Here is a 55,922-nt window from a genome sequence, read left to right as displayed (position 1 = left end):
TCTAAAAAAACCAACTTCATCCTCTTTCCTCTATAAATTATTCTCTCTATCCTAACATAAGATCAACACGACCTAGCAATCCAAGAGGATTTGTTATGCTGAGTTAACTTGAGCTGCTTGGGCCTTGGCAGCGGTTTCCATCCTTACCTTAAGTCTGTCTGTGTTCTGTGGAGCTTTCTAGCCGATCTACGGTCTATGCACTATGAGCGATTGATCAACATGGTCTTGCGGGCCTACGGCCAAAGCAGCCGCCATGGCCTGGATCAGGAAACTCTGACCCTCTACTCAGAAGGCCCCTACACCCTCTACAAACTCACTTCCCATTTCGATCGCCGCTCCATTTTTGTGTTGGCCCAGAATCAGCGGGATATGTTTGTTTCTGGCGATGCGTTTAACAACAAGCTGATCCCAGGGGAATGGCAGGCGTGGCTGCACCAGAAAGCGCTGGGCATCGCTCCCGACACGGCACAAGCAGGTTAGCCGAAGACCATATCTGGCGTGGAAGGATCCCCAAGCCTACGCCCGGCCTGTTGAGATCCAGCCCATGCTGACAATGGCCGCCTACTTCCAGCTCAGAGGGTGGTGGGATCCACAGGTCGCTCCACCTGTCCAGAATCTACCCGCCACTGGCCAAAACCCCAGGCTGAACCTGTCGGGGCACCACCGAGAGACGATCCAGATCGGCACAATAGGCCAGATCCTGATCGTTTTCCGGCCCCAGACCCAATAGCCGTTGCCCGTGGCTAGAGCGCCGCAACAAACCCAGCAGATCATCCTGCCAAGTTTGGTAGAGGGCCAAGGCTGCCACTGCCTCGTCGTTGCCCAACTGGTTCAAAGAGCAGCCCAAGCGATGCAGGATAGCCCCGGCACAGGCAGTATCTTCCAGTGAAAAGGCCCCTTCCCACCCGGATCCCACCAGCCACACCTCGGCAAAGGATCCCCGTCTGAGAAAGTCCACCACGGCCCCCAAGTTCACCAGGGCTGCTGTGATCACCACCGGGATCCCTTCAATGCGCTGTAGGCTGCGCGTGCCGTTGGTGGTGCTCAGGAAGACGCGCTTGTCCCGAACGCGGTCGGGGGTGTAGTCGAGAGGGGAATTGCCCAGGTCGAATCCCGCCACCGCTTTGCCCCCCCGTTCCCCGGCCAAAAGCCGCTGGGAAGCCGGCCAGTTTTGGCTCACCTCTTGGAGCTGCTGCAGGTGGGCAAACACCTGTACCGCTTCTGCTCCTGCTGCCAGCGCTGTGGCAATGGTGGTGGTGGCCCGCAGCACATCAATGGCCACTGCACATTCTGGGATCCCGGATGAAGGCACCTGTTCAGGCGTATGGAAGTGGAAAAAACGCATGGAGCAAGGGGTAAGGATCGAAAACGTCAGAACTCACGCCGGGCGAACACCAACACCGCCAGAATCAGCAGCAAAAGGGTGTAAACCAAGCCGTACAGTGCATCTCCGAGAAGTTCTGCTGGGGGCGGAACTTGGCCGTAAACCGCAGCATCTCTCAAATTGAGGCGCTCCAAATCCGGCAGGATCAAATAAATCACCTCAAACAGTTTGCCAAATCCGGCATCTTTCACCAGCTTGCTCAGTTGCAGCAGGGCGCGGCTGGCATGGCCCATCAGGAACAGGGCAATGGTGTAGAGGGTGGCCAGAATCGAGGAAGTGAAAACCCCGAACAGCAGGGCTGCGGCAACAATCAGCACCAGCTCTAAGAAAGTGAAGACTGTTGCCCAGAGAATGGCCAAAAGGGGGATCGGGGCCTGCACCAGCAGCAAGCTCAGCAGAAACACAACCGTCATCAGCAGCACCAGCACCGACAGCAGCGCCGATAGGCCCAGATGCTTGCCGACAATGAACTCTGCCCGGCTCATGGGTTTGGCGATCAGCACATACACCGTGCGTTTTTCAATCTCCTTATTCACCAGCCCTGTGCCCACGAAAATGGCCACGATCAGGCCGAAGAAGTGAATGGCCGCCAACCCCAGGTCGGCAATGATTTTGTTGTGGGCCTGGTTGGCCACCTGCGGGATCAAAACAGCGGCTCCCAGCATGGCCACCGCAAATACCATCACCAGGTAGAGAATCCGATCCCGAATCGTTTCCCGGAAAACGTTGTGGGCAATGGCCACCACGCGCGACGCATCCATGACTGAACCCAAAGCTGTGATGATCCGACTGATACACTGGTAACAGATCCAGCCTTTATTCTATGCAGTTCCAGGCCCAGATTCAGATTCACCTACGCCCCTCTGTTCTCGATCCCGCCGGGGCTGCGGTTCAGTCCAGCTTGCATCAGCTGGGGCATACCCAGGTACAGCAGGTGCGCATTGGCAAGCATATCCAACTGCAGCTAGAGGCCCCCGACGCCGAGACCGCCCACCGCCAGGTGGATGAGCTGTGCCATCAACTGCTGGCCAACCCGGTGATTGAGACTTATCAAATCCAAGTGGCTGCCATCGGTGGTTAATTTGATGGGTTCACGCGATTTGGGGTTGATCTGATGGCCATTCCAAAAATACCCCCAATCCCTCTTCCATCCCTCTAATCTGACCATCTTCTTTCCTCTCACTTAAGGGATCCCAATGGCCGGCGTGAGGTTTGGCGTTGTTGTTTTTCCGGGTTCCAACTGCGACCGAGATGTAGCCTGGGTAACCCGCGGCCTCTTGGGCTGCCCAACGCGGCTGATCTGGCACCGAGAGACGGATTTGTCGGAGCTGGATGTGGTGGTGCTGCCGGGGGGCTTCAGCTATGGGGATTATTTGCGTTGTGGGGCCATCGCTCGTTTTGCTCCGGTGATGGGATCCCTGAAGGAGCACGTAGCGCGAGGGGGCTATGTGCTGGGCATCTGCAATGGCTTTCAGATCTTAACAGAGGCGGGCCTGCTGCCGGGGGCGCTGGTGCGCAATGCCAACCTGCACTTTATCTGCGACCGAGTGGGGATCCGTATAGAACGGCAGGATCTTCCCTGGACAAGCGCGTATCCCCAGGGATCCACCCTAACCCTGCCCATCGCCCATGGGGAAGGCCGCTATACCTGCGACCCGGATACCCTCAAGCAATTGCAGGATCAAGGGCAGATCGTCCTTCGCTATGCTCCGGTTGCGCCCAACGGCTCTGTGGACAACATCGCCGGCATTTGCGATCCCAGCGGTCGGATTCTGGGTTTAATGCCCCACCCTGAGCGGGCAGCAGATCCCGATTTGCCAGGGCAAGATGGGATCCCCTTTTGGCAGTCGATTTTGCGCAGCTTCGCCGCCTAACTCTTCTCCAGGAGAACTCACCCCTGCCCCGGCCCTCGAGACAACACCTGGCGAACTTGATTCACCATCTCCTCATGATCCACCACCGGCTTGGCAATGTAGCCATCTGCCCCGCTCTGGGCCAAAAATGCCTCGCGGTCGCCGCGCATCGCATGGGCCGTCACCAAAATGATGGGGATGGAGCTGCTTTTCAGATCCGCCTTCAACAGTTGGGCAATGCGGATCCCGTCCACCGCCTCGCCGCGAAAGGTGCTCTGGGACAGGGAAACATCCAACAAAATGACATCCACCTCGTGCCCCTGGGCCAGCTTCAAAATCTGCTCCACATCCTGGCTGTGAAAGACCTCAAAACCTCCCCGCCGTCGCAACACCTTCTCAAAAACACGGGCGTTGATCGGATCATCTTCCACCAGCAGCACTGTTGCCATCGTTAACCCAATCTTGAATCTGAACCCAAGCTAAGCTGTCTCTGGGATCCCAAAAGCCATCCTAAGGCATCCTTAGCGAGTTCAATTTGAGCAGTAGGACAAGCGTTCTCCTACAGAGTACTGAAGAGTACCGAAAAGGGTCTCAGTAGCTCTGAGAACTCCCCCCTCCTCTCCCAAAAGGAAGGATCCTCAGGTTGCCGCTACTTGACTATTTATTTTGGAATCTTATTTTGGAATCACTCCATTCCGAGTTGCCGCTACCCAACCGCAAATAGGAAAGCCGGAGAGAGCTCCGGCCCCATCCAGAACTAAGCCTAAACCACAAATCTCAAAAGAGACTGACCTTCCCTCTGCCTTGCTTGAGCCCGGCACAGCAGGAACGGCAGCCACTACCCTGGGTTACTTCTTGGTAATTCTCGGAGTTTCCCGAAAGGCGACCGCGAAAAACAGAAGGCCCAACGTCAAAAACAGGATAAAGGTGTAGGTGATGGCTTCCATACAAAACCTCCATTTCTAAGGGGGCTTGATTCCAGATTAACTCGGAGCCGCCAGCACCCCATCTCCAAAGTGAAGCAGAGTGCCGACGGCATCGCCGAAAAGGGCTCTAGGCTTCCTGAACCTTGCGAGTGGTGGGATCCCCTACTTTCTGGAAGACGCCGAACTCCACCATTTCCTCGCTCATATTGGGGTCAATACCGGCGAACACATCGCGGAAGAGAGTGCGAGCGCCGTGCCAGATGTGGCCAAAGAAGAACAGCAGGGCAAAGACCGCGTGAGCAAAGGTAAACCAACCGCGGGGGCTGGTGTGGAAGGTGCCGTCCGCCTTGGGGGTTTCTCGGTCGAACTCAAACAACTGACCCAACTGGGCCTGGCGGGCATATTTCTTGACGGTTGCCGGGTCGGTAAACACCTGACCGTCCAGCTTGCCGCCGTAAAACTCCACCGTCACGCCCACCTGCTCAAAGCTATAGCGAGACTCTGCCCGACGGAAGGGAATGTCTGCCCGCACCACCCCATCGGCATCCCGCAGGATAACCGGGAAGGTCTCGAAGAAGTTGGGCATCCGCTGCACCGTCAGCTCCCGCCCTTCGCGGTCACGGAACACCGGGTAGCCCAGCCACTCGATGGCAATGCCATCCCCTTTGTTCATGGGGCCAGCTCGGAACAGACCCCCCTTGGCCGGGCTGTTGCCCACGTAGTCGTAGAAGAGCAAAGATTTGGGCAGGGAGTTGTAGGCCTCGCTGCGGGTCATCCCGGCTTCCATAGCCGCATTTACCCGGCGGTTAATCTCCTGGTTGAAATAGCCAGAATCCCATTGGTAGCGGGTGGGACCAAACAGCTCCACAGGGGTAGTGGCGCTGCCGTACCACATGGTTCCGGCCACCACAAAACCGGCAAAAAACACCGCCGCAATCGAGCTGGAAAGCACCGTCTCGATGTTCCCCATTCGCAGAGCGCGATAGAGGCGCTGGGGTGGGCGTACCGTGATGTGAAATAGACCTGCAATGATGCCCACGATGCCTGCAGCAATGTGGTGGGCCACCACCCCTCCGGCGTTGTAGGGGTTAAAACCGGCTGGCCCCCATTCCGGTGCTACCGGCTGGACGTGTCCCGTCGTCGCATAGGGATCGCTCACCCACATCCCCGGGCCAAACACCCCCGTCAGGTGAAAGGCGCCAAACCCAAAGCAGAGGATCCCGGCCAACAGCAGGTGGATCCCAAATATTTTCGGCAGATCCAAAGCCGGCTCGCCGGTGCGGGGATCCCGGAACAGCTCCAGATCCCAGTACACCCAGTGCCAGCAGGCCGCCAAGAAGAGCAATCCGGACAAAACGATATGAGCAGTGGCTACCCCTTCAAACGTCCAGAAGCCCGCATTGGCTACGCTCTCGCCGTAGATATTCCAACCGCCCCAGGAGTTGACCACCCCCAGGCGAACCATAAATGGCATGACAAACATGCCCTGACGCCACATCGGATTTAGGACAGGATCCGACGGATCGAAAATGGCCGTCTCATAAAGCGCCATTGATCCGGCCCAACCTGCTACCAGAGCAGTATGCATCAGGTGAACCGCGATTAGGCGACCTGGGTCATTCAGTACAACCGTATGGACCCGATACCACGGTAGTCCCATAAAGCTCGGTCCTCCACGTTCTCCAACACTTGCGCGATATCCAGTCAAAATTAAGCCGACATCTTACCTGGGATCCTGACCTGAGCAGTTTCTTCAGAGTCGAGGGGTGCCGCACCCGCTTGAACCCCTGAGCGCACCCAAGAGGATATCGCTCTCAGAATTTCCATCACGGGCATCAAACAGTATAACGAAACGCTACCGACCTGAGTGGCTTCAGGCAGGATGCCGTCTCACTTTAGGCATCATCTTCCCAGATCTCTCGCCAGAGATTAAAAATATGACTTAAAATGTTACAATACTTAGCAACTGTGAGCGCTCTCCTGGCTCAGTCTGAAAGGTGTCGTGGTTTCTGGCAGGGGTATGGCAACGATCCGCTTCGTCAACGAGAACCGAGAGATCTTCGTCGCTGAAGGCGCTAACCTGCGCCTGAAGGCTCTGGAAAACCAGATCGATCTCTACAAAATGATGGCCAAGCTGCTCAACTGCGGCGGCAACGGCCAATGTGGCACCTGTGTGGTGGAGATTGTCGAGGGATCCGAGCATCTCTCCCCTCGCACCGAGGCAGAAAACCGCAAGCTCAAGCGCAAGCCCGATAGCTACCGCCTTGCCTGCCAGACCAAGGTGTTGGGGGATGTTTCGGTCAAAACCAAGCCCTAGCCTTGGCCCGCCCGTTTTCCCTTTGGGCAAGTCGTACTCAAGAGTGGTATGCTGACTGCCAGTTGGGCTTGTGGCATTTGTGAGTTATGGAGACGAACTACCTGGGCATCTTGGCCACTCTCTTAGTCGTTCTGGTGCCCGCCATCTTCCTGGTGATTTTGTACGTGCAAACCTCCAGCAGATCTGGTGACTGAGTGGGCAGCTCCTGCCGATTCAAATTGGGCAAGGGGTATTCCTAAAGCCGGTCAAAAAGGGGATCCCCTGTGTACAGGAGGATCCCTTTGCGTTGGACAAACTGAGAGTACTTGGGGGAGCGCCCTCAAGGTGCTAAGTCAAGCTGTGGCTTGGGCTGCCTTGGCTTGGTCGAAGGTTCCCGCAGGTTCATACAAAAACTCAAACAGGTTGCCGTCGGGATCCTTGCCATAGAAAGAGGCAGTGCCATCCCGGTGGCTGTGGATTTCCCCCACCAGGATCCCTTGGGATTTCAGGCGCTGGTGCTCTTGCCGAAGCTCCTCCAGGTTGTCGAAGACAAAGCCAAAGTGGGGCCCTGCTGCGCGATAGCCCGGCCCCAGCAGTGCCAGCCCATCCTCTCCCGCCTTCATGTAGGCCCAGTCGGGATCCTGCCAGACGTTGACCATGCCCAGCTTTTGGTAGAACTCCACCGCCTTGGGGATGTCTTCTACCCGGATGGCGACATGCCCGAGTTGTCTAAGTGCCATGTCATCCTCTGTGCTCAAGTGAGCCAACTGCAACGGTTCTCCTCCAGATCAGCTTGACACACTCCCCACCCCGAAGGGTAGGGATCCCCGCAGCAAGACAGGGCTCTAGACCTGACTTCTTGAGAACTTGAGACAGGGATCCCAATCCAGTCCATAGGCAGGACAGAAGATGGTTTCAACCCATTGGATTGGGGATGAACCAAGACTTATCCTGTTGGCTGCGCGGCCAAGAACCGCTCCAGCTCGCTCAAAGCCTCTGCATCCATCTTGGTTTGCATAGGGCAAAACTTTGGCCCACACATAGAGCAAAACTCTGCCGTTTTGTAGATATCTGCCGGCAAGGTTTCGTCGTGATATTCTCTGGCGCGTTCTGGATCCAAAGACAATTCAAACTGCCGGTTCCAGTCGAAGTTATAGCGGGCCCTCGACATCTCATCATCCCGATCCCTGGCACCGGGGCGATGACGGGCAATATCGGCAGCATGGGCGGCAATTTTATAGGCAATTAAGCCGTTGCGCACGTCCTCTGCATTGGGCAAACCCAGGTGCTCTTTGGGGGTGACATAGCAAAGCATGGCTGCCCCGTACCAGCCAGCCAAGGCCGCCCCAATGGCGGAGCTGATGTGGTCATAGCCTGCCGCAATATCGGTTACCAGAGGTCCCAAAACATAGAAGGGAGCCTCATCGCACTCTTCCATTTGCTTGCGCACGTTGAATTCAATTTGATCCATCGGCACGTGGCCGGGCCCTTCCACCATGACCTGCACATCGTGCTCCCAAGCCATGCGGGTCAACTGGCCCAGGGTTTTCAACTCCGCCAGTTGTGCTTCATCAGAAGCATCGTGCAAGCATCCCGGTCGCAAAGAATCTCCCAAACTGAAAGAAACATCGTATTTCTTGAAAATCTCAATAATATCGCGGAAGTGGGTATAGAGAGGATTTTGTTTGTGGTGGGCCAACATCCAGCGGGCTAGGATCCCACCTCCACGGGAAACAATTCCCGTCAGGCGATGGCGCACCAACGGCAGATATTCGATCAGGATCCCGGCATGGATGGTCATGTAGTCCACCCCCTGCTGGGCCTGTTTTTCGATAACATGCAAGATGTCTTCTGCAGAAAGTTTTTCGACGTTGCCGTGCACACTTTCTAGGGCTTGGTAGATGGGCACCGTACCAACCGGCACCGGAGAAGCTTGGATAATGGCAGTACGGATTTCATCCAAATCGCCGCCTCCGGTGGACAGATCCATAACAGTATCGGCGCCGTACTTGATGGCCAACTTCAGTTTCTCCAACTCTTCCGCCAATCCTGAGGAACTGGGGGAAGCGCCGATGTTGGCATTAACTTTACAGCGGGAAGCGATCCCAATGCACATCGGCTCCAGGTTGGTGTGATGGATGTTGGCAGGGATGATCATGCGACCCCGGGCCACTTCCGAGCGGATCAGTTCCGCCGGCAGGTTTTCCCGCCGGGCCACGTACTCCATCTCTTCGGTAATCAGGCCTTGACGGGCAAAGTGCATTTGCGTTACATTTGCTTGCCCACGACGACGGGCAACCCATTCGCTGCGCATGTTGTCAACTCCAGTGCTCGCTTTCCTACGCTGGTATGAACCAGATCAGGTTCTGAGGATGTAATCTCAGCCTGGGGATAATCCCCAGACACTCCTAGCGTGGTGTGATCATATCACCGAAATAGAGATGAGGCGGGGAGCTTTATAGTCTTTATTAAAAGAGTTTGAGATAGTACTAACTCTCACCCCTGGCCTCTCTCCCCATGAGATCCTGACCCTCACAGGGATCCCAGCCAGCGCCGCCAGCTCCACCAGGGATCCTTTCCCTTGCTGGCCCTGAACAGTTCGGCCACTTCCTCGCCGGTGGGCTGGGCAATAAAAGTCTTCAAGACGCTGTAGAGGCCGGGCTCTTCCTGTTGCCACAGGCTCCAGGGATCCGGATAGGCCCGAAACAGGGCCCCCTCCACCAGGGAGCGCAGGTAGTAGCTGGTCTCAAAGGTGCTCAGGAACCGCTGGCGCAGACGGCGACCGGCCAGACCCACCCCCACGGTGGCGGCATCCTGCAATTGGGGGTTGAGGAGAACGACGGGTTTGGGATCCCGTCCTTTGGAAGTCAGCCCAGAGGGATCCCCGCCGCTGACCGCTTGGCAAACCCGCTCCACCTGATCCAAGCTGTAAACCGCTGGCATCACCAGCAGGAGGCTCTGTTCTGGGGTAGGTTGAGTCCGGGAAGTCAAGCTCTGTAATTCAATCCCTTCTGGCAGGGATCCCCATTCCCGCTGGGCCAGGGCTGCTCCGCCGGCATCGCTGAATAGCACCAAAGCAGGCGGTTGCAGCAGCTCCAAGAACGGGCGGGACAATACTTCTGGCTTGATGTCGGGGGCCAGGATCTCGATGAGCAGGCGGCGATATCCTGCTTGCATAGCCAGCCGTGTAGCCTGGATGGCCTGCTCACAGGCCTGGGCCAGGTCGATGGGCAAGTTGGGAAATTGGGTTATTTGCAGTTGCTCGGCCACAGTCTAGTCCAATTATGATTCAGCCAGTAACCAGGGATGCTCAGCCAGACACTTCTTCCCAAGCCTTGTGGGTGAGCAACTCCTCCAGAACCCGCACCCCCCGCAGTTGGTTGGAAAGGGGCAGGTGGCCCTTGGGGGCGGAGAGATCCCAGATGAACTCGTCAGGGTAGCGAGTCCAGTGGTAGCCCTGCTTCCAGCCAATGAGCGGCCAGAGGCGCTCCCAGTTGCGGTTCACCCCCAGCCACAGTTGCCGCTGCACCGAGTAGCCAAAGCGATCCCCGGAGGCCGCCCGCCACAGGCGATCGATCGTGCGCAGATCCTCGACCGGGATCCGGCTCACCTCGGAAAAATACAGCCAGCCCCGCCGCGCCGCCCCCTCTCCTGCCGCCCGACATAGCAGTTGTAGGCTCAGCCGATCCGCCTCCAGCCAGGCTCCCGCCGATAACAGCTCCTGTAGAGGACGATAGTCGATATTCAGGGCTGAAGTCAGAGGGACGGTCACCATTGCCAAGTTGCAAAAGGTCTCCCTTGATTTTAGTCCCTGCTGTCCGTCCCCTCAGGTTTCGGGCGGGTACTTGGGCGGATCCCCGAAGATGATGCGATAGCCGATGTACGCCACCCCCAACAGCCCTGCCAGGATCCACAAGAAAGCCGAAAAGGGCATGTAGGAAAAAAAGACAAGATAAACCCGGCGACTGAGCCAAGAAAAAATAAGATAGACTGCCGCCAAAATGCCGATCCCTTGCAAGGTGCGAAAAGCCGGCACCCGCGAGAGAGGCATGCGCTGCCGCGCCACCCAGATGGAGCTAAGAAAAGTCCAGGGAGGCACCAGCAGCAAGAACATATCCGCCTGCTTCACCACCGCCTGCCAGCCGGCGGTGTTGGTGGCATAGGCCAAGTAGCCCGCCCAGAGGACAAGAGTTACCGCTCCCAAGCCGATACTTAAGCTGAGCAAAAAAGGCTCCTCCCATTGGCCTGGGATCCAGTCGCAGAGAACCCAAACCACCCAAGGGGTGGCAAAGAGCAAAAGCGCAATGGCTAAGCCATTGGCGTTGAGCTGGGTAAAAAACGTCTCCAGAGTCATGAACAGCAAAAGGAGCGAACGTCACCCTTGATGGTAATGATTCCTCCTTGAGGAAGCAATTCAATCCGTATACAAATCCACCTATTGTGGGCAATGCCCGCAAGGTTTACAGCCCGCCTGGGCACCCCGGTAAACGTTGCCAAGTAACACCAGCAGGGATAGGAGTAGGAAAAAGAAAAGGGATCCTTGACGCTGGCCAGGGATCCCTTCCTGTAGTCTTTCCTAAAAAGCTCAAGACATTTTCTATGGCGTTGCTGAGGGAATTAACCCAAGCCACTCTCCCCTTTTGCAAGAAGTGAGTCTGGCATCGGAATCCCTACTCCTCCGGATCCATCCGCCTCAGTCCATTAACCCAATCTACAGCCCTTGCAGCACCGTATCGGGGCGGGCCGACAGGTTCTGGATGCGGGTATCCTGGGCCGGCGGGGTGTCCGGTTCGGTGAACACGCCGATCTGCCGCAAATACCGAGCCAAGGCATCTTGTTCGCTGCCGGGGGTATCGAAGGTGATGCCGGAACTGGGGGCCAAGTTCACCCGGTTGGGGTTGGACAGGCGAGGGAAGGGATAGTCATCCCCACCGTTGGCCAAGAAGTCCAGGGTCACCAGGCGGAAGGTGCGTCTGGGATCCCCTTGCACTTGGCCGTTGCGCACCACCACATCCCGACCCGTGGGCGTATCCACCCGCAAGGAGAGGACGCGGGATCCCGGTGGCCGCGAGGGATCAAAGCTAAAGGCAAAGCCGCCAATTTGCGGGAAACGGCCCGGCGTAGCTCCCGGCTGGGTTTGCGCCACCCCGTGTTCCACTATCTGCTTCAGTTCCTCAGCGGTGACGGTCAACAGAGAGAGGCCGTTGTTAAAAGCAAGGGCCGTTTCGATGTCCAGCTGAGAGATTTGACCGGACTGCTTGCCGGCCTCAGGGTTAGCCACCGGTGGGATCCGCTGCACCGGCTCACCGCCGCCACCACCAGTGGTAGCCCCAATGGGAGCGCGAATGCCGCCGCCATTTTTCAGGGAGATGACGGTGGAAGGATCGACCGTTCTGGCGTAGGCCAGGTTGGCATCGGCAGTGAGGTTGCCCAGGTTGGTTTCCTCAGTGCGCACCTCTGCCCGCAGGCCGTTGAGAAATTGGGTGGTGGAGCCGAAGGTGCGGCCATCTTTGGTGCGGATGATGTTGCCAATTTCGTTGGCTATCCGCACTACGTCGGGATTGGGGGTGCCCCTGACGGCTGCTACCCCTTGGTCGTCGGCGGCATAGGCACCGCTGACCGGATCGATGCGGGCAATAACCCCGTTGGCGTCGAAGCTGACCACCAGGCGGCCCACGTAGCGATAGTTGGAGCCGGTGTTGACCACCGCCACCGGTTGACCACTGGCAGAGGAGCGCAAGATGGGGTAGTCACCCGTGCGGGTATCGGGCAAATCAGTGCGCAGGCGGTCGGTGGGCTTGGCAATCACCCGGTGGGATCCCCCGGCAATGATGATGTCCACATTTCGCAATTGGCTGGCTAGGCTCACCTCGTTTTGCAACTGCTGCAGGTGGGCCAGGAGGATAATTTTGTTGATGCCTTGGGCAGTGAGTTGATCGACAAAGCCCTGGATCAGGGCAGCACTTACCTGGTCGGTGTCGTCCACTCTGCCTTCCACCCTCACCTCTGGGCCGGGGCTGGAAATGGCAGCCAAGCGAGTGGTGGTGGCTCCCACCAAGCCAATTCGCTGCCCTCCTACGGTAATCACTGCTGTCTTGGCAATTCTGCCTCGAATGGAGCTGGCCTCTTGGCCATCGGCGGCAAAGTCAGCGCTGGCCAATTCCCCGGTGCCGCTGAAGCTGAGGTTGGCGCTCAGATAGGGAAAACGAGCCCCAGCGTAGCCGCGGCCCGTGTCGGGCCGAATTAGATCACGAATCTGGCGCGTGCCTTGGTCGAACTCGTGGTTGCCGAAGGCAGCCGCCTCAAAGCCAATGGCGTTGATGATCTCGATATCGGCTTTGCCAGGGGTGAGGTTGTAACGGCCTTGCAGAGACCGATCCGTGCTGGCATTGTAGAAGGGGCTGGGAATATAGTTGTCCCCACTGGAGAGCACCACCGTATTTGGGAATTGGGGGCGCAGAGCGTTCACCACCGCCGAGAAGCGCGGCGCATCTTGTACGGCAGCGATCGAGGCTTCCAAGTCGCTGGCATGTAGGATTTGCAGGGTAAAAGCGGGCGGCTGAGTCGAGAGAGCCACATTGGGATCCGAGGCGATAAACCCAGCCCCTCCGCCGGTTGGGGGAACCGAGCTGCTGCTACCGCAGGCGCTGGCCAGGCTCAGCACCAAACACCACAACCCGACCCACAGGGACCTGGCCAGAGGGTTCAGCCAATCCGGGAGCCATCTCTTGGCAGGGGCAGACCCTCGAGCACGGCAAGCTGGTTTCATGACAATTCCTTCACTCCATCCACAAGAGAGGACGCATCCGCGTTCACGTTACCAAGGCTGGGATTGGGGTTTCGCTATGACCTGTTTAAGGTTAGGTCAAGCCTAGGTTAAACTTCCCCTGGATCCCAGCCAAATTGTTGCAAGTCCACCTGGCCCTCGGCGTCGAAGTGGATCCCTTCGGCTTGCAGCAGCGCTTTCTGCAGGTCGTCGTAGCCCAGGCGAAAAGGGGAGTAGGAAATGCAGCCCTGGGCGTTGATCACCCGGTGCCAAGGGATGTCGGTGTTTTGGCCTTGCAGGCGAAACAAAGCATAGCCCACCTGGCGAGCATAGCCGGGGTAACCGGCAACCCGCGCCACCTGCCCATAGGTGGCCACTCGGCCCGGCGGGATCCGCCGCACCACTTCGTAAAAGCGCTGGTAGAGGCTAGTAGATGGAGCGCTAGTGGAGCCAGACTGGGTCACAGGGATCCTCGCTCAAACTTGGCAGACAATAAGATGTGGAACGGATTGGATCCCCGGGTCCATGAGCTATTTAATCGCGGTACTGCCGGATCGCATAGCCGCTGAGGCGGCCTACAGCGCCCTGGAACAAGCCGGCTTTTCCCTGGAGCGATTGCATCTGCTGGGGCGGGGCTACAAGAGTGCCGACGAGTTTGGGCTGATTGACCCGGCCCAAGCGGCCCGCCGTCAGATGCGGCGCCTGGCCATTTGGTTGGTGCCCTTTGGCTTTTTGGCCGGGGTGGGGTTCAGCGTTTTGAGTGGTTTGGATACCTTTGCCTGGGCGGGACCTATAGGCAACCACCTGATCGGCGGCCTATTGGGCGCGATGGGCGGGGCCATGGGCAGCTTTTTTGTCGGGGGCGGGGTGGGCTTGTCCAGTGGCTCCGGCGATGCCTTGGCTTACCGCAACCGCCTCGCTGCGGGCAAGTATGTGCTCATTGTGGAAGAAGAGAACGAAACCCGCCTCCGCGAAGCCACGCGGATTTTGCGCCAGTTTGAGCCGGAAAATCTGCAAGGGTACAGAGAGCGCCCCTAGACTGGGAGATCTGGGCAGCTATTGAGAGAACTCAGGGAGGTCCAAAAGCATGTCTTGGCTGTGGCAGCAAGTCCCATCGCCGCTTGGGCGGTGGCGGAAGGAAGGGATCCCCAGCTTTGCCGCTGCTGGGGGTGCACTGGCAGTTACGGGGTTTTTTTCGCCGGCTTTTGCCCACCACGCCCTGGGAGGGAAACTGCCTGCAACGGCCTGGGAGGGATTTCTCTCCGGGCTGGCTCACCCTGTCATTGGCTTGGATCACCTGGCCTTCGTCGTGGCCATCGGTCTTGTGGCGGCGGGGCAGCCCTGGCGCTATGGGATCCCGCTGGGCTTTGTGCTAGCGGGTCTGGTGGGCACTGGGATCCACCTGGCCGGCTGGGATCCCCTGGGACTGACGGAGCTGGCCATTGCCTCTTCCGTGGTTCTCTTCGGCTTGCTGCTGGTGCAACCGCGGCAGATCCCAAGTTGGCTCTTGCTAATAGGGGGATCCCTGGCGGGGCTATTCCATGGCTATGCCTACGCCGAAACCATTATCGGCGCCCAACCCATGCCTTGGGTGGGATATCTACTGGGGTTGAGCACCGTCCAGTATGGGGTAGCTCTCCTGGCCCTTTGGGCAGCAGAACGCTGGGGGTTGCGGATCCCTGGCTTAACTCGCTGGGCCGGCTGGGCGATTACAGTGGTGGGGGCTGCCTTCCTGACCTTGGCAGTGGTGGGCGCGTAAAAAGCGCTAATTTTGCTCCCTTGCGCTCGGGATCCCCGATCCGGTACAAGGATAGCGGTGAAGATCTGTAAAACGAGGGGAGATCCCATGGAGCGCACCTTTATTGCCATCAAGCCAGACGGCGTGCAGCGGGGGCTGGTGGGCACCATCATCCAGCGCCTGGAGAGCCGGGGCTACCAATTGGTGGGCCTGAAGCTGGTGCAAGTGAGCCAAGAGCTGGCGGAAGCCCATTACGCCGAACACAAGGAGCGCCCCTTCTTCCACAGTTTGGTGAAGTTCATTACCTCGGGGCCGGTGGTGGCTATGGTCTGGCAGGGCAAAGGGGTGATTGCTGCCGCCCGTAAGCTCATCGGCAAGACCAACCCCCTGGAGGCAGAACCGGGCACCATTCGCGGCGATTTTGGCATCGACATTGGCCGCAACCTCATTCACGGCTCCGATGGAGTTGAAACCGCGCAGCGGGAGATCGCCCTTTGGTTCGATGAGTCGGAATTGGTGAGCTGGACACCGGTTGCCCAAAGCTGGATTTATGAGTAGGTACTTGCTGCAGGCAAGGGGTAGTCGTGTTCGCAGGTTCCAGACCGGAAGTAGTGCAGAGCGCTAGGGCCGTGTTTCGAACTGGCTTCGGCTGGCCGCAAGCGGCTCTGTTGGAAGTGCCTTGAACCACCCCTTCTCTGCCAAAACTCGAGCGGCAAGCAGGATCTGTTTGCTACTGAATTGTTGTTTTCTATCTCCCCAGGCGTAGAAGCTTTCCACCAACTCTGCCGTCGTAGAAGGGTGCCCACGAGTCACGATCCAGTGGACAGTAGCCAGCAATTCTAGACCATAGGGCGACTCAAAGCCCTCCACGAGGTCGCTGACACGCTCAAAGCGTTCTCTCGTCTCTGGCTGTCCAGCGAGATATCTATGGGCTTCCTCGACAGCACCGGGCACCAGTTCCAGCTTCTTGTCTGGTCGATCACCGCCCGAGCCGTACCCAGAGATGTAATATCCCTCGATTTCTTTGAGAACATGCCGCAAGTTCTCGGCGTAGGGTCCATGAACGCCCTTTGTAAATCGCAGGCGAAGCGGCTCCCCGGCTTCCTGCAGGAAGTACATCAGCTTGTGCAGCTCAAGCAAAGAGACAAACGGAACAAGTAGACCGTTTACATAGCGCTCCATAAGGCCCACCAGCACCGCTCTTCCCGGCGTCAAGGAAGGGATCTGGCCGCGGCGCATGCTCTTCGGTAAAGGCTGAGGCCCGGTGGGCTCAAAGACAAGGATGTGGACGTCGGGAAGTTCTGCTAGCGCCTGCTCGATGCGGGAGCGCACATCGGGCCAATGAAGACCCCCGAGGCCGCAGCCTAGGGGTGGCAAAGCGACTGAGCGCAGACCAAGATGCCTGATCTCCTCGGCAAGGGACTTCAGCCCAGCTTCTATATCCTCGATCCGCGACTTCCCCCGCCAGTGGCGTTTTGTGGGGAAATTGATGATGTAGCGCGGATTGGTCAGGTTTCCGGTCTCGAAAACGAACATTTTGCCCGGTTGGACTTCCCCCCGCCGGCAGGCTGCGGCATAGGCCTTGAAGTTCCCAGGCCATGATTTCTTAAACTGCAGCGCGATGCCCTGGCCCATGATGCCGACACAGTTGACAGAACTTACCAGCGCCTCCACATCGGCTTCCAGGATATCTCCGGCACGGTATTCAAGAACCATGGGCCTCCCTTGGTCAAAAATACCAATCAGCACGTACTTCCACCGTAGGAGTGTATTGACTCCTCGCCAGCACTTGGTTAACTTTGCACCTAAGGTTAGCCTGGCACACTCCAATTCTTTCGACGAGATCAAAGGGAAAGTAGCCGTAAAGAAGAAATTCTGCCTGCTTGCGTTCCTTGACCTCTGGGTTGCGGAAATCCCTGGCGGCAATAGCGCCCCAGTCTAGCTCACCAAGACAGCCAAGCTGGGAGCGGAACTCAGTGTAGCGGGCACCCGCGTTGGAGAGGGAGAAAGCCCACCGAACTTGATTGTGATCAGCCCAAGCGATGACCCGATGCAGATCTGCCTCGAGATGCACGATCCGAGTCTGGCCACCGCGATAGGTCAATTCGGGATGGTTCGCGCAATGGATAACGTAGAGCATGATCGAGCGAGGGCAAAAATAAAGAGGAACATAGTCGCCGACTTTTGTGCCAGGGTGGCATGAAACTTCCAGCTCCTTAATCCGACGTTGCTTGATTTTGGACATGCCAATGGTTCGCGCTGGCCCCCCTTTTTGGAGTACTGCTGCGTCAGAGAGGAGCCCACCAGTGTTTACCGAAAAAACGCCGTAAAGCCCTGCCCTTGAGGGCAGGGATGTAAGGCGCAGACCGTTTTATCCCTTCAGGAACGCTGTTCGCGGTAGCGGTGCGTAGCACTTTAAAATAGCAATATGTTGGTCAGAGAAGCCAAGCTGCTCAACGGCACAGCAGAGCAGTACCAAGCTCTGGACGAAGCCATTCGCACTGCGCAGTTTGTGCAAAACAAGTGTCTACGGTACTGGATGGATAACCGGGGCGCGACCAAAGCGGTTCTGTATTCCCTCTGCAAGGACTTGGCCAAAGAGTTCCCCTTCGCCCGCCAGCTCAATTCTGCCGCCCGTCAAGCTAGTGCCGAAAGAGCTTGGTCTGCCCTCTCCAACTTCTACCGCCGTTGCAAGAACAAAGAACCAAGGAAAGGCTATCCGCAGTTCAAGAAGAACTGTCGGTCGGTCGAGTACAAGCTGTCCGGCTGGAAGCTGTCTCCTGACGGCATGTCCATCACGTTCACCGACGGCTTCAACGCAGGAACATTTGCCTTGTACTGCAATGGTGAGGCAAGACACCATATCCTAAACTCCAAAATCAATCGGGTGCGGGTGATACGCAGGGCAGATGGGTACTATGCCCAGTTCTGCTTGGATGTGGAGCGCAAGGAGCAGGGAGAATACACAGGCAATGTTATTGGCATTGATTTGGGCTTGAAGGCTTTCTACACCGACCAGAACGGCAACTCTGTAGAGTGTCCTAAGTTTTTGCGGCGTAGCGAAAGGAGGTTGAAGCAGCACCAGCGCAGATTAAGTCGGAAGTTCAGGAAAGGGGCAAAATCCCAATCCCAGAACTACCACAAACAAAGAAAGCGACTAGGGAAAGTGCATCTGAAAGTGCAACGCCAGCGTAGAGACTGGGCAATCAAGCAGGCCCGGTGCGTGGTGGCGTCTAACGACGTCGTGGTGTATGAGGACTTGCAGGTGAAAAACCTAGTCAAGAATCGTCATCTGGCTAAATCCATCCATGATGCTAGTTGGTCCCTATTCACCCAGTGGTTAGACTACTACGGCAAGGTGTGGGATAAAGCGGTGGTAGCTGTACCACCGCAGTACACCACGCAGGATTGCAGTAACTGCGGGCATAGGGTCGTGAAAACCCTATCCACAAGAACTCATGTCTGTCCTAAGTGTGGGTTTGAGCTGGACAGGGACCAGAACGCAGCTCTGAACATCCTGAAGCGGGGGCTGCACATGCTTGGAGTGGAATGGAACGGTACCTTGGGGCATAAGGGAACCGCCCCGCGCGTAGCGCTTGGGGGAACGACTGGGGAGATAAGCACCGCTGCTTTTGAGGGGCAACCGGATGAAGTAAGTGCTGTCGCAGAACCAGTAACAAGAATCCCCTGCCTAAAAGCGGGGGGGTATGTCAAAATCCCTTGCAAGTTGTCTACATGGGTAATGTGGTAGATTTTGGGACTTTCTGGAATTGGCGCCATACCTCCGCTCTACGATGCAGCTTTGAAAAAGGCAGAGCCAGATGCGCTTCAGTCGGAACGAGAGTTGAGACCGACAGGCTTTTGAGCAGTGGAGCTCTCGCTTGGCTCGGGCAGATAGAGACGTTCTTCCGAGGCGTCGTACTCAAACAGCTCTGCATAGCGTCCCCAGTCAATGGCGGTGGCAAACTGCCGTTCGGCTTCAGCGTGGGGGAAGTGTTCGTCCCAAAGATCCAAGAAGAAGTCCGCTCGCATGGAGCGGCTGCCTTTTTCTTCCAGAGTCTGCAAGATGCTGCGGAACACGGGCACCCGTGCCAATAGCTGTTGTCGGAAGAGATCCTTGCTGCGCAGGATGGTGGTGTTGGCAAAGTCCTGGCCAATTTCGGTCAGTTGCACCACTCTGCCGGTCACCTCGGCAAACCCCAACAGTACCGCCGCATCCAAAATAGGCAGCAGGTCGTCCACCGCCAGCTTCAGCCGTTCAGCCAGGTTAGAAATCTCTGCCCGCCCTTGTGGCCACTCCACGAGCAGTTCCAAAAGGCCGCTGATCCCGCCTACCCGCGCATGGGGCAGAGGCAAGGCATAGGGGGAAGCCGCCTTATCACCGACCGGAGCAGGCAGGGCCACCTCTCCCGTAATAGCGATTTCGGGGTTGGTCATGATCTCGTAGATGTAGTCCACCAAGGACTTGAAGCGGGGATCCGTGCGCTCGTGGGGCCGCGGCAGATCTATTCTCACCTCCCCCCGGATCCGCCCCGGGTTGGATCCCAGAATCACCACCCGATCCGCTAAAAACACCGCCTCTTCGATGTTGTGGGTAACGATGAGGATGCTTTGGGAAGGGAAGGCTTGCGCATTCCACAGCTCATCAATTTCCCCCCGCAGGTTTTCCGCCGTCAGCACGTCCAAAGCGCTAAAAGGCTCATCCATAAACAGCACCTTGGGCTCCAAGACAAAGGCGCGGGCAAAGCCCACCCGCTGCTTCATCCCCCCCGAAAGCTCCTTGGGGTAAGCGCTCTCAAACCCATCCAAGCCCACCAAGTCAATGGCCTTCAGGGCCTTTTGCCGGCGGATCTCGCGGGGGATCCCTCGGGCTTGCAGCCCCAGCTCCACATTTTCTTGCACCGTCAGCCAAGGCAGAAGGGCAAAACTTTGAAACACCATCGCCACATCTGGGTTAGGCCCACGTAGAGGCTGGCCGTTGCTCAGCACCCGCCCTTGACTGGGGGGGATCAGGCCCGCCATGATGCGCAGAAGGGTGCTTTTGCCGCTGCCGCTACGGCCCAGCAGAGCCAAGACTTCCCCAGCCCGCACCTGCAGGTCAATCTGGCTTAAAACGGTAAACTCCCCCTTGCCCTCTGGCAAAGGAAAGCGCTTGTAGACTTTCTCGACCTCGATCAAAACGGGGGAAGCTGCAGAGCTCATATTGCCTCAGAAATTGAAAAGACTAAAGGTGATATTTTTCTTCCGCCAACTGATACAGCCGTCGCCAGAACAGACGGTTAATGCCCACCACAAACAAGCTCATCATGCCAATGCCCAAGGTAATGCGGGGCCAGTCTCCCACCGCCGTTGCCTCAGCAATGTAGGTGCCCAACCCCGTAGCCGTCAGGGTGGTGGATCCCCAGGCCACAATCTCCGAGACAATGCTGGCGTTCCAAGCGCCGCCGCTGGCCGTGACTCCCCCGGTGACCCAGGCGGAAAAGATCCCTGGAATGATCAGCTTTCGCCAGCGCTGCCATCCTCGTAAGCCCACATCCACAGCCATTTCTCGCAAGTCCGTGGGGATGCTCTGGGCGCCGGCAATGGAGTTGAAAAGGATGTACCACTGTGCCCCCAACGACATGAGCAAAATGCTGCCCCACTCAATGCTGATCTGGGCGCGGATAAAAAACAACGTGGCAAAGGGAAAAAGGAAATTGGCCGGGAAAGCTGCCAGGAATTGCACCACCGGCTGCAGCAGTTTCGCCAGTTTTGGATTAAAGCCAATGGCCACCCCAATGGGAGTCCAGATCACCGTGGCGAACACCAGCAACACGCTAACCCGCAGCAGGGTGAGGATCCCTAGCCCGAAGGTCAGCATCACCTCTCCAAAGCCCACAGTGGTAGCCACAAAATAAACAATCCAAATCCCAATGCCGCCAATAGCTGCCCAGGAAAGCTGGGTTAGCAGCCGCTCGCGGCGTCGCTCGGCCTCAGGACTGAGGGGATCCACCCAGTGCGGGCGAGTCAGATAGGACAACAGCCGATCCACCAACTCTGCCAAGGGGGAAAGCCAACTGCCGATCAGCCGCGGGATCCGCGCCGTGGTCAGCAAATCGTACAGCCAGGATTCGGGGGCGGCAGCCCCGCTGCTCTGTTCCAGGCGAAACTTGTCCGACCAAGCCACCAAAGGCCGCCAGAAAAGCTGATCCACCAGCAGGATGACCCCAGCCATGGTCAGGAGCGCCCAGCCCAGCTTGGGCAAATCCTCTGCTTGAATGGCGGCTTCCACATAGGATCCCAGCCCCGGCAGCGTGTATTCCTGGTTGAGCACACTGATGGCTTCGCTGGCTGCCACAAAGAACCACCCCCCACCAAAGCTCATCATGGCGTTCCAGATGAGGCCCACCATCGCTGCCGGCACTTCCAACTGGGTAAAGCGCTGCCACCCCGACAGGCGATACAAGGTAGCGGCTTCCACCAACTCTTGAGGCAGAGTGCGCAAGGATTGGTAGAAGGAAAAGGTCATGTTCCAGACCTGGCTGGTGAAGATGGCAAAGATAGAAGCCGCCTCCAACCCCAGCAAGCTGCCGGGAAAAAGGGCAATAAAGCCGGTGACGGTAATGGAGAGAAACCCCAACACCGGCACCGATTGCAAGATATCCAACAGGGGGATCAAAATTCGCTCGGCCCAGCGGCTTTTGGCAGCAATGTAGCCATAGACCAAGGTAAAAAGGGTGGAAAAGGCCAAGGCAATGAACATGCGCAAGGTGGAGCGGGCTGCGTAGTAGGGCAGGTTGCGCGGATCCAAGTCGATCCGGGGCACCACTGCCGGGGGCTGAAACCGCTCAAAAGCCCCCACTCCCACCTGCGCCACCAAGGCCAGGAGAACCAACGTGCCCAGAATGATGGCCCCATCGGCAGCCCCCGCTGGCAGCCGACGCAGCGCCTCCGGAGAAGGAAAAGTCCTCATGTTCCCTGACCAAGCCCGGCATCCGCGCCCAGTGTACACCGTTTGCGGTTAGCCAGGATCCAGCCGGCTACTCTTCCGGCAAGTCGGGGGGAGACTCCTTCCACTGGGGATCGTCCAAGATGGCTTTTTTGGTCTGCTTGAGTTGTTTCCACAGCTCCTTGATTTGCCGGTAGGCTTCCTCTGGCGTGATTTTGCCCCCGGTTTCCAGGCCACAAATCAAGGACACTTTATTGCTAAATTCCTGTAGGTTGGCATCGAAAACTAGGTTCTGCGGCTTCACTTCGCCCCAGTAGGGGTAGCGGGGGGAAATGAATTCATCTTTGTTGGGAGGTTTGTTGGGAGGAGTTGATTCTGCCACGGCACAACCAGGGTAAAAGAGTCGTTCACAACAAGAAGGTCAACATGAAAAGCTCCATCGAAGCAGGCTCAATCACTCTAGTTTATGGGCGTTTTTTCTTAACCGGCTTGGGTACTTTTGCGGGATCTCGCAGAGGATAAAACGGCTCTTGAATAGACGCTTCCCCACGTGTCGAGGGGGTGGAACTCTTCCTGGCTTTGGGTTGGGGGGTTGAACGCTTCAGGCGTGGGCGCGGCGGCGTTTTGAGTACTGGGCCGATGGGAGTGCCCGCCTCCACATAGAGCAGGGATCCACGGCGGCGCACCTGCAGATCCCAGAAATTGCCTACCCCTTTGCCCGGCAGGGATCCAATCAGGCGCAATTTGAAGGCTTGGGGCTTGGGGGCTGCGGCTCCATCCTTCTGGACTCGCTGAGAGGGAGAGTTGGCGGAAGCTTTTTTGCCCGATTGACGGATCTTGACGATGATGAACCCTTTCTCCTGGGATTGAAAAACGACCTCGCCCCGGATGGAAAACCAATCCGGCACCACTGTTGGACGGGATCCCTCGGGGAGAGTTCGCCCCATTTCTTCTGGGGCCCACACCCCCAGCAACTGCACGTGCAGATCTTCGGTTTTGTCGCGGGTGCGAGGATAAACCACCCACAGATAGTTGCGTTCCGGCTTCAGGTGCTTCCGTACCAGGCTCATCACCCGGCCCAGCAATACGGCATTGAGATCCAGGCCATCCGAGGTGCGCAAAATCCCGCGGGTAAAATGCTCTGGGGAGGGAATGTATTGCCCTTCGATGAGGCCAATAGCTCGGTATTGCATCTTCTCCCCAGGCGGCGGGATGGGTTCCAGACAGACTCGCTCTCTTTCTGCCGCTTTCTTTTCCCCCAAGGTAGCGGTGGTGCTGACAACGGGCTGCAAGGACTCCGTCCCGCTGTCGCGAGCAGCACCAGGATCCTGAGCTTTTGCCGACGACAGGGAGCCCTTGGCCTCGCCGGTTGAGCTGGGTCTGGGGGGCCGTACAGGTCGAAAGGGAGGTCTCAGATCGGAGGACATTGTGACGGTTCCGTTGCTGTCAATTCAGAATGCTCGGCGGCAGACATTTACCGTTGCAAAAACAGGCCATAACTTTGCTCTTGACCCAAGACCTGCTCAACACACCATTCACTAGCCTAACAACGCCCAACAGCGTCTTTCCATCCTGCTTCCATTGACAAACTCCCAGCAGGTGCCCTCGTCGGGAACTGGGGAGCCAGCAGTTGTCAACACTGTAGCCGACGTGTAGCCAATACTAGCAACTGTTCCAAGGGAATGGTTCTCAGGCCGCAGAATGTTTATCCCCCAGACAGAACCATTTCATCTTTATGGTCATTTCGATTCGAACTAGGACATTATACTCACACCCAAAACATTGAAGGTGCAGAGCCAGAAGGCTTTTCTCAGTAGCCCAGGCGTCTCACCCTAAGCTGAAACGAATAGAGTACCTGTAGTTTTTTCCGGCAACGCTGACTGGAGGTGTTTCTGCACAGCCGGGATCCAACTGACCGATCCCCAGGGCTCCCGCAAAGGCTGGGGCGCATGATCTTTCCCGAGCCGATGGGATCCATTAGCCATTCCTGGGGTTCACCGTTTAGGCGGGCGTTGCCCACACCTGCGGAGTGAAGCTGCCGTGTAGGCCATAGGGAATGTGGTGCCGCAATGGGATCCGCGCAACCGGGCCGGCTGTCAGGTCGGCTGCTTCTAGGATCACCACTTGAGAGCGCTGGCTGGCCGCATCAAAAACCACCGTCACGATCCACCCTGCCTCTTCGCCCTGACCTTCTGGATCGGGGATGAACACCGGTTCTCCCACAAAGCCGCGGGGGGCAAAGCTGTACTGCTGTGTGCGGCCTGTGGCGGTATCCAGCTTGAGGATGGCTTGCAGAGGAGCATTGGGGCCAGGAGCATGGGTGGCCCCGATGTAGATGTAGCGGTGGGATCCCCCCATTCGAGCCGGGTGGATGGCCGGAAACTCCACCGAGCGATCCAGCAGCAGTTCCCGCTTCACGCTGCCCCCCTTGGGATCCAGATAGAACCGCCACAGCTTGCCCGCCGGAATCTGGGCAAAGTCAATCTGCAGGTAATCGGCATCCGGCTCCAGGGCAGGGTAGTTCTCATAGAGGACGGCATCCACCACAACCCGATCCCCGACTTCGTAGCCGTTGACAAAATGGAAAACAAACCCCGGCTCCGCTTCCAGTTGCAGCGGCTCGTCGCCCTGGGGAAAGAGCCAGATGCGGGTCGGCTCCCCCGGTTTCAAGGTCAAACAGGTGCCCGCCGGTTGCCAGCCCAACACAAACGGCAGGGGATTGAAAGCCAAGGGATTTTGGAAAAAGATGCGGTAGCGGGGTGTCCAGACAAAATCGTGCAGGAAGGCAAAACCGGGCAGGCGGTAATCCCGCTTTTCCACCAAGCGCCCGCGCGAGTCCAGACGATAAAACAGCAACGTGGAGTTCTGGGCAGCCCGCACCCCAAAAGCAATGAGATCTCCCGTGTGGGGATCCCGCCGGGGATGGGCAGTGAAAGGCTGGCTGGCCGAGATCCCTCCTGCAAACGTTTCGATCCCCTCGGTGGCCAAGGTGGCCGGGTTCAGCCGGTAAGGGGCACTGGCCTCCCACAGGGCCAGCAGCTTATCTCCCTGGTAGATGACGTTGGTGTTGGCGGGATTTTTAAACCGCAAGTCGAGAAAGTTGCTCCACCAGCCGCCCGGCTTTTGGGTGCCAAACACCCCTCGGTAAAGCACCCGACCGGCTTTTTCCTCTGCTTCAAACTCGCGGGTGCGCACAAACCGGTTGCGAAAATGAACTTTCCCCCCCACAAAGGTGATGGCGCAGACCATGCCGTCGCCATCGAACGGGTGTCCGTAGCGCTGGGATCCCGCCTCCAGCTTGCCCGGGCCGTTGCGAAACAGGGTTCCCCGCAACCCTGCCGGGATCCGTCCTTCGATCTCCGTAATCCAATAGTCGTACTCCTGGGATAGGGAGCGATAGCCCAATTGCCAGTCGGTGGTGCTGTAGGGAAGGGAAGCGACGCTGACCATGGAAGATCTGCATGCAACGCCCTCTATTGTTGCTTAAACTTTTGTGAAGTCGCCAGTTTTTCTGGGCCGGGATAGCCACCTTGGTTGGGATCCCCAAGATGGAGTCGCCCCGATTCGACTATGGTAGGAAATGCCCCCAAAGCGCCTGACAGGATCCACAGTACCCATGTTTGATGCCCTCTCCGAGAAGTTGGAATTGGCCTGGAGAAAGCTGCGCGGCCAGGACAAGATCACCGAAACCAACATTCAAGAAGCTCTGCGGGAGGTGCGGCGAGCCCTGCTGGATGCGGATGTCAATTTGCAGGTGGTGAAGCAGTTTATCGAGGATGTGCGGGAAGCTGCCCTGGGATCCGAGGTCATCCTGGGGGTGACACCGGATCAGCAGTTCATCAAGATTGTCCACGACGAGCTGGTGAAGGTGATGGGAGAAGCCAACGTGCCCATCGCCCAAGCGGAGCAGCCTCCCACCATTGTCCTCATGGCCGGTTTGCAGGGATCCGGGAAAACCACCACCTGCGCCAAGTTGGCTTTGTACTTGCGCAAGCAGGGCAAGAAGTCCCTGATGGTGGCCGGAGACATCTACCGCCCGGCGGCCATCGACCAGCTCAAGACGCTGGGCCAGCAAATTCAGATCCCCGTTTTCGACCTGGGCAAAGTGGATCCCGTCGAGATCGCCCGGCAAGGGGTGGAGGCGGCCCGACAGCAGGGCTACGACTATGTGATTTTGGACACTGCCGGTCGCCTGCAGATCGACCTGGAGATGATGGCGGAGCTGGAGCGGATCAAGGCGGCGGTGCAGCCCCACGAGATCCTGCTGGTGGTGGATGCCATGATCGGCCAAGAGGCGGCCAGCCTTACCCGAGCCTTCCACGAGCGCTTGGGCATCACTGGGGCCATTCTCACCAAGCTGGATGGGGACACCCGCGGTGGGGCCGCCCTTTCCATTCGCCAAGTGTCCGGTCAGCCCATCAAGTTCATCGGTGTTGGCGAAAAGGTGGAAGCGCTGGATCCCTTCTACCCGGATCGCATGGCCTCCCGCATTCTGGGTATGGGGGATATCCTCAGCTTGGTGGAAAAAGCTCAAGAGGAAATCGACCTGGGAGATGCCGCCAGCATGGCGGAGAAGATGATGACTGCCCAGTTTGATTTCACCGATTTCCTCAAGCAGATGCGCCTAATTAAACGCATGGGATCCTTGGCAGGGCTGCTGAGACTGATGCCAGGGATGGGCAAAATCAGCGAGGAACAACTGCAAAAGGGGCAAGACCAACTGGCCCGCGCCGAAGCCATGATCAACTCCATGACCCCCGAAGAGCGGCGCAACCCGGATCTGTTGGCCCGCAGCGTCAGCCGCAAACGACGGGTGGCCCGCGGATCTGGCCACAAGCTGGAGGATGTCAGCCGACTGGTCAGTGATTTTCAACGCATGCGCGACATGATGCGCAACATGGGCATAGGTGGCGGTTTTCCCGGTATGGGTTGGGGGGGTGGGCGTACCTCTCTTCCCGGCGGGGATCCCAGTTGGCGCGGACGTTCAACGGCCTCTCCCTCTCGGCAACAGCCCAGCCGCAAACCGGGCAAAGGTGGGGGCAAAAAAGGGGGCGGCAACCGCGGATTTGGGGGCAAGTAGGATAGGATTATGCCCTTCCACGTTGTTTTGGTTGCCCCAGAGATCCCGGCCAATACGGGGAATATCGCCCGCACCTGTGCAGCCACCGATACCCCTCTCCATCTGGTGGATCCTCTGGGGTTTCGCCTTTCGGATCGCTACCTCAAGCGGGCGGGGCTGGACTACTGGCAGCATGTCCAACTGTATCGCTACCCCTCTTGGTCTGCTCTGGTGCAGGCCCACCCTGAGGCCCGGTTCTGGTGTTTTAGCGTGCGCGGCAAAGCCCTTTATACGGAAGTAACCTATCAGCCGGGAGACTGGTTGGTGTTCGGTAGCGAAAGCCGGGGGTTGGATCCTCTGTTCTTGGAAACCTATCCCAGCGTGCGCATCCCACTGCGGGGGCCGGTGCGCAGCCTGAACCTCAGCAATGCCGTAGCGATTGCCCTTTTTGAGGCGCTACGTCAGCAGGGATCCCTGACAAAAGAATAAGTGGTCGGGTTGGCCCTGATATAATAGCTACTTCTCCCCGTCAGGAAGATGTGTGCTCTGCAGTATCTGCGCCCCGACTTGCTCTACCTCAAGCCCTACGACGCTGTGCCAGCCCCGGCTGCCGACAAGCTGGATGCCAATGAGTTCCCCCTCGATTGGCCGGCGGGCTTTAAGCAGAAGCTCTCCCTCCTTTGGGAAAAGGGGATCCCCAGCAACCGCTATCCCGATGCCCACCACCGGGGCCTGAAGCAGGCCATCGCCGCCTATGCCGGAGCGGAGCCAGAGCAGATCAGCTTGGGCAATGGGTCGGATGAGCTGATTCGCTCGCTGCTGATTGCCACTTGTTTGGGCGGGCGGGGCGGTATTTTGGTGGCAGAGCCCACCTTCTCCATGTACGCCATCTTGGCCCAGAGCCTGGGGATCCCAGTGGTGCGGGTTCCCCGCGACCCGGAGACGTTTGCTCTGGATCTAGAGCGATGTCAACAGGCTTTGAGGGAGCATCCGATTCGGGTGGTGTGCCTGGTGGATCCCAACTCGCCGACGGGGAATGGCCTGACGGCTGCAGAGTGGGAGTGGGTGGAAGGGCTGCCCGAAGAGATTCTGGTGATTTTGGATGAGGCCTATTTTGAGTTCAGCCGGCACACAGCCCTGCCCAAATTGGCGGAGCATCCCAACTGGGTAATCTTGCGCACCTTCTCCAAAGCCTTTCGCCTGGCGGCCCACCGGGTGGGCTATGCTGTGGGTCATCCACAGCTTATGCAAGTGTTGGATGGGATCCGCCTGCCCTACAACCTCACGTCCCTTTCTCAGTGGGCGGTTCAGATGGCCTTGGAGCATGCCGAGGAGCTTTTGGCCGACGTGACGCTAATTTGTCAGGAGCGGGAAGCCCTTTATCAAGCTCTGCAGGAGCTGCCAGGGGTGCGGGTGTGGCCCAGCCAAGCCAACTTCCTCTACTTCCGGGTGGCCGGTTGGGATCCCCAAAAGCTGCAGCGGGCCTGGCAGGAGCTGGGGACTGGTGTGCGCTACACGGGTGGGGGGCTGCGTCTGACGGTGGGCACCCCTGAAGAGAACCGACGGGCCTTGGAGCGCCTGCGCCAAATCCTGCAGTAGATCTCCCGGCTCCGAGTTGCTTTTGGAGCCAGCCTAGGTGGACAAGCCTGCGGTCAAGAAACGCTGGATCAAGCTGTGCACCTGCTGCAATTGTCGTTCGTTCAGATGCTCCAGCGCCTGGGCGATTTCCGCTCTGAGTCGGCTCTGGGTATCGGTTTGGGCCTGCTGCAGCAGCCAACTTTGGACAGGGCTGGGGTGCTCCACAAAGTCAAGCGCCCAGGGATCCCGTTCGTCCAGCTCAGGTTCTGCCTGGGGCAGTTGCTCCCCCCAGCGCTCTTGAGCCTGTCGAAACTCCTCTGCCAAACGGTTTGTTGGGCGTCCTTCTGCTTGGAGAAACTCCTGATACCTTTGGTGGGTCACCAGCCAGCGCTGCCGGATTTGAGAGCGTTTCAGCCTGCCGGTTCTGCTTTCGGTGAAGCGCTCGTAAAACCTGAGCGTGTCTCGGTAGTGGCCCAATCGCTCACAAGCCAAGCCTACCTCCAGGGGCTGTAGCCACCAGGCCCGCTCCATCTGTGTGCTGGTAACCACTTCCTGCAGAAAATCTCGCAGCCCAGGGGATTTGCGCCTTAAGTCTTCCCAGTTGGTCCGGATATCCCGGGCCATGGCAGCCACCAGCTCGTAGTCATGTCCCCGCTGCCACGCCTGAGGATGGGCCTGCACCGTTTTCCAGAGCTTCTCCCACTCTCGGCACTGGATCAGAACTCGCAGCATCAGCGGCCAGTCTTTCAAGCGCTCCAGACTGGTGACGACGTCGCCGATGTACTCTGCCCACTCGCCTGTGAGGGGACGTCCTGCCTCTTGCCATCGGTCCAGCACCACCGAGTCTTGGCGGTCTTTGGATAGCCACCTCACCTTGCCGGGAAGGGGTTCCAGGTGGATCTTGGCCCGGTAGTAGGGGGAATGCTCCGTTTGGCCCCCCTGATCCCAAACCTCTACCGCCCGCTCAAATTCCTGCCGATAGAAGTGACAGATACCCCAAATCTTGTAGTACTGATTCGCGAACGGCTGCCGCTGGCCGAGAAAGGCCAGACGTCCCTTCAAAGCCTCAAGGGTCTCTTGCAAAAACCAGCTGCGGGCCTCTTCCTGGGGGCAGAAAGTTCCCAAGTTGTTGAGAACTTGCTCAAGCTCTGCCAAAAATTCCTGTACACCTTCTCTCCAGGTGGAATCCGTTCGTGTAAGCGGGACGAAGTCCCTATCTTTGGGGCTGACTTCAACGCTCAGCCAATCTCGCACCCGCACCAGTTGTCGAAAGCGCTCTGCAGGCTTGGCGGAGTTTTTTTGCACCACCACCATCAAATCCACCAAGGGGCTGTAGTCTGGGATCCCAGGACATCCAGCAAAGTAGGCGGCGTTACGCTGCAGCTCCAACCAGGCCTTCCCTCTCCAAAAGCACTCCCAGGCTTCTCGTTTAAGATTTTTGTTGGGCAAAGCAGACTGCTCTAGGCTTAGGAACTTTTGCCCTGCGGAAACGTAATCCCTCTGGAGCTTGAGGATCCAGGCCTGACATTCCTGTTCTAGAGGTGGGTTGCCTGCCTTCCGCGCCAGAGTTTGAACATCCTCCAGAAGTTTAGGGTTGCCCTCCTCGATGCCACGCCTGAGAAGTTCAAGAGCTGCCTCCGACAGATCTTCCAGGCTTGTATTTGTCCAGTACTGGATATTGATGCCTTGGACAGGGTAACCCAATACCGGTGGGTCGGTCTCCCATTCCGACCGATCCGGTTGCAGAGAAGGATGATCGAGCCAAGAGTTGGATTCTAAGCTTGGATCCCAGAACTCCCGCCAACCGGCAGAGGTGTCCACAATGGCCAGGGCCTCGATGGGGCGGGTAATGCCGACATACAATTGGTTGAGAAAATAATGGAGTTGCAGGGATATCGCCTCCCCAGCTCCTCGGGCGTAATAATTAAGCTGCCGGTTAAAGTTTTGTCGATAGGCGTTTCCAAACTTGTAGAGGATAACTTTTTTGAACTCCATTCCCTTAACAGACGTAGCAGTTTGCAGGAGCGGTGGTTTAAGATTCTGCTTCAATTCCTCGGCAAAGATCTTCTGGAGTTCGGGATCCTGACGCACGTAGTTCAGCTCCTCTCCCACAGGACAGGGTAAGATACAGACTGTTCCTGTGAGATCACTAAGCATTTTTCTAAGCTCATCTTCGATTAAGTTTCTTTCCTGACCATCCAGCACAAACCTTTGAACCGGCATGCCCTGCTCATGGGGACGCCAGGGCTGTTGCGGATAGATTTCTCGACTCTTGCTGAGAACTCGCCGCCACAGGTTGACTACATTGCTAAAACGAGTAACTTGTGGATTGCTGCGATAGTTGTTTCTCAGCTCCTGCGGGCCTGCAATCTCAAAGGGATGGCTCGGCAACAAGTAGGCGCGGATATGCTCGTAGAGATATTTTTTCAGAGCAGCCCAACGAAATCCCGTTGGGTTAATGGTTTGCAAGGGATCCCCGGCAAAGGCATAGGGCAGGCGATCAATAGCCCAATCCAACTTGTATTTTCCCCAAGGAGATAAGCAAAAAATGATATTCAGCTCAAGTTGGGTAAAGTCCTGAACCTCATCGCAAAAAATGACTGGATGAATAGGATTAAGAGTGCCATTCTGCAGCACATCTCTGGCCAAATCTTGGTCATCCCAGTAGCCCTCGTGGGTGGTTCGATCCCGGTAACCCGGCCAAATCTCTTCGTAAATCCGCTCGAAGGCTTCTTCATCCACACTGCGGTCGGCCTCAGGCAATTCTCGGTAGCTATCGGGATCCAAATAGTCACTGACCTCATAGCCTTTGATCAGCGTGCGAATGGTGTGCCAAGCCAGCTCTACATCGCGGCGACCACAATACCAGCTCTGAAATCGATAAAAATTGACATACCGATCCGGTTGGTAGTGTTCTTGCCGCTCAGGGGGAAGGCAGTTCAGCAGGTAATCCTGAAAAGTGCTAAAAAAAGTTTGACACTGCTGAATTTCCTCCGTGGAGAAGCTGCACCCCTCCTCCCGATAGCGGTGGCTGATGCGCAAAATTGAACTTACCCTGTCGCGGGCTTGCTGCACCAAACTGGGGCTGTAGGTCAAAAAGAGAGGGCGGTACTCAAGAGGTCTCTGTTTTGAAGTTTTGAGGTAGTGGCTGCAATAGTCGGCAAAGCGGTAGTACAACATCAGAGATTTGCCGCTCCCGGCCCTTCCGTTGATCAGTAGGGGCATGGATGTGCTCTGCAGGATTTCTTCTTCCTCCATGGACAAAGCCAAATTTCCCTCTGTGATCTCCTGCATTTCCAACCAAATGGTCTCATCCGCCACCATGTAGTCGGGGTAGGCGCGACGGGCGTACCGCTTCCACACCTCCAAAGGTTGCGGGTGCTGGAGAATATCCGGCTGCTTGGCTTTCATCCCAAAGAGGCAGGTTTGGCATCCCAGATCAAACCGTTCCCTCTGCTCTGGGGCGTGGTCGTAAACTCCAATGAGAAATGGAAACAATCTCCCCGGCTGCTCCCAGACTTGCACCAAGCTGACAGCCAGATACAGGGATCCCTCCTGCCAGCATTTGACCTCTGCCTCCAGATAAAACGGCGGGAGCTGCCGGTAGAGCCTGCCTTCAATGTCATCTACCAAGCGGGATACTGCTTGGTAAGCCTGGCGCCGCTGCTCTGGAGAAAGGGCCCGTACTTGCCGAACCCATTCCCCACTTTCCAACACCAGCCGCTCCTGCGGATTGGGAGCATTCAAGAACTGTGTCCATTCATACAGCTCGTCGGGCAGAGGGGGGAGATGGTTTGGCGGATCCCCTGGTTCGTGCCGCTGCGCCAGCCACGCCTGCAAACGGTCATCGGGCACCCAGCTCCGCACCCGTTCTTGATAATCCGGATCTCGCCGTCGGTCTAAGAACTCCCGGTATTCGTGACTGCCTCTCGGCCAGAGGCCAAACAAAACCAGAACGGGTACCTCGCCTACATAGCGCAGCTCCCCCACCAAGCGAATGTTGTTGCGGAGATTACGCTTCCAGTAAGGGTAACGAACGTCAAACAACTGGCTCAAAAGGGTGCGACCCCCCTCTTCCAGCCGTTCTATCAATGCTTCTAGGTTGCACTGGGTTCTGCTTCCCAGAAATTCCTCCGGGCAATATACATACATGGGATCCCGCCGGGTATACTTGGAAGCCATCCTAGTGCCGGACTACTGGCGAAAATTGCCGCTGTGCCAAAAGTCTTAATTTTTATAATCCCCACGTAGCCCATAACCATCTGTGTAGCCATTTGCAGGCTCACAAAACATCCCGATTCAAGCTTTTGTGAAATGCAAGGACTCCGTCCCGCTTACGCGAAAGGACTCCGTCCCGCTTACGCGAACGGTAAGCTCAATTCAACTCCGAGCAGGGTTGGTGCTCCCCACCGCTAGCGCGAACAGACTGAGGTGCGCCAATGCCAGATTGGATCCCTTGCCAGACCCGCTCTGGGGTGAGGGGCAGCCGACGCAAGCGAAGGCCGGTAGCTTGGAAGACGGCGTTGGCAATGGCGGGAGCGATGCAGTTGGTGGTGATTTCCCCCACTCCTTTGGCGCCAAAGGGTCCATAGGGATCCGCCTGTTGCACCAAGTGAACTTCGATGGGGGGAACTTCCTTGGCGGTGGGGATGCGGTAGTAGCGGAAGCCAGCGTTGAGGATCTGGCCTTGTTCATCTCGGATCAGTTCTAAGGACTCCGTCCCGCTTACGCGAGCGGCAATGGCCACTGACTCGGCCACCACCGCCGCCACTCCATCCCCCACAAAGCGCACCTTCTCATCCAGCACAAAGCGATCCAGAGGATCCGGCACCGGCTCCGCATGGCCGGCAGTGCTGTAAGCCCGACGCGGCACATCCCGATGGGTCAGTACGGCCACCACACCCGGCAGGGCCTGGGCTTGGCTGGTGTCGATACGGCGGATAAGGACTCCGTCCCGCTGACGCGAGCGGGCATGGGCATAAGGGGAGCGCAGCAGCCGCAAATGAAGTAGCCCAGCAGGAGCAAAATCGCCCGTGTAGGCAGGCTGGCCGGAGACGATCTGTGGGCCATCTTGCTAAGGACTCCGTCCCGCTTACGCGATGGGAACATTGCGCCCCACACTCTCCAGCTCTGATTCAGGGAAAGTGCTCCCCACCGCTAACGCGAACGAGGCCGGGATCCCTTGAATGCTGTCCAAGATGGCTTGATAGCCTGTACAGCGGCAAAGGTTGCCCCGCAGGTGATCCCGCAGCTCCGCCTCGGATGGGATCCCTTCCCCACAGAGCTGACGAGCACTCAAGATCATCCCCGGCGTGCAAAAGCCACACTGGAACCCCTGTCCCTCTAAAAAGCGGGCCTGCAAAGGACTCCGTCCCGCTTACGCGAACGGATCCCATTCCCCGCCTCTGGCCAACCCCTCGATGGTGGTGATGGCTTGGCCCTGCAAGCGCGCCGCCGGGTACAGGCAACTGTGGACGGGATCCCCCTCCAACAGCACCGTGCAAGCCCCGCAATCCCCCGAGTCGCAGGCACGGCGTACCCCCACCCAGCCCAGCTCCCGCAACAAGCTCAGCAGAGTGATCCCCGGCGGAACCACCTGCCCATAGGGTTGGCCGTTCACCTGAAATCGGATGGGAATGGGAGTGGGATCCATAACGGTCTTCTTTTTTCACTCACATCTACCCCATTCTGTTTTGAGCAAAATGTTTCGAGTGAACCATTGGATTGCCCTGTTTGTTTTCATCCCTCTTCCCCATGAGGTGAGGGGATCCTGCCTATCGCAGATCGGTTTGCCCTCCCTCGCTGGGATGGCTTTCTTGGATGATCAGAGCAGGATTTTGTGAATTCAAATCCCAAGTGCAGGCCAAGCCTTCTTTGCCGAGATCTCTTCGCTTCCCTCAACTCCATTGATGACTTAGCCTATTTACCCTAGGAGACACTATGGCAACTCTTTACTTCAGCCCGCTTTTCGAGGTACAAGCTCTGCAAGCGGAGCCCAACCGGGGACGCTCTCGCTCCTTCCTGCCCACTCCTCTGCAGGTTTGGGAGAGCGGCGAAGCCTACACCGTCCAGTTGTGGGTGCCCGGTGCCAATCGGGAACGCTTCCACATCGAGGCCACGGCTCAACAGCTCTCCATCAGCGGCGAGATCCAGGTTCACGGCCCTGAAGGTGCTGAATTGCGCTACCAAGAAGTGGAGCCCCAACCTTTTCAACGCATCCTCAAGCTGGCCCGCCGCATCCAGCCGGAGAAAGTCTCGGCCACCTATCGCGACGGCATCCTCACCCTCACTCTGCCCAAAGCCGACGCAGCGCGGGTGATCAAAGTCCAAGTGGGCGCCTCAAACCCCACTACTCCGACGGAAGCCGTGACGGTGGAAAGCCAACCTGCCTAGGATCCCCCTCTTTTCGGGAGAGGGGCTGGGGGTGAGGATCCACTGCACGCGCACCTCATCTCCCACCTTAAAATCCAGCGCCCGGCTGGCATTGCCTCGGTTTTGCACGATCTCCACCCAGCCGGAGCTGCCCACCAGGGCCAGCACTTCCCCAACTTCTCCCTCAGCAAAGGTGGCCACGGAGCGGACGGGGATCCCTTTGATCCAGGCGCTCCAGCTTCGACCTTCCACCCACTGTCCGGGCAGGTTGGTGATGCCGTTGCCGAAGTGGTCGATGGCCTGGACCAGGCCGCGACAGCCGTTGGTCTCCATCTGGGGTGGCGGCCACTCCCAGCGGGTTAGTTCTGCTACGTCTAGGGGATCCCCCAGCTCCGCCAAAGGGATCCCGTTGGCCAGATGAGCGGCAACCGGGGCAAAAATATCCCGCCCGTGAAAGGTGCGGCTGGGAGAGGGGGTGCGCCAATAGCGGGGCCGGTTGAGTTCCACAGCAGCCAGCGCCGGAGTTTGGGCCAAAACGCCGCTGAACAGGCCATTGTCAGGGCCAACCAAAAAGCCCGTCTCGGTTTGGATGGCTACCGCCCGGCGGCTACTCCCCACCCCCGGATCCACAACTGCCAGGTGAATGGTGCCTGGCGGCAGGTAGGGGTAGGCCGTCATCAGGGCAAAGCGAGCCGCTGCCACATCCTGAGGCGGGATCCCATGGCTGAGGTCGATGAGTTGAGCCTGTGGGGAAAGGGTATGAATCACCCCTTTCATAATGCCCACATAGGGATCCTGCAGGCCAAAATCCGTCAACAGGCTAATAAAAGGCATACCCTTTTGAGGCTTGAGGATCCCAGTTTAAGGATCCCAAAAGATAACAGCGCTTATGGATGGGGTGGCTAGCGGGCAGCAAGAGCAGGTTGCGGGCGCTCATACACCTGCCCCAAACGCGCCAACTGCTGCACCAACAAACTCAAGAACAGGCCCACATCGGTAACAATCCCCACCGACTCCAGGGATCCCCGATCGGCCAGCTTGGTCACCACCGCCGGGTTGATGTCCACGCAGATCAGCTTGACCCCGGCAGGCGTCATGTTCCCGGCTCCAATGGAGTGCAACATGCTGGAGAGCATCAACACCATGTCGGCCCCCTGTAGCAGCCGTGCGTAATCCTGCTGGGCCTTGATCAAATCCATCTCCGTATCCGGCAGCGGCCCATCGTCACGGATGGATCCCGCCAGGGAGAAGGGCACCTGAGCGCGAATGCACTCGTAGAACACCCCACCGGTAATCACGCCCGCTTCCACTGCGGCCCGGATGCTGCCGTACTTGCGGATGAGGTTGATGGTTTTGAGGTGATGCTTGTGGCCGCCCTTGACCGGCGTGCCCCGCGACAGATCCACCCCCAGCGAGGTGCCGTAGAGATTCTGCTCCAAATCGTGAACGGCAATGGCATTGCCCCCCAACAGCGCCTGCACATAGCCCTCCCGAATCAGGGTAGCCAAGTGGGATCCACCGCCCGTGTGGATGACCACCGGCCCTGCCACCACCACCGTTTTGCCGCCCCGCTCCTTGATTTGCCGCAGCTCCCAGGCAATCTGCTCCACCAGGATCTCCACCCGCCGCTCGCTGGAGACCCCCGATCCCATAAAGGTAAACTCCTGGGAAGAGCGCTCTTTGCTGGCCTGGCGCACGGTGCGGATCCCTTCCACCCCACACACCACGGCATCCCCCACCTGCAAATCTCGAATCAGGGTGCAATAGGCTGAAAACTCCGTCTTGCCATTGCAATCGGATCCCTTGACCACGATCACCCCATCCATGCGCTGCCGCTGCACCGGGATCCACTGGCCGGCCACCCGCACCTGCGTGGGATAGATGGTGGTGACATAAAAATCGTCGGGCGCTACCCCTGCTTTCTCTACCCGCTCCAGACGGGCATCTTGCTGGGTTTCCTCCGAGAGACGGGCCCCCTGCTCGATCAAGGCGCTGAGAATGGTATCCAGGGTCTCTTCGGTGGGAGCGGAAACGGCCAGTTCCACCGTGGAAGTGCTCTGCCGTTTTTCCCCAAGCTGAAACTTGAGGATCTGGAAGCTGCCGCCATTGTCGACAATGCAATCGACGGCCCTGGTGAGCAGATCGCTGTCCACCAAATGTCCCTGGAGGGTCACCGTCCGGCTGAGCACCGTGGCCACCGGATCGGTTTGGGGAGCCACCGTCTCGTCGAGGCGCAGCGTCAGGCACTTGGCCGCCCCACCGGCTTTCAGGAACTCCGTCAGCTCCGTCTGCACCACCGCAAATCCCCGCTCCTGTAGGGTGGCTTCCAGCTCTGGGCTGACCCGATTCACCAAGATCGTGCCGTTCACATCCACGGCATTGCAGGCAAAGTGAATGGCATCCGCCTCCTGAACCGGGATCCGCTTTTCAGGGGGCACCCGCATCTCGATCAAGCGGTTGGAATAGGCATCAAAAGCCGGCGGGTAATAGAGCAAATAGCCTTCGGAGAGGGGGCAGAAGCAGGTGTCTAGGTGGTAGAACCGCTCGTCCACCAGCCGCAAAGACAACACCTCGATCCCCAGCCACTTGGCCAAGTAGGGGTGAGACTCCAACATGGAGCGAAAGCCGTAGCCCGCCCACAGCCAGCGCCCTGCCCGATCCAACAGAGCATCTCCTGCCCCCTCAAAAGCCAGGGCCGGCGGCAGCTCATAGACGGTGTAGCCCTGTTCCTCAAACCAAGCCTTGAAATGGGGCTGTTCCCCCTGCCGCTCTGGGTGATAAAAACGGCTCAGCACCACCGTGGATCCCAGGATGAGCCCGGCATTTGCCGTAAACACCATATCCGGCCATCCCGGCACCGGCTGGATTAGCTTCACCTCCGCCCGCTGCGAGAGATGCCGATAAAGAGCCTGCCACTGCTGCAACGCCCGTTCTCGGGAAGAGCGGTGGACATTCCCCACCATCCAGGGGTTGATCACATAGTCCACCTCGTAGTAATCGGGTGGGCACATCAAATACCGAATGGCACCAGGCATAGATCTCAGAGCGCAATCTGCAGCAGGGCACCCCCTAGATTAGCAGCTATGTGAGCGGCATCCTCGAGAATCATTTGTGGGAATCTTTCGCCAGCTCTGGCTGCGGTGGGACGGGATCGGCGATGTTGGGCAATTCCAGACAGTAGCCCGCCCCGTAGATGGTCTTGATATACTGGGGGTGGCGCGGATCCGGCTCCAGCTTGGTGCGCAGGTGGCGGATGTGAACACGGATGGTCTCGATGTCGTCGTCGGGCTCGTAGCCCCACACCTCCTGCAGGATTTCGCTGGGGGAAACGGTCTGCCCATGTCGCTGCATCAGACAGTGGAGCAGGTCAAACTCCAGGTGGGTGAGCTTGATCGTTTTGCCGAACCACAACGCCTCAAAGCGCTCCGGCACCAGCGTGAGAGGGCCATAGGTGAGGATCTCCCCATGCTTGGCCGCCTGTGGGATCCGGTCTGAGCGACGCAGCAGGGCCCGCACCCGCACCAGCAGCTCCTGCACCTCAAAAGGCTTGGTCAGGTAGTCGTCGGCACCGGCATTAAAGCCCTCGATCTTGTCCTGGGTTTGGCCGAGGGCGGTGAGCATCAAAATCGGGATCTCGCTGGTGCGCTCCTCCCGCCGCAAGCGCTGACAAACGGTCAGGCCATCTACCTGGGGCAGCATCAGGTCGAGGATGATCAGATCGGGGAGAACTTGCAGAGCCAGTGCTTGTCCGCGCACCCCATCGGTGGCCTTCACAACCTCGTAGCCCGCCAACTCCAGATTGATGCGCAGGATATCCAGAATCGAAGGGTCGTCCTCAATAATGAGTATGCGAGCCATAGCCGGTTGCAGCCCAAACTGCGGATAAAACGTTTTGTTAAATGTGCTAACAAAGAGCCGAAGCTTTACGACTGGAAGTTTACTTAATTTTAGCCTCATTGCAAATCTTACTGCGAAGTTAACCCGCAGGGTTGCCCAGCCCGGAGCCGGATGCAGGGGAAACTTTTCAACCCGTTTGGGGCAAATGGGTGCGTTTTTAAGGCCTACGGCCCGCTATCGCGAACGGATCTCCCTTTGGGGGAAGTGCTCCGCACCGCTGGCGCGAACGCGGCGATGAGGCGGCGGGTGTAGTCCTGCTGCGGCTGCTGGTAGATCTGGGAGGCGGGGCCAAGCTCTTCGATGCGGCCCCGGTTCATGACCATGATGCGGTCGCTCATGAACTTGACCACGCTCAGGTCGTGGGAGATGAACAGGTAGGCCAACCCCAGTTCCTCCTGCAGATCCTTGAGCAAGTTCAGCACCTGGGCCTGCACGGAGACATCCAGGGAAGACACTGCCTCATCGCAGACGATCAGGCGGGGCTCCGAGGCCAGGGCGCGGGCAATACAGATCCGCTGCCGCTGTCCTCCGGAAAACTGGTGGGGCAGGCGATCCAGCGCTTCCGGATCCAACCCTACCCGTTCAAACAGGCGTTGGGCCTGTGCTCGTCGCTCAGCAGCATTTCTCCCAATCCCGTGCAGGGCCATTGGCTCTATGACGCTGGCTCCCACACTCATGCGCGGATCCAACGAGGCCGCCGGATCCTGAAAGATGAGCTGAATCTCGCGGCGGAGACGACGTAAGCGTTGGGGCGGTAAGCGGAGCAGCTCCTCGCCGTCGTAGATCACCTGGCCAGAGCTGGCACGGACCAGGCGCAACAGGGTTCGCCCCAGGGTGGTTTTGCCGCAGCCGGACTCTCCCACCAGCCCCAAGGTCTCTCCGGGGTAGAGGTCAAAGCTGATCCCATCCACAGCTCGGATCTCGCCCACCTGGCGGCCAAATGGCCCTCGACGGACGGCGTAGTGGGTTCGCAGATCCCGCACCTGCAGCAGGGGGGGCTGACTGTACAGCCGGCGCAGCCGTTCTTCCTCTAAGGACTCCGTCCCGCTTACGCGAACGGCAGCCGGGATCTCCACCTGCTGCCACTGCTCCTCCAGGGATCCCCCTTTTTCCAGAAAATCCTGGACGGTGGGCAACCGCCGCAACCGCCGCTCCAACACCGGGCGACAGGCCAACAGGCCGCGGGTGTAGGGGTGCTGGGGATCCCGAAAGATCTGCTCCACCGAGCCTTGTTCGACAGCTTGGCCCCGGCGCATCACCACCACCTGATCTGCCAGTTCGGCCACCAAATTGAGATCGTGGGTGATGAAGAGGATGGCCATCTGCCGGTGCTGCTGCAGCTCCCAGAGCAGGCGCAGGATTTCCGCTTGCACCGTAACATCTAGAGCGGTGGTCGGCTCATCGGCAATCAACAGTTGGGGATTGGAGGCGATGGCACAGGCGATGGCCGCCCGTTGGATTTGGCCGCCGGAGAGCTGATGAGGGTAGCGCTCCAGCATCTGGGGAGAAAGCTGCACCTCCTCAAACAGGCGAATGGCTTGGGCGCGGATCTCCGCCGGGCTCAGGGAGGTGTTGGCCCTCAAGGTTTCCTGTAACTGCTGGCCACAAGTGTAGAGGGGGTTGAGGGCGGTGCTCGGCTCCTGGAAGATCATGGCAATTTGGGATCCGCGATAGCGCCGCCGTTGCCGGGGATCCAACTGCAGCCAGTCCACCGTTCCGTTGGGGCCCTTGAAGAGGATTTTGCCCTCCACCCGGGCCGAGCTGGGCAGCAGATCAATCAGCGTCAGGGCGGTCATGGTTTTGCCGGATCCCGACTCCCCCACCAGGCCTAAGGTCTGGCCGATCCCGATCTGGAAAGACAGCCCGTCCACCACCGGGGATCCCGAGGGCTCGCCAGCTGCACGGCTGGGCAAGAAAACCCGCAGCCCTTGTACGGTCAGCAAGGCAGAATCGGCAGCAGGAACAGCCTCGATCATGGCGACGAAAGCGCTCCGCACCGCTGGCGCGAACGCAATGGGAGGATTGGCAGGATTATAGACCACCGTCCCCGTCTTGGCCCCCAAAGTGCTCCGCACCGCTGACGTGAATGACACTTGCTTTCTGAGCCACTAACCTTGTAGAGAAACAAGTGCGGAAGGGCGGCTTTGATGCGGCGACGCCTTCTACAGTTTTGCATCCTCGGCTGGGCGATGCTCCTCACTTTGGCAGTGGGGGGCAGGGGATCCCTGCTGGTTCCCCACTTTTTTAGCATTGAAGCCCTGCAAGCCCAGGCTCAAACTCAAGCCGGAGAACTGCCGCAGCCGGTGCGCCTGCGACTCCCCCCTGGCCTGGCCCGCTACACCTACGACCGGTCAGTGGGCGATTATTTTGAGGAGATCGAGCCGCTGCTGCCGGGCGGAGCCTATGCCCAGTGGGCTTTCTACCCGATCCCGGTCTACATCCAGGGGGATCACGCCCAATGGAAAACCTTTGTGGAGCAGGCGGTCAAGGATTGGTCTGCCTACATCCCGATGCGGGTGGTGGCCAAAGAGGAAGAAGCCCTGTACGGGATGAGCATTTACCGCGTTCCCCCCATCGGCGGCGGGGTGGCAGGGGCGGCCCGGCCTGAGTTTTTCTTCGCCTCCGATGGCTCTTTGCAGCAGCGGGTGCGCATCGTCATTGCAGAAGGACAGGGGTTGGCCGAAATAACGGCGGTGGCCCGACACGAGATCGGGCATGGGCTGGGGCTGTGGGGCCATAGCCCGAACCTGCGGGATCTGATGTATGGCGGACACCATGCGGCGGCTACCGGCAATCGGCGGGTGTTGCGGGTGCCCAACATTACCAAGCGGGATCTCAACACCCTCAAGCGCGTCTACGAGCAGCCCACCCTCAGCGGGCAGGTCTTTCCAGAGAGCTATCGCCGCCTGTTTGGCCAGCTTCTGCAGGAAAAGCCGCTGCCCGAGAGAGCTCTTGGATTGCCGCTAGCTAGAGCTGCAGGAGTTGCGACACCCCCTTGAGCGCCATAGCTAGGAGAAAAAAGAGCAACTGGGTGGCAACAATGCTGGGGCCGGAGGGCAGGTTGAAGGTTGCCGAGGCGATCATCCCCAGCACCGCGCTCAGTCCCCCAATACCTATGGCCAGCAGCACATAGGTTGTAAAGCGGGATCCCAAAAGCCTTGCCGTCGAGGCTGGGATGACCACAAAAGCGCTCACCAGCAACACCCCCACAGAGCGAATTGAGAGCGCCACCACCACAGCCAGCAACACCACAAAAGCCAGCTTCTGCCAGCCCACCTGAACCCCCCGCGCCCGCGCCAGCGGCTCATCCAGGGTCAGCAACATTTGGGAGGGCAAAGTCAATCCCACATAGGCCGAGCTGATCAGCAAGAGGATCCCGCTCGTCCACAGGGCTGCCGGGCTGATCCCCAAAATCTCCCCAAACAACAACTGGTTGAGGTTGCCCCGATAGCTGGGCAGCAAGCTGAGGGCGATAACGGCCAGCGCCAAAGAGGAAGAGTAGATGATGTTCAGCACCGCATCCGCCGACAGTTGAGTGCGCTCCAAGACAAAGGTGACGCCCAAAGCAAATCCCACCCCAAACACCATCAACACCACGGTGGGATTCAGCCCCAGCAGCACTCCCAAAACAATCCCCAGCAGAGCCGAATGCCCCAGGGCATCGCTAAAAAACGACAGTTGCCGCAGAATAACAAAACTGCCCAGCAGCCCACCTGTCATGCCGGTGAGGATCCCACCCAGCATGGCCCGCTGCATAAAGGGCAACTGCAACAGCTCCACTACCCGCACCCAGCCCTCCAACATCGCCTTCCCCTCAGTGACGGTGGATGTAGCGGACAAAATGGTGCTCCGCACCGCTGTCGCGAACAGGCCCATAAACCCGGCTCAGCACTTCTGGTGCCAAAGCCACCTGGGGGGATCCCTGGCAGATGAGGGATTGGTTGAGGCACAGCACGCGGTCGCAATAGCAAGACACCATTTCCAGATCATGGGAGATCTGCAAAATGGCCCAGCCCAGAGATTGGCGCAGCTCTTCCAAGAGCCGGTAAAACTCCCCCTCGCTGAGCGTATCTAAGCCTGCCGGTGCCTCGTCGAGGATAAGCAGCCGCCGCGGCCAAGCCAAGCAATAGGCCAACAGAACCCGTTTCAGCTCCCCGCCGCTGAGCTGGCCCAGAGCCTTGGAGGACAGGTGGGATGCGCCGGCTCGTTCCAGCGCCTCTTGCACCGCCTGCTGCCGAGCAGAGCGCTGCTGCCAGGGCCAGCGGGGTTGCAACGCCCCCCAACCCAAAGCCACAAACTCCTCCACCACCATGGGGATCCCAGGATTGAACTGAAAACGTTGGGGCACGTAAGCCACCTGCTGCCGCACCGAGGGGGGCAAATAACCGGACAGGCACACCGGCTCTCCCAGAATCCAAACCGAGCCGCACTGCCGCGGCAGGATCCCCAAGATGGCCTGCACCAAGGTACTTTTGCCAGCGCCATTGGGGCCGACAATGGCCGTATGGGATCCCGCCCTCAGCTCAAATGACACATTCTGTACTGCCAAGCGGGATCCCCGATAGACCGTCAGCCCCTCGACGCGCAGGACAACCTCGCCGGAGCAGGAGATCACCGCCCCCTCGCCAGCAGGTGTTCGAGAGCAGCTTGGCCCAGCAGCGGCAATTGCAGGGGCAGGAAGGCCGTCTCCTTCTCAAAGGCGGAGACCAGGTTCTCCACGTTTTGCCGCAGGATGGTCAGGTAATATTCCGGCTCGATCCCCTCAGGGCCGGCAGTCTCGATGGGATCGAAAACCCGCACTTCCACCCCCAAATCCCTGGCCAAGATCTGGAAGGGGTTGTTGTCTCCCACCTGAGGTTCCACCAAGATGGTCTTCAGGCCCGACTCCCGCACCGTCTCCATCACCCGTCGCACATCTTCTGGAGAAGGATTGGCCTCTGGGATCTCCACCAAGAACTCGGCTTTGAGGTTGTAGCGCTCGGCAAAATAGGGGGCAAAGTCGTGGAAGACCACAAAGCTTCTTCCGGCAAAGGGAGCTAGCCGAGCGGCAATCTCCTCATCCAAAGCCTTGAGCTTCTCGATAAAAGCAGCCGCATTGGCCCGGTAGATCTCCGCCCCTGCCGGATCCGCAGCGATTAAGCCGTCGCGGATGTTTTCCACCTGCTGAATAGCCCGCCTGGGATCCAGCCAAATGTGGGGGTTGAACTTGCCGTGGCTGTGCCCATGAGAGTGTCCATGACCGTGCCCGTGAGAATGGCCATGAGAATGTCCGTGACTGTGGCCGTGCCCATGCTCTGGCTTCTCCGTCTGCAAAGTCGGGATCCCTTCGCTGCTGTCGATGGTCAGCAATTGGGGATTTGCGGCATTGGCGATCAACCCCTCCAGGAAAGTTTCCATTCCCAGCCCATTGATTACCAACACATCCGCCTGAGCCAGCAAACGAACCTCCTCAGGTCGAGCCTGAAAGTCGTGGGGCCCCATCTGAGGGGGAAGGAGTGGCGTGACTTCTGCCCGATCCCCGGCCACAGCACGGGTAAATTGCGTTATCGGCAAAATCGTGGTCACCACCTTTGGGGGGCTGGATCCCTGCTGGGCCCGGGACTCTTCTTGGCGCATCTGCAGGCTTCCCAGGATCCCGACCGAGAGGGCGGCCAGCAGCGAGACCAGCGATCGCACCGGTCGAGCCGAACGGATAGAGTTAGCTTGATCAGTCATGAGCCTGAATACCTCACAAGACAACAGAGACAGCAGAGCTGGAAGCAACTGACTTCCCAAAAGCCAAGGCCCTCTGCCGCAGCATCGAAAACATGCTCACCAGACCGTTGCTCCTGGAAGGGCTAAGGCTGAAATTGAGGCCCATCTCCCGCACAAACTCTGGGGAAACCCCCAAAATCTCTTCCGGCGCTAGGCCACTTAGCCCCTCCACCACAATGGCCACCAAACCCTTGACCAACTGAGCATCGGCATCCCCTTGGATGTAGACCTTGCCCTCCCTAAACTCGGTGGCCAGCCACACCCGCGAAGCGCAACCTCTGACTAGGTTCTCCTCCTTCCTCTCCGCTTCGGGAAAGGGTGGCAGGCGCTTGGCATAGGCTAGGAGAAGCTCATACTTCTGCCGCGAGGTCTTGGCCTTCTGGAAGCGATTGACAATTTGCTGCAGAGCTGCGGGCATCCCTCAGCTTGTCTAGAGTGAGAATGATAATCAAACTCATCATAACACCCCCACTCAGCGAGGGCGCAGGGGCACCTGCAAACTTTTGGGACTGTCGTTACCGAAGCGAGCGATAGCCGCCACTTACTCCCCGTGGTGAGAGGACCAGTTGCCAAAGTTGGCTGGCCCGGGCCTTGAAGCTACCGGCACTCATCAGGAGATAGAGCCGCCACATGCGGCGAAAGCGCTCATCGTAGCGGTCGGCTAATTTTGGCCATGCCTGCTCGAAATTGGCGTGCCAGGCTTTTAAGGTGGCCACGTAATTGATCCCAAAGTTGTGCCAGTCTTCCAGCACAAATAAGCCCTCAAAGGCTGCAGTAATCAGATGAGGCGAGGGCAGCATCGAGTTGGGGAAAATGTAGCGCTCAATCCAGGGATCCCGCCCCTGGTAGGCCACGTTGCTGCCGATGGTGTGCAGAAGAAACAAGCCATTGTCGTTCAACAAGCGGCGGGCTACCTGCATAAACGTTCGGTAGTTTCGGTAGCCAACATGTTCAAACATGCCGACAGAAAGGATGCGATCAAACTTTCCCTGGGTCTGGCGATAGTCTTCTAACCGAATCTCGACCGGCAGGCCGCGGCAGCGTTCGCTGGCCAGTTTGGCTTGCTCTTTGGAAACAGTAATCCCCACAACCTGCACCCCGTAGCGTTCGGCCAGGTACTGGGCTGTGCCGCCCCAGCCACAGCCGATGTCGAGCACCCGCATGCCGGGTTGGAGTTCCAGCTTGCGGGCAATGAGGTCAAGTTTGGCCTCCTGGGCTTCATCCAGAGTTTGCGCACCCCCATCCCAATAGGCACAGCTATAGATCATGCGGCGATCCAGCATGGCCTCATAGAGATCGTTGCCAATGTCATAGTGGCGCCGGCCAATGACAAATGCCCCCTTGCCCCGCTGGCGGTTGATGAGGCGACTGTCCAGCCCAAGTAGGGGCTGAATTAGCCAACCCACCCGCTGCGGCGCCTGGGTGGTCAGGAGACGACAAATCAACTCATCAATGGCGGCACAATCCCACCAGCCCTCCATGTATGCCTCGCCAAGGCCCAGGGATCCATAGAGCAGGCAGCGCAGATATAGCCGCTCGTCGTGAACTTGAATATCCCAAGGTTGCGAGCCATTGAGGGTTATACCGGCAACATCCAAAACCCGAAGCGCATGCTGACGCGCCAGCCGGTGCAAGCTGTTGAGTCCTTTCCCCATCCCTAGGGATCCCTCACTGCAGGGAAACTGACTCAACAAATACACCCCAAGGTGGCAAGGGATCCAACAAGTTTCCAATTTCTAGGGATCCCCCCGAAGGGGGAACACATATGATCGCATTCCTGGTAAATTGGTCTACGAACCGCCTGTTTCCAATTTCTAGGGATCCCCCCGAAGGGGGAACGGCCCAGAAGGCCGAGCGGAAGCGGGCACAATTCAAGTTTCCAATTTCTAGGGATCCCCCCGAAGGGGGAACCTCAATGTGGCGAGGGTTTCCAATCCAAGATCAACACCGACGTTTCCAATTTCTAGGGATCCCCCCGAAGGGGGAACCTCCGTAAGGCTCAGCGAGCCGAGCGGAAGCGCAGGCGCTTCAAGTTTCCAATTTCTAGGGATCCCCCCGAAGGGGGAGCCCGACTCAATGGTACCTGAGGATGCGATTATGTACAAGCAAGTTTCCAATTTCTAGGGATCCCCCCGAAGGGGGAACGGTGGCGGATCCAATACGCGCAGAGTGGCCACTCCCTCCTGTTTCCAATTTCTAGGGATCCCCCCGAAGGGGGAACATTGGCTAGAAAGCTTAACCTGAGCCTGTTCTAGCCAAGTTTCCAATTTCTAGGGATCCCCCCGAAGGGGGAACCTATCCTGGATATCACATGATTGTCGTTAAGTACGACAAGTTTCCAATTTCTAGGGATCCCCCCGAAGGGGGAACCGCATCACCGTCTGCCCAACGTTCCTCCAAGACCACCCAATGTTTCCAATTTCTAGGGATCCCCCCGAAGGGGGAACTTGCTCAGTTTCTTCAAGACAAAAACTGCGAAGAAATGTTTCCAATTTCTAGGGATCCCCCCGAAGGGGGAACTGCGGCGAAAGCCGCGTACCGGGCTGCTGTACGGCAGGTTTCCAATTTCTAGGGATCCCCCCGAAGGGGGAACCTTAGGAGGTTACAATGTCCACTGCTACGTTCTCCCGCATCCCCGGTTTCCAATTTCTAGGGATCCCCCCGAAGGGGGAACTGCCGAATTTCTGCAGGACTCCAAGTGCGCGCATCTGCGTGCTATGTTTCCAATTTCTAGGGATCCCCCCGAAGGGGGAACCTGCTCCGGAGCGATTGCTCCGCCTATCTGAAGTCGTTTCCAATTTCTAGGGATCCCCCCGAAGGGGGAACTTAAGTGGTCCAACGGACAACGCTACATGCTTGGTTTCCAATTTCTAGGGATCCCCCCGAAGGGGGAACCTGACCTTGTGCATATAAAATACGCAAATCTGTTTCTGTTTCCAATTTCTAGGGATCCCCCCGAAGGGGGAACTCCGCGACTTAGTTCGGATAGTTTCCAAAGTAAGTAGTTTCCAATTTCTAGGGATCCCCCCGAAGGGGGAACAAACAAATGTACTGGAATTATCAGAGGCAGGCGTGGGTGTTTCCAATTTCTAGGGATCCCCCCGAAGGGGGAACCGTTCTACGTACCAGATTCCGACTGGTACTAATCTAATCTCCGTTTCCAATTTCTAGGGATCCCCCCGAAGGGGGAACTCCAATTTAACTTCACAGACCACGACGAATACCTAGCAGTTTCCAATTTCTAGGGATCCCCCCGAAGGGGGAACGACAACGGCAAACACTAAAGTTGGATGACGATACCATCGTTTCCAATTTCTAGGGATCCCCCCGAAGGGGGAACATGTACTCATGAAGGTATCCTATCTAGACGCTATCCGATGTTTCCAATTTCTAGGGATCCCCCCGAAGGGGGAACCCAAGCCAACTACCCGAGAGGGGGGTGCTGGCCCCAGGTAGGTTTCCAATTTCTAGGGATCCCCCCGAAGGGGGAACAGCGTTACCTGCTTGTGGAGCTGTTCCACACCAAATTCGTTTCCAATTTCTAGGGATCCCCCCGAAGGGGGAACGCTCTGCAAATGGTGACTTTGGTCTAAACCTACTCAAGGCTAGTTTCCAATTTCTAGGGATCCCCCCGAAGGGGGAACAGAGAACAAGCCTGATGGGGGCAAACTCTTTATCTATAGTTTCCAATTTCTAGGGATCCCCCCGAAGGGGGAACATCAGGTCATTGAGTATATCTATGTCCCACACCTAAACGTTTCCAATTTCTAGGGATCCCCCCGAAGGGGGAACAAGAAGATGAAAGCTGCGGCCGAGGCCGAGCGGCGGGCTCGGCTAGAAGTTTCCAATTTCTAGGGATCCCCCCGAAGGGGGAACACACCAAGCAACAGATCGTTCGTAGCGAGCGTTGCGAATACGTTTCCAATTTCTAGGGATCCCCCCGAAGGGGGAACCTCAGCCCGGCGGGCCTAAACGTCTGTAAGGACAAAGCGTTTCCAATTTCTAGGGATCCCCCCGAAGGGGGAACTCAGCCCTTGATTAGGAGTGACTCCGGCTTTGTGCCGGGTCGTTTCCAATTTCTAGGGATCCCCCCGAAGGGGGAACATGGTTGGCCGTGTCCCCCATGGGCGGTGGCTTGTGTTTCCAATTTCTAGGGATCCCCCCGAAGGGGGAACTACGATATAAGTGTAGTTGATGGAAGTAATCCAATGAACGCAGAAGTTTCCAATTTCTAGGGATCCCCCCGAAGGGGGAACTATACGCATCATTCCCGTCGGTTACACCGACGACTGTAAAAGTTTCCAATTTCTAGGGATCCCCCCGAAGGGGGAACGGGTGGTGCTGTCGGATCTGGGAGACGAGCGACAGGTGGTGGTTTCCAATTTCTAGGGATCCCCCCGAAGGGGGAACAACTCCACCACAAACTGGAAGGCGGCTCCCAATCGTTGTTTCCAATTTCTAGGGATCCCCCCGAAGGGGGAACCAGTCGATCGATGCGGCCTGCCCGTTGGATCATTGTTTCCAATTTCTAGGGATCCCCCCGAAGGGGGAACAACTTACAAGCTACTGCCCACCAGAGTTCAGGAACAGTTTCCAATTTCTAGGGATCCCCCCGAAGGGGGAACATCAGGGGATAAAGAACACCCAGGTGTGTGAACCTGGGTGTGCGTTTCCAATTTCTAGGGATCCCCCCGAAGGGGGAACCCACTATCTATCGCCGTTCGCCCCCACGCATGTGGTTTCCAATTTCTAGGGATCCCCCCGAAGGGGGAACGTGAGGCGGAAAAGCCTCTTAATGAGGTGTATAGGGTTTCCAATTTCTAGGGATCCCCCCGAAGGGGGAACGTGGTTATCACCGCGTTTACACCGACGAGAACCAATATCTAGGTTTCCAATTTCTAGGGATCCCCCCGAAGGGGGAACGTCAAATGAAGCGGGCAAAAGCGTTGGCTTCCCAGATCTTGTTTCCAATTTCTAGGGATCCCCCCGAAGGGGGAACCCGTTCTGCAAGGCCCCAGTGCCACGGGCCTAAATCAAGTTTCCAATTTCTAGGGATCCCCCCGAAGGGGGAACTATTGCGATAGTCGTCGTGATGGGTGGTTAGTTCTCGAGTTTCCAATTTCTAGGGATCCCCCCGAAGGGGGAACTTCCGGCGAACTTCATGACGTTCATGATAAACTCCTGTTTCCAATTTCTAGGGATCCCCCCGAAGGGGGAACTTGGGTTAACCAAAGAGCAATTCCGGTGGCTGATAGACCTGTTTCCAATTTCTAGGGATCCCCCCGAAGGGGGAACACTACTATGAAAGCAACGACGGTTTGCGTGCGGGTGTTGACGTTTCCAATTTCTAGGGATCCCCCCGAAGGGGGAACTTGATAGCCATAGCATCCTCCTGTAGGCAGTGAACAGTTTCCAATTTCTAGGGATCCCCCCGAAGGGGGAACAGCTGGTACACAATGTGTTGCACCCTGTAAGGTAGCCTAGTTTCCAATTTCTAGGGATCCCCCCGAAGGGGGAACATTCGAGAGCCTCCCTGATTTCTCCGCGCTCTATACGCGTTTCCAATTTCTAGGGATCCCCCCGAAGGGGGAACTGCCGAGCCCCAATTTGCAGAGGGGCGAAATCGCCCTACGTTTCCAATTTCTAGGGATCCCCCCGAAGGGGGAACTTGTATGTATACAAAGGAACAGATCATCCATGCCGAGAGGTGTGCCTTGCTGTTTCCAATTTCTAGGGATCCCCCCGAAGGGGGAACATGAAGTGGAGTTGATACTTAACAACCAGTGCTTCACGTTTCCAATTTCTAGGGATCCCCCCGAAGGGGGAACTAAGGTAACCTCCTCCCCCTCGACACCCAGGAAATACGTTTCCAATTTCTAGGGATCCCCCCGAAGGGGGAACTAGACAGGGAGACGCTCACGCGATCCCCGTCATAGTCACGTTTCCAATTTCTAGGGATCCCCCCGAAGGGGGAACGAAGCGCTGGGTAAACCAAATTGAGGAAGTCATTAAGGGTTTCCAATTTCTAGGGATCCCCCCGAAGGGGGAACCATTTGCCGGGCTGATATGCCCTTTATAGCAATTCAAGTTTCCAATTTCTAGGGATCCCCCCGAAGGGGGAACTCCACCCCTATTAAACCCAAGCAGGGCAAGGAATGCAAGGCCCATTTGCGAGGGATCCGGAAAAAAGTCGGCAAAAAGAGTTTTGGCGAGGGGGTTTTGGGGCCGGAAAGCCTTGTGGCGCAAGGCGTCGAGGGATCGAACGAAAGAATCGGCCTTTGCGGCTTTTGGCGGATCGCTCGCGGAGGCGTTGATACCGTTTTGGTGTTCTTTTGGAAACATCGAGATCCAGACAAGGGCAGTAGGGCCCTGAGTCCACTGATGAGCCAACCTCAGCCAATCTAGCCGCGCAGGCGACCGGAGCGCAGGATGCTGATGACGAGCCACAGCCCCAACAGGCTGGCCGCGCCGAAGAGGAGTTCGCTCAGCCCAAAGACCTGGAAGCGCTGCGTCTGAGCCGAGATGATGGCGGCCCCGACGATCAGAGAGCCGACCACAATGCTGTAGGAAAGGCGGTTGGCCGACTGATCCAGGCTGCTGCGGATCCCGTCCAGCTCTTGGATGGTTAAGTTCCAGCGCTGGGTTTCCGAGGTGATGCGGCTGAGCAGCAGCTCCATCTGGCGCGGCGATTGCAGAGAGAGATTTTTCAAATCCAAAGCCGTGCGCAGCAGCGAGGGCAGAGGGGCTTCCCCCAGCAATTGCGCCCGAAACACATCCGCCATCAGGGGGCGAAGCTGCTCCGGCAGGTTGTAGTCGGGGGTGAGCTGGCGGGCGATCCCTTCCAAATTGGCCAGCGCCTTGGCACAGAGGCCCAAATTGCCGGGAATGCGGATCTGGTTGCGCCGGGCCGCCTGCAGGATCTCAGAAAAGAGCTGGCTGAAGTTGAGTTCCGCAATGCTCAGGGTGTAGTACTGCCGCAGAAGGCGCTCGTAGTCGCTTTGGAGCTGGGCCAAGCTAACCGGCTGCTCCCGCAAGCGGGCCGTGGATCTTTCCGGCAGGGCCAACTCTAGGGTCAATTCGGCACAGCGCTGGGCATCGAGGCTGACAATGGCCAGCATCAGCTCCAGCAGAATCTGCTGCGTGCGCGGATCCAGCCGCCCAATCATGCCGCAATCCAGCAGGGCCACGCGACCGGATCCCAGATAAAACAGATTGCCCGGATGGGGATCGGCGTGGAAATAGCCATCAATGCAGATCTGCTGGAAAAAAGCGCGGGTCAAGAGGCGGGCGATGTTTTCCGGGTCCGCGTCGCTGCGATCCGCCTCCAACAGGGGCCGGCCCTCGATCCACTCCAGCGTCAACACCTTTGGCGTAGTGAGAGGCCAATGGATGCGCGGCACCACCAGTTGGGCCGGATCAAACCAACGCCCCCTTTGCAACTGTTGGCGGAGCTGCTCGGTGTGGCGGGCCTCTTGGGTAAAGTCCAGCTCTGCTTGAATGGCCCGGCAGAACTCATCCGCCAAGGCCACCACATCTGCCAACCTGCCGAACTCCGTTTGCGCCACCAGCTCGGCAATGCCCCGGATTAGCCGCGTATCCCGCTCCACCACCGCCTCCAGCCCGGGCCGCTGGATCTTGAGGGCCACCCACTCGCCGCTGACCAGACAAGCCCGATGGACCTGGGCAATGGATCCCGCCGCAACCGACTCTGTGTCCAGGCTGCTGAACACCTGCTCCAACGGCTGCCGCAACTGCTGCCGCAGCAGGATCTCCACCGCATTCCAGGGAACAGGAGGTACGTCGGCCTGCAGAGTGCTGAGGGCCTCGATGTACTCTCGCGGCAACAGGTCCGGACGGGTGCTTAGCAGCTGGCCTAGCTTGACATAGACCGGCCCCAGATCCACCAAAATGTTGCGCAGCACCATTGGGGGGGGCAGTTGGGGTTCCCCAGCCTTGCCAAAAGAGAGCAAGCGGCGCATGTAGTCCCAACCGTGGCGCAAAACCACCTCCAGGATCTCGGCCTGACGCGCCCCACTCTGGGCCAGACGGGCAAACATCGCAGTCTCTCTCCCTGGAAGTCCAATGGCAGAGAAGCCCGATCCCTAGAAAAAGGGGATAGGGGCCACCCTACGGGTTCCATCCCAGCCGGTTTGCAGCCCCTCCCGCAACACCCGCAGCACCTCATCGGTATCGGCATTGGGCTGGGCAAAGGAGAAAACATGCTTGAAGCGCAGTTTGCCCTCCCGATCCACAACGAACTGGGCCGGCAGGGGTGCTCCCAAAGCTTGGCCAACCCCATAGAGGCGGAAGGTTTTGCACTCGGGATCCACCAGCAGCGGGTAAGGCAGCTGCAGGTCTGCTTGAATCTGCTGGCTTTGAACCGGATCAGTGCTGGTGACCATCAGCAGCTCCGCCCCCAGAGCTTGGATCTCCCTGTAGCGGGCTTTCAGCTCTTGGATGTGGGGGTAGCAAAAAGGGCAAAAAAGCTTTTCGGTGAAGATACGAGTAAAAGCCAAAACCACCGGCTTTTGGCCGCGGTAGTCGGATAGCCGCACGGGATCCCCCTGCACGCGCGGCAGCTCAAAATCGGGGGCAATCTGGCCGATTTCCAGAGAAGTGTTGGCTGGTTGGGGGATGAAGTTGTCGGCAAAGCGACGGTTAAACAGTCCGCTGTTGCTGGTCATTGCAGTTTTTTACGTTTCTTTACTACTTGCCACCAGCCTAACCCAAAGCCTCGGCCACCGCCTTCAGCCGTCGGAGCTGGGCCCGCATATCCTGCTGGGTCGGCCCTGCTGCCAACAGGTAAAACCCTGCCGCCACCCAGGGACTGGGGATGCGGAAGTTGAAGCAATTGACTAGAAGGGTACCCCCCGGCTGGGGATGGCACTCCCAGCGGTCGGTTCCTTCAAAAAATCCCTTAAACTGCCACTGCACCAAGCCTTCTGCCCGCTCTGTAATCACGCAATCCAAGCTGGGGGATACAAACGGCAAGCGAAGGAAAAAGCGGTAGCGGCTGCCCAATTCCGCCAGAGGGGATCCCACCGCCTCACAGCCCAACAGCGGGTTGAGCCAGCGCTTCATCAACTCCAGGTCGGTGAGGCAGCGATCCACCTGGGCCACGCTGGCCGCAATCTGAATCGACTGGGTATAGATGGGCATCCTCAGGGGAAAGTTGGGGGAGCGAGCTTGGCCGCAGAGAGGTCTTCTGCCGTGGCAGAGGGGGATACGGTGCTCAGCAAAATCAAGATATCGCGATATTCCACCTGATCCGGCCCGCGACGGGGGGATCCCACTTGCACCACCGCCTGTTGGAGAGGCTTTTTGGGGTGGGGGGGAGACTCGAACACCAAGGTGCGGATCCCATTGGCCTGCTCGATGTCCGAGAGGATGTCCCAGCCCCGGCCCCACAGGGTGCGGCGATAGTAGGCGGCAATCGCCTCCAGAGGCTGAGAGGTCTGCAAGATCAGGGAAGCAAGGCCCCCCTCTCGATCCCGAATCTGTCCCGAAGAGATGATGGAAGCGTTGGGCAACTGCAAGTGAGGGGGAAACTGAGGGGGAAGGGCGCGGGCATCTCCTAGGGAAGCCTCAAAGTGCGTGCCATCTTTGCCGATGTGACGCCGCACGGGATCCTGATCCACTTCTTGAGCAACCGGATCAGGCATCTCGCGGCAGGCCACTAGGGATCCCGCCAACAGCCCAAGGGTTAGCCAAGCAAGACTGGGCAAAGAACTCCCTCCCGCTCAAGACGGCCATTCTTTCTCAATCCATTGGCCAGGGATCCCTGACTGGGTTATAGCGGATCCCGCCTTTGGATACAACTGAACCTCCTCTTCTGATTCCGAGCCAGGCTCGAAAGCAGCCATCATTCCTCCAACCAGGGCTGACAACTGCACACCAGGTGGCGATCCCCGTAGGCGTTGTCGATGCGGCTGACGCTGGGCCAGAACTTGTGGGATCTGACCCAGGGGAGCGGGTAGGCAGCCACCGAGCGAGGATAGGGGCGATCCCAGTGGTCGGCAGCCACCACCTCAGCGGTGTGGGGGGCCAACTTGAGGGGATTGCGCACGGGATCCGCTTCCCCCCGCTCAATAGCAGTGATCTCCTGGCGGATGGCAATCATTGCCTCGCAGAAGCGATCTAGCTCCTCCAGAGATTCGCTCTCGGTGGGCTCTACCATCATCGTCCCCGGCACCGGCCAGGAGATGGTGGGGGCGTGGAAGCCATAGTCCATCAAGCGCTTGGCCACATCTTCCACCTCGATGCCGGCGCTTTTTTTCAGGGGGCGCAAATCCAAAATGCACTCGTGGGCTACCCATCCCCCCGGCCCTTTGTAGAGCACCGGGTAGTAGGGATCCAACCGCTTGGCGATGTAGTTGGCGTTGAGGATGGCCACTTGGCTGGCCAGGGTGAGGCCGGCGGATCCCATAAGGCGAATGTAGGCCCAGGAGATGGGCAAAATGCTGGCACTGCCCCACGGGGCAGCGCTGACGGGGCCGTTACAGCCGGGCAAAACAGGATGGCCAGGCAAATAGGGCACAAGGTGGCGGGCCACGGCAATGGGCCCTACCCCCGGCCCACCTCCCCCATGGGGAATGCAGAAGGTCTTGTGCAGGTTGAGGTGGCAGACATCGGCCCCCAGCTCAGCAGGACGGCAGAGGCCCACCTGAGCGTTGAGGTTGGCCCCATCCATGTACACCTGTCCCCCCGCCTCGTGGACGATCTGGCAGATCTGGCGGATCCCTTCCTCAAACACGCCGTGGGTAGAGGGGTAGGTGATCATCAAGGCGGCCAGCCGCTCCCGGTGCTGCTCCACCTTGGCCCGCAGATCCTCAATGTCGATATTGCCGGCTTCATCACAAGCTACGCTCACCACCTGCATCCCCGCCATCACGGCGCTGGCCGGGTTGGTTCCGTGGGCCGAGGTGGGGATCAAGCACACCTGCCGTCGGCCTTCCCCTCTGGCTTGGTGGTAGCGGCGGATGGCCAATAGGCCGGCATATTCCCCCTGAGATCCGGCGTTGGGCTGCAGAGAAACTCCGGCAAAACCGGTGATCTCCGCCAGCATCTTTTCCAACTGGGCAAAAAGGGCTTGATAGCCACGGGCCTGCTCCAGGGGCACAAAAGGATGGAGCTGGGCAAACTCCGGCCAGGTGACCGGCATCATCTCCACCGTGGCGTTCAGCTTCATGGTGCAAGAGCCCAAGGGGATCATGGAATGGGTGAGAGCCAGATCCCGGCTTTGCAGGCGGTGGATATAGCGCAGCAGCTCAGTTTCCGAGTGGTAACGGTTAAATACCGGGTGAGTGAGGTAGGGTGTGGCGCGCAGAAGCTGAGGCGGCAAGCTCTGGCCCAAATCCGGCCCTGGGCTGTC

Annotated in this window: 51 protein-coding genes, 1 CRISPR repeat array and 1 riboswitch (1 of these 53 only partly in view); of the genes, 14 read left to right on the top strand and 37 right to left on the bottom strand. The window is 58.2% G+C overall.

What is annotated here, in order from left to right:
- Positions 1-195 precede the first annotated feature (195 nt).
- Positions 196-480: a hypothetical protein gene (locus NW816_RS06460; protein WP_011431955.1), complete on the top strand. Its 285-nt coding sequence runs from the start codon at positions 196-198 to the stop codon at positions 478-480.
- 136 nt (positions 481-616) lie between these two features.
- Here the strand turns inward: NW816_RS06460 and NW816_RS06455 are convergent, their stop codons facing one another.
- Together NW816_RS06455 and NW816_RS06450 are read right to left on the bottom strand one after the other, a co-directional pair.
- Positions 617-1,345, bottom strand: coding sequence for a 2-phosphosulfolactate phosphatase family protein (locus NW816_RS06455; protein WP_414408623.1), 729 nt, complete (start codon positions 1,343-1,345; stop codon positions 617-619).
- Positions 1,346-1,371: 26 nt separating this feature from the next.
- Positions 1,372-2,145 (bottom strand): ABC transporter permease, encoded by a 774-nt coding sequence (locus NW816_RS06450; protein WP_414350495.1) that lies wholly within the window; start codon positions 2,143-2,145, stop codon positions 1,372-1,374.
- A 62-nt stretch (positions 2,146-2,207) separates the two neighbouring features.
- Between NW816_RS06450 and purS the strand changes: the two genes are divergently transcribed.
- Together purS and purQ are read left to right on the top strand one after the other, a co-directional pair.
- Positions 2,208-2,465, top strand: a complete 258-nt coding sequence (gene purS, locus NW816_RS06445; RefSeq protein WP_011431952.1) for a phosphoribosylformylglycinamidine synthase subunit PurS — start codon at positions 2,208-2,210, stop codon at positions 2,463-2,465.
- Positions 2,466-2,580: 115 nt separating this feature from the next.
- The gene (gene purQ, locus NW816_RS06440) at positions 2,581-3,258 is read left to right on the top strand and encodes a phosphoribosylformylglycinamidine synthase subunit PurQ (RefSeq protein ID WP_414408622.1); all 678 of its coding nucleotides are present in this window, start codon (positions 2,581-2,583) and stop codon (positions 3,256-3,258) included.
- Positions 3,259-3,275: 17 nt separating this feature from the next.
- On the opposite strand, the gene NW816_RS06435 is transcribed toward purQ, so the two are convergent.
- From NW816_RS06435 to psbB, 3 genes are all read right to left on the bottom strand, one after another.
- Positions 3,276-3,686: a response regulator gene (locus NW816_RS06435; RefSeq protein WP_414408621.1), complete on the bottom strand. Its 411-nt coding sequence runs from the start codon at positions 3,684-3,686 to the stop codon at positions 3,276-3,278.
- 399 nt (positions 3,687-4,085) lie between these two features.
- Positions 4,086-4,184, bottom strand: coding sequence for a photosystem II reaction center protein T (locus NW816_RS06430; protein WP_011431949.1), 99 nt, complete (start codon positions 4,182-4,184; stop codon positions 4,086-4,088).
- A 106-nt stretch (positions 4,185-4,290) separates the two neighbouring features.
- Complete coding sequence (psbB, locus tag NW816_RS06425) at positions 4,291-5,823, bottom strand: photosystem II chlorophyll-binding protein CP47 (RefSeq protein WP_011431948.1); 1,533 nt, start codon at positions 5,821-5,823, stop codon at positions 4,291-4,293.
- Between the two features lie 360 nt (positions 5,824-6,183).
- On the opposite strand from psbB, the gene NW816_RS06420 reads away from it, so the two are divergent.
- Both NW816_RS06420 and psbM read left to right on the top strand, forming a co-directional pair.
- Positions 6,184-6,480, top strand: a complete 297-nt coding sequence (locus NW816_RS06420; protein ID WP_414350488.1) for a 2Fe-2S iron-sulfur cluster-binding protein — start codon at positions 6,184-6,186, stop codon at positions 6,478-6,480.
- An 86-nt stretch (positions 6,481-6,566) separates the two neighbouring features.
- Complete coding sequence (gene psbM / locus NW816_RS06415) at positions 6,567-6,674, top strand: photosystem II reaction center protein PsbM (RefSeq protein WP_071818137.1); 108 nt, start codon at positions 6,567-6,569, stop codon at positions 6,672-6,674.
- A 138-nt stretch (positions 6,675-6,812) separates the two neighbouring features.
- Here the strand turns inward: psbM and NW816_RS06410 are convergent, their stop codons facing one another.
- From NW816_RS06410 to NW816_RS06380, 7 genes are all read right to left on the bottom strand, one after another.
- Complete coding sequence (locus tag NW816_RS06410; protein ID WP_414330014.1) at positions 6,813-7,199, bottom strand: VOC family protein; 387 nt, start codon at positions 7,197-7,199, stop codon at positions 6,813-6,815.
- A gap of 206 nt (positions 7,200-7,405) precedes the next feature.
- A complete protein-coding gene (gene thiC / locus NW816_RS06405; protein WP_414408620.1) occupies positions 7,406-8,773 on the bottom strand; it encodes a phosphomethylpyrimidine synthase ThiC in 1,368 nt (455 codons plus the stop codon).
- A gap of 5 nt (positions 8,774-8,778) precedes the next feature.
- A riboswitch (TPP riboswitch) is annotated at positions 8,779-8,879 on the bottom strand.
- Positions 8,880-8,991: 112 nt separating this feature from the next.
- Entirely contained in the window at positions 8,992-9,729 is a 738-nt protein-coding gene (locus tag NW816_RS06400) for a DUF1995 family protein (RefSeq protein ID WP_414408619.1), read from the bottom strand.
- Positions 9,730-9,769: 40 nt separating this feature from the next.
- Positions 9,770-10,234 (bottom strand): GUN4 domain-containing protein, encoded by a 465-nt coding sequence (locus tag NW816_RS06395; protein ID WP_414330005.1) that lies wholly within the window; start codon positions 10,232-10,234, stop codon positions 9,770-9,772.
- Between the two features lie 51 nt (positions 10,235-10,285).
- Positions 10,286-10,813: a hypothetical protein gene (locus NW816_RS06390; RefSeq protein ID WP_011431942.1), complete on the bottom strand. Its 528-nt coding sequence runs from the start codon at positions 10,811-10,813 to the stop codon at positions 10,286-10,288.
- A gap of 357 nt (positions 10,814-11,170) precedes the next feature.
- Positions 11,171-13,123: a bifunctional metallophosphatase/5'-nucleotidase gene (locus NW816_RS06385; protein ID WP_414408629.1), complete on the bottom strand. Its 1,953-nt coding sequence runs from the start codon at positions 13,121-13,123 to the stop codon at positions 11,171-11,173.
- Between the two features lie 212 nt (positions 13,124-13,335).
- Positions 13,336-13,689, bottom strand: a complete 354-nt coding sequence (locus NW816_RS06380; RefSeq protein WP_414329999.1) for an MGMT family protein — start codon at positions 13,687-13,689, stop codon at positions 13,336-13,338.
- A 61-nt stretch (positions 13,690-13,750) separates the two neighbouring features.
- On the opposite strand from NW816_RS06380, the gene NW816_RS06375 reads away from it, so the two are divergent.
- The 3 genes from NW816_RS06375 to ndk all read left to right on the top strand — a co-directional run bounded on the left by NW816_RS06375 (position 13,751) and on the right by ndk (position 15,521).
- Positions 13,751-14,263: a hypothetical protein gene (locus NW816_RS06375; RefSeq protein WP_414408618.1), complete on the top strand. Its 513-nt coding sequence runs from the start codon at positions 13,751-13,753 to the stop codon at positions 14,261-14,263.
- 49 nt (positions 14,264-14,312) lie between these two features.
- Positions 14,313-14,984 carry a HupE/UreJ family protein gene (locus NW816_RS06370; protein WP_011431938.1) on the top strand — a complete coding sequence of 224 codons (672 nt, stop codon included), beginning with the start codon at positions 14,313-14,315 and terminating at the stop codon, positions 14,982-14,984.
- Between the two features lie 87 nt (positions 14,985-15,071).
- Positions 15,072-15,521: a nucleoside-diphosphate kinase gene (ndk, locus tag NW816_RS06365; protein ID WP_011431937.1), complete on the top strand. Its 450-nt coding sequence runs from the start codon at positions 15,072-15,074 to the stop codon at positions 15,519-15,521.
- A 63-nt stretch (positions 15,522-15,584) separates the two neighbouring features.
- Here the strand turns inward: ndk and NW816_RS06360 are convergent, their stop codons facing one another.
- Both NW816_RS06360 and NW816_RS06355 read right to left on the bottom strand, forming a co-directional pair.
- Positions 15,585-16,679 carry a macro domain-containing protein gene (locus NW816_RS06360; protein ID WP_414408617.1) on the bottom strand — a complete coding sequence of 365 codons (1,095 nt, stop codon included), beginning with the start codon at positions 16,677-16,679 and terminating at the stop codon, positions 15,585-15,587.
- Positions 16,680-16,692: 13 nt separating this feature from the next.
- Positions 16,693-17,313, bottom strand: a complete 621-nt coding sequence (locus tag NW816_RS06355) for a DUF4433 domain-containing protein (RefSeq protein ID WP_414408628.1) — start codon at positions 17,311-17,313, stop codon at positions 16,693-16,695.
- Positions 17,314-17,391: 78 nt separating this feature from the next.
- Here NW816_RS06355 and NW816_RS06350 point away from each other — a divergent pair, with 78 nt between their 5' ends.
- Positions 17,392-18,714 carry an RNA-guided endonuclease InsQ/TnpB family protein gene (locus NW816_RS06350; RefSeq protein ID WP_414408616.1) on the top strand — a complete coding sequence of 441 codons (1,323 nt, stop codon included), beginning with the start codon at positions 17,392-17,394 and terminating at the stop codon, positions 18,712-18,714.
- Between the two features lie 77 nt (positions 18,715-18,791).
- Here NW816_RS06350 and NW816_RS06345 read toward each other — a convergent pair whose 3' ends face one another.
- From NW816_RS06345 to NW816_RS06325, 5 genes are all read right to left on the bottom strand, one after another.
- The gene (locus NW816_RS06345; protein WP_414408615.1) at positions 18,792-20,165 is read right to left on the bottom strand and encodes a nitrate/sulfonate/bicarbonate ABC transporter ATP-binding protein; all 1,374 of its coding nucleotides are present in this window, start codon (positions 20,163-20,165) and stop codon (positions 18,792-18,794) included.
- 22 nt (positions 20,166-20,187) lie between these two features.
- The gene (locus NW816_RS06340) at positions 20,188-21,915 is read right to left on the bottom strand and encodes an ABC transporter permease (protein ID WP_414408614.1); all 1,728 of its coding nucleotides are present in this window, start codon (positions 21,913-21,915) and stop codon (positions 20,188-20,190) included.
- A gap of 67 nt (positions 21,916-21,982) precedes the next feature.
- Entirely contained in the window at positions 21,983-22,273 is a 291-nt protein-coding gene (locus tag NW816_RS06335) for a hypothetical protein (protein ID WP_414408613.1), read from the bottom strand.
- An 82-nt stretch (positions 22,274-22,355) separates the two neighbouring features.
- Positions 22,356-23,318 carry a hypothetical protein gene (locus NW816_RS06330; RefSeq protein WP_414408612.1) on the bottom strand — a complete coding sequence of 321 codons (963 nt, stop codon included), beginning with the start codon at positions 23,316-23,318 and terminating at the stop codon, positions 22,356-22,358.
- 574 nt (positions 23,319-23,892) lie between these two features.
- Positions 23,893-25,341: a carotenoid oxygenase family protein gene (locus tag NW816_RS06325; RefSeq protein ID WP_414408611.1), complete on the bottom strand. Its 1,449-nt coding sequence runs from the start codon at positions 25,339-25,341 to the stop codon at positions 23,893-23,895.
- A 166-nt stretch (positions 25,342-25,507) separates the two neighbouring features.
- On the opposite strand from NW816_RS06325, the gene ffh reads away from it, so the two are divergent.
- Genes ffh through NW816_RS06310 form a run of 3 tightly spaced genes read left to right on the top strand, consistent with a single transcriptional unit; the run spans position 25,508 to position 28,549 of the window.
- The gene (gene ffh / locus NW816_RS06320; RefSeq protein WP_414408610.1) at positions 25,508-26,971 is read left to right on the top strand and encodes a signal recognition particle protein; all 1,464 of its coding nucleotides are present in this window, start codon (positions 25,508-25,510) and stop codon (positions 26,969-26,971) included.
- Positions 26,972-26,980: 9 nt separating this feature from the next.
- Positions 26,981-27,439, top strand: a complete 459-nt coding sequence (locus NW816_RS06315) for a tRNA (cytidine(34)-2'-O)-methyltransferase (RefSeq protein ID WP_011431928.1) — start codon at positions 26,981-26,983, stop codon at positions 27,437-27,439.
- A 48-nt stretch (positions 27,440-27,487) separates the two neighbouring features.
- Complete coding sequence (locus NW816_RS06310; RefSeq protein WP_414408609.1) at positions 27,488-28,549, top strand: histidinol-phosphate transaminase; 1,062 nt, start codon at positions 27,488-27,490, stop codon at positions 28,547-28,549.
- A gap of 33 nt (positions 28,550-28,582) precedes the next feature.
- Here the strand turns inward: NW816_RS06310 and NW816_RS06305 are convergent, their stop codons facing one another.
- The 4 genes from NW816_RS06305 to NW816_RS06290 all read right to left on the bottom strand — a co-directional run bounded on the left by NW816_RS06305 (position 28,583) and on the right by NW816_RS06290 (position 34,181).
- Complete coding sequence (locus NW816_RS06305; RefSeq protein ID WP_414408608.1) at positions 28,583-32,710, bottom strand: hypothetical protein; 4,128 nt, start codon at positions 32,708-32,710, stop codon at positions 28,583-28,585.
- A 193-nt stretch (positions 32,711-32,903) separates the two neighbouring features.
- Positions 32,904-33,587 carry a hypothetical protein gene (locus NW816_RS06300; RefSeq protein WP_414408627.1) on the bottom strand — a complete coding sequence of 228 codons (684 nt, stop codon included), beginning with the start codon at positions 33,585-33,587 and terminating at the stop codon, positions 32,904-32,906.
- Between the two features lie 33 nt (positions 33,588-33,620).
- Positions 33,621-33,890, bottom strand: coding sequence for a 2Fe-2S iron-sulfur cluster-binding protein (locus tag NW816_RS06295; RefSeq protein ID WP_414408607.1), 270 nt, complete (start codon positions 33,888-33,890; stop codon positions 33,621-33,623).
- Between the two features lie 15 nt (positions 33,891-33,905).
- Positions 33,906-34,181 (bottom strand): (2Fe-2S)-binding protein, encoded by a 276-nt coding sequence (locus NW816_RS06290; RefSeq protein WP_414408606.1) that lies wholly within the window; start codon positions 34,179-34,181, stop codon positions 33,906-33,908.
- Positions 34,182-34,468: 287 nt separating this feature from the next.
- Between NW816_RS06290 and NW816_RS06285 the strand changes: the two genes are divergently transcribed.
- Complete coding sequence (locus NW816_RS06285) at positions 34,469-34,921, top strand: Hsp20/alpha crystallin family protein (RefSeq protein ID WP_011431920.1); 453 nt, start codon at positions 34,469-34,471, stop codon at positions 34,919-34,921.
- Here the strand turns inward: NW816_RS06285 and NW816_RS06280 are convergent.
- The 4 genes from NW816_RS06280 to NW816_RS06265 all read right to left on the bottom strand — a co-directional run bounded on the left by NW816_RS06280 (position 34,868) and on the right by NW816_RS06265 (position 40,773).
- Positions 34,868-35,734, bottom strand: a complete 867-nt coding sequence (locus NW816_RS06280; RefSeq protein ID WP_414408605.1) for an S-adenosyl-l-methionine hydroxide adenosyltransferase family protein — start codon at positions 35,732-35,734, stop codon at positions 34,868-34,870. The genes NW816_RS06285 and NW816_RS06280 overlap by 54 nt on opposite strands.
- A gap of 68 nt (positions 35,735-35,802) precedes the next feature.
- Positions 35,803-37,935, bottom strand: a complete 2,133-nt coding sequence (locus tag NW816_RS06275; RefSeq protein WP_414408604.1) for a TIGR00300 family protein — start codon at positions 37,933-37,935, stop codon at positions 35,803-35,805.
- A 70-nt stretch (positions 37,936-38,005) separates the two neighbouring features.
- Positions 38,006-38,758 carry a response regulator transcription factor gene (locus NW816_RS06270; protein ID WP_414408603.1) on the bottom strand — a complete coding sequence of 251 codons (753 nt, stop codon included), beginning with the start codon at positions 38,756-38,758 and terminating at the stop codon, positions 38,006-38,008.
- 203 nt (positions 38,759-38,961) lie between these two features.
- A complete protein-coding gene (locus tag NW816_RS06265; protein WP_414408626.1) occupies positions 38,962-40,773 on the bottom strand; it encodes an ABC transporter ATP-binding protein in 1,812 nt (603 codons plus the stop codon).
- A 171-nt stretch (positions 40,774-40,944) separates the two neighbouring features.
- Between NW816_RS06265 and NW816_RS06260 the strand changes: the two genes are divergently transcribed.
- A complete protein-coding gene (locus tag NW816_RS06260; protein ID WP_414408602.1) occupies positions 40,945-41,796 on the top strand; it encodes a hypothetical protein in 852 nt (283 codons plus the stop codon).
- On the opposite strand, the gene NW816_RS06255 is transcribed toward NW816_RS06260, so the two are convergent.
- The 10 genes from NW816_RS06255 to gcvP all read right to left on the bottom strand — a co-directional run.
- Positions 41,765-42,601: a metal ABC transporter permease gene (locus NW816_RS06255; protein ID WP_414408625.1), complete on the bottom strand. Its 837-nt coding sequence runs from the start codon at positions 42,599-42,601 to the stop codon at positions 41,765-41,767. The genes NW816_RS06260 and NW816_RS06255 overlap by 32 nt on opposite strands.
- Positions 42,602-42,611: 10 nt before the next feature.
- Positions 42,612-43,412: a metal ABC transporter ATP-binding protein gene (locus NW816_RS06250; RefSeq protein WP_414408601.1), complete on the bottom strand. Its 801-nt coding sequence runs from the start codon at positions 43,410-43,412 to the stop codon at positions 42,612-42,614.
- Positions 43,409-44,512 (bottom strand): metal ABC transporter solute-binding protein, Zn/Mn family, encoded by a 1,104-nt coding sequence (locus NW816_RS06245; RefSeq protein ID WP_414408600.1) that lies wholly within the window; start codon positions 44,510-44,512, stop codon positions 43,409-43,411. The genes NW816_RS06250 and NW816_RS06245 overlap by 4 nt, the downstream gene beginning before the upstream one ends.
- A 13-nt stretch (positions 44,513-44,525) precedes the next feature.
- Positions 44,526-44,969 (bottom strand): SufE family protein, encoded by a 444-nt coding sequence (locus tag NW816_RS06240; protein WP_414329195.1) that lies wholly within the window; start codon positions 44,967-44,969, stop codon positions 44,526-44,528.
- 97 nt (positions 44,970-45,066) lie between these two features.
- Entirely contained in the window at positions 45,067-46,242 is a 1,176-nt protein-coding gene (gene cfa / locus NW816_RS06235) for a cyclopropane fatty acyl phospholipid synthase (RefSeq protein ID WP_414408599.1), read from the bottom strand.
- A gap of 34 nt (positions 46,243-46,276) precedes the next feature.
- A CRISPR array of direct repeats spans positions 46,277-50,674; the repeat unit is 36 nt; unit sequence GTTTCCAATTTCTAGGGATCCCCCCGAAGGGGGAAC.
- 278 nt (positions 50,675-50,952) lie between these two features.
- Positions 50,953-52,608, bottom strand: coding sequence for an ABC1 kinase family protein (locus tag NW816_RS06230; protein ID WP_414408598.1), 1,656 nt, complete (start codon positions 52,606-52,608; stop codon positions 50,953-50,955).
- Positions 52,609-52,653: 45 nt separating this feature from the next.
- Positions 52,654-53,235, bottom strand: coding sequence for a peroxiredoxin family protein (locus NW816_RS06225; protein ID WP_414332206.1), 582 nt, complete (start codon positions 53,233-53,235; stop codon positions 52,654-52,656).
- A gap of 37 nt (positions 53,236-53,272) precedes the next feature.
- Positions 53,273-53,710, bottom strand: coding sequence for an SRPBCC family protein (locus NW816_RS06220; protein ID WP_414381621.1), 438 nt, complete (start codon positions 53,708-53,710; stop codon positions 53,273-53,275).
- A gap of 2 nt (positions 53,711-53,712) precedes the next feature.
- Positions 53,713-54,276: a hypothetical protein gene (locus NW816_RS06215; protein WP_414408597.1), complete on the bottom strand. Its 564-nt coding sequence runs from the start codon at positions 54,274-54,276 to the stop codon at positions 53,713-53,715.
- A 137-nt stretch (positions 54,277-54,413) separates the two neighbouring features.
- Positions 54,414-55,922: the 3' portion of an aminomethyl-transferring glycine dehydrogenase gene (gene gcvP / locus NW816_RS06210; protein ID WP_414408596.1), read on the bottom strand. It continues 1,458 nt past the right edge of the window; 1,509 of the gene's 2,967 nt are visible here — the last part of the coding sequence; its start codon lies off the right edge, out of view; its stop codon occupies positions 54,414-54,416.

Origin of the sequence: Synechococcus sp. W55.1, from assembly GCF_047461655.1 — a bacterium.
GTDB lineage: Bacteria > Cyanobacteriota > Cyanobacteriia > Thermostichales > Thermostichaceae > Thermostichus.
The sequence above is the reverse complement of the archived record's forward strand: the minus strand, read 5'-3'. Positions and strand labels throughout refer to the sequence as shown.

Bases quoted from the DNA above. Each gene is read 5' to 3' on its own strand.
- NW816_RS06460 (WP_011431955.1), top strand. From the start codon at position 196: ATGCACTATGAGCGATTGATCAACATGGTCTTGCGGGCCTACGGCCAA.
- NW816_RS06455 (WP_414408623.1), bottom strand. From the start codon at position 1,345: ATGCGTTTTTTCCACTTCCATACGCCTGAACAGGTGCCTTCATCCGGG.
- NW816_RS06450 (WP_414350495.1), bottom strand. From the start codon at position 2,145: ATGGATGCGTCGCGCGTGGTGGCCATTGCCCACAACGTTTTCCGGGAA.
- purS (WP_011431952.1), top strand. From the start codon at position 2,208: ATGCAGTTCCAGGCCCAGATTCAGATTCACCTACGCCCCTCTGTTCTC.
- purQ (WP_414408622.1), top strand. From the start codon at position 2,581: ATGGCCGGCGTGAGGTTTGGCGTTGTTGTTTTTCCGGGTTCCAACTGC.
- NW816_RS06435 (WP_414408621.1), bottom strand. From the start codon at position 3,686: ATGGCAACAGTGCTGCTGGTGGAAGATGATCCGATCAACGCCCGTGTT.
- NW816_RS06430 (WP_011431949.1), bottom strand. From the start codon at position 4,184: ATGGAAGCCATCACCTACACCTTTATCCTGTTTTTGACGTTGGGCCTT.
- psbB (WP_011431948.1), bottom strand. From the start codon at position 5,823: ATGGGACTACCGTGGTATCGGGTCCATACGGTTGTACTGAATGACCCA.
- NW816_RS06420 (WP_414350488.1), top strand. From the start codon at position 6,184: ATGGCAACGATCCGCTTCGTCAACGAGAACCGAGAGATCTTCGTCGCT.
- psbM (WP_071818137.1), top strand. From the start codon at position 6,567: ATGGAGACGAACTACCTGGGCATCTTGGCCACTCTCTTAGTCGTTCTG.
- NW816_RS06410 (WP_414330014.1), bottom strand. From the start codon at position 7,199: ATGGCACTTAGACAACTCGGGCATGTCGCCATCCGGGTAGAAGACATC.
- thiC (WP_414408620.1), bottom strand. From the start codon at position 8,773: ATGCGCAGCGAATGGGTTGCCCGTCGTCGTGGGCAAGCAAATGTAACG.
- NW816_RS06395 (WP_414330005.1), bottom strand. From the start codon at position 10,234: ATGGTGACCGTCCCTCTGACTTCAGCCCTGAATATCGACTATCGTCCT.
- NW816_RS06390 (WP_011431942.1), bottom strand. From the start codon at position 10,813: ATGACTCTGGAGACGTTTTTTACCCAGCTCAACGCCAATGGCTTAGCC.
- NW816_RS06375 (WP_414408618.1), top strand. From the start codon at position 13,751: ATGAGCTATTTAATCGCGGTACTGCCGGATCGCATAGCCGCTGAGGCG.
- NW816_RS06370 (WP_011431938.1), top strand. From the start codon at position 14,313: ATGTCTTGGCTGTGGCAGCAAGTCCCATCGCCGCTTGGGCGGTGGCGG.
- ndk (WP_011431937.1), top strand. From the start codon at position 15,072: ATGGAGCGCACCTTTATTGCCATCAAGCCAGACGGCGTGCAGCGGGGG.
- NW816_RS06360 (WP_414408617.1), bottom strand. From the start codon at position 16,679: ATGGTTCTTGAATACCGTGCCGGAGATATCCTGGAAGCCGATGTGGAG.
- NW816_RS06350 (WP_414408616.1), top strand. From the start codon at position 17,392: ATGTTGGTCAGAGAAGCCAAGCTGCTCAACGGCACAGCAGAGCAGTAC.
- NW816_RS06345 (WP_414408615.1), bottom strand. From the start codon at position 20,165: ATGAGCTCTGCAGCTTCCCCCGTTTTGATCGAGGTCGAGAAAGTCTAC.
- NW816_RS06340 (WP_414408614.1), bottom strand. From the start codon at position 21,915: ATGAGGACTTTTCCTTCTCCGGAGGCGCTGCGTCGGCTGCCAGCGGGG.
- NW816_RS06330 (WP_414408612.1), bottom strand. From the start codon at position 23,318: ATGTCCTCCGATCTGAGACCTCCCTTTCGACCTGTACGGCCCCCCAGA.
- NW816_RS06325 (WP_414408611.1), bottom strand. From the start codon at position 25,341: ATGGTCAGCGTCGCTTCCCTTCCCTACAGCACCACCGACTGGCAATTG.
- ffh (WP_414408610.1), top strand. From the start codon at position 25,508: ATGTTTGATGCCCTCTCCGAGAAGTTGGAATTGGCCTGGAGAAAGCTG.
- NW816_RS06315 (WP_011431928.1), top strand. From the start codon at position 26,981: ATGCCCTTCCACGTTGTTTTGGTTGCCCCAGAGATCCCGGCCAATACG.
- NW816_RS06310 (WP_414408609.1), top strand. From the start codon at position 27,488: ATGTGTGCTCTGCAGTATCTGCGCCCCGACTTGCTCTACCTCAAGCCC.
- NW816_RS06305 (WP_414408608.1), bottom strand. From the start codon at position 32,710: ATGGCTTCCAAGTATACCCGGCGGGATCCCATGTATGTATATTGCCCG.
- NW816_RS06290 (WP_414408606.1), bottom strand. From the start codon at position 34,181: ATGGATCCCACTCCCATTCCCATCCGATTTCAGGTGAACGGCCAACCC.
- NW816_RS06285 (WP_011431920.1), top strand. From the start codon at position 34,469: ATGGCAACTCTTTACTTCAGCCCGCTTTTCGAGGTACAAGCTCTGCAA.
- NW816_RS06280 (WP_414408605.1), bottom strand. From the start codon at position 35,734: ATGCCTTTTATTAGCCTGTTGACGGATTTTGGCCTGCAGGATCCCTAT.
- NW816_RS06275 (WP_414408604.1), bottom strand. From the start codon at position 37,935: ATGCCTGGTGCCATTCGGTATTTGATGTGCCCACCCGATTACTACGAG.
- NW816_RS06270 (WP_414408603.1), bottom strand. From the start codon at position 38,758: ATGGCTCGCATACTCATTATTGAGGACGACCCTTCGATTCTGGATATC.
- NW816_RS06265 (WP_414408626.1), bottom strand. From the start codon at position 40,773: ATGATCGAGGCTGTTCCTGCTGCCGATTCTGCCTTGCTGACCGTACAA.
- NW816_RS06260 (WP_414408602.1), top strand. From the start codon at position 40,945: ATGCGGCGACGCCTTCTACAGTTTTGCATCCTCGGCTGGGCGATGCTC.
- NW816_RS06255 (WP_414408625.1), bottom strand. From the start codon at position 42,601: ATGTTGGAGGGCTGGGTGCGGGTAGTGGAGCTGTTGCAGTTGCCCTTT.
- NW816_RS06245 (WP_414408600.1), bottom strand. From the start codon at position 44,512: ATGACTGATCAAGCTAACTCTATCCGTTCGGCTCGACCGGTGCGATCG.
- NW816_RS06240 (WP_414329195.1), bottom strand. From the start codon at position 44,969: ATGCCCGCAGCTCTGCAGCAAATTGTCAATCGCTTCCAGAAGGCCAAG.
- NW816_RS06230 (WP_414408598.1), bottom strand. From the start codon at position 52,608: ATGTTTGCCCGTCTGGCCCAGAGTGGGGCGCGTCAGGCCGAGATCCTG.
- NW816_RS06225 (WP_414332206.1), bottom strand. From the start codon at position 53,235: ATGACCAGCAACAGCGGACTGTTTAACCGTCGCTTTGCCGACAACTTC.
- NW816_RS06220 (WP_414381621.1), bottom strand. From the start codon at position 53,710: ATGCCCATCTATACCCAGTCGATTCAGATTGCGGCCAGCGTGGCCCAG.